Source organism: Bradyrhizobium sp. 179, from assembly GCF_023073535.1.
Lineage (GTDB): Bacteria > Pseudomonadota > Alphaproteobacteria > Rhizobiales > Xanthobacteraceae > Bradyrhizobium.
The window spans coordinates 1-46,784 of the sequence record NZ_JADPJR010000138.1 but is presented as its reverse complement, the minus strand read 5'-3'; the positions used below and the strand labels follow the sequence as shown (position 1 = coordinate 46,784).

General features: G+C 58.1%; 34 protein-coding genes and 13 pseudogenes. 31 read left to right on the top strand and 16 right to left on the bottom strand.

Annotated features, from left to right (window positions below; genetic code table 11):
* Window positions 1-197: 197 nt before the first annotated feature.
* Window positions 198-1,613 carry an IS4 family transposase gene (locus tag IVB12_RS32585; protein WP_247305731.1) on the bottom strand — a complete coding sequence of 472 codons (1,416 nt, stop codon included), beginning with the start codon at window positions 1,611-1,613 and terminating at the stop codon, window positions 198-200.
* Window positions 1,614-2,970: 1,357 nt separating this feature from the next.
* On the opposite strand from IVB12_RS32585, the gene IVB12_RS32580 reads away from it, so the two are divergent.
* From IVB12_RS32580 to IVB12_RS32570, 3 genes are all read left to right on the top strand, one after another.
* Complete coding sequence (locus tag IVB12_RS32580; RefSeq protein WP_247305729.1) at window positions 2,971-3,366, top strand: hypothetical protein; 396 nt, start codon at window positions 2,971-2,973, stop codon at window positions 3,364-3,366.
* A gap of 118 nt (window positions 3,367-3,484) precedes the next feature.
* Complete coding sequence (locus tag IVB12_RS32575) at window positions 3,485-4,633, top strand: hypothetical protein (protein WP_247305727.1); 1,149 nt, start codon at window positions 3,485-3,487, stop codon at window positions 4,631-4,633.
* A 152-nt stretch (window positions 4,634-4,785) separates the two neighbouring features.
* Window positions 4,786-5,415 carry a hypothetical protein gene (locus IVB12_RS32570; RefSeq protein WP_247305725.1) on the top strand — a complete coding sequence of 210 codons (630 nt, stop codon included), beginning with the start codon at window positions 4,786-4,788 and terminating at the stop codon, window positions 5,413-5,415.
* 1,082 nt (window positions 5,416-6,497) lie between these two features.
* Here IVB12_RS32570 and IVB12_RS32565 read toward each other — a convergent pair.
* Window positions 6,498-7,261 (bottom strand): IS5 family transposase gene (locus IVB12_RS32565; protein WP_253075481.1). Its coding sequence is split into 2 segments (ribosomal slippage): window positions 6,498-6,923 and window positions 6,926-7,261, totalling 762 coding nucleotides; the frame shifts between segments, so codons are not numbered across the junction.
* Between the two features lie 977 nt (window positions 7,262-8,238).
* Between IVB12_RS32565 and IVB12_RS32560 the strand changes: the two genes are divergently transcribed.
* Window positions 8,239-9,999 (top strand): hypothetical protein, encoded by a 1,761-nt coding sequence (locus tag IVB12_RS32560; protein WP_247305723.1) that lies wholly within the window; start codon window positions 8,239-8,241, stop codon window positions 9,997-9,999.
* On the opposite strand, the pseudogene IVB12_RS32555 reads toward IVB12_RS32560, so the two are convergent.
* Window positions 9,991-10,247: pseudogene (locus IVB12_RS32555) on the bottom strand (transposase); the annotation flags it as partial. The gene IVB12_RS32560 and the pseudogene IVB12_RS32555 sit on opposite strands and share 9 nt — an antisense overlap.
* A 132-nt stretch (window positions 10,248-10,379) precedes the next feature.
* Between IVB12_RS32555 and IVB12_RS32550 the strand changes: the two are divergent.
* The 5 genes and pseudogenes from IVB12_RS32550 to xopAG all read left to right on the top strand — a co-directional run.
* A pseudogene (locus IVB12_RS32550) lies at window positions 10,380-10,487 on the top strand (transposase); the annotation flags it as partial.
* 323 nt (window positions 10,488-10,810) lie between these two features.
* Window positions 10,811-10,948, top strand: a complete 138-nt coding sequence (locus IVB12_RS32545; RefSeq protein WP_247305721.1) for a phage integrase N-terminal SAM-like domain-containing protein — start codon at window positions 10,811-10,813, stop codon at window positions 10,946-10,948.
* Between the two features lie 257 nt (window positions 10,949-11,205).
* A pseudogene (locus IVB12_RS32540) lies at window positions 11,206-11,916 on the top strand (transposase); the annotation flags it as partial.
* Window positions 11,917-12,537: 621 nt separating this feature from the next.
* Window positions 12,538-14,214, top strand: a complete 1,677-nt coding sequence (locus tag IVB12_RS32535; protein WP_247305719.1) for a trehalose-6-phosphate synthase — start codon at window positions 12,538-12,540, stop codon at window positions 14,212-14,214.
* 625 nt (window positions 14,215-14,839) lie between these two features.
* Window positions 14,840-16,183: a XopAG/AvrGf1 family type III secretion system effector gene (gene xopAG / locus IVB12_RS32530; protein WP_247305717.1), complete on the top strand. Its 1,344-nt coding sequence runs from the start codon at window positions 14,840-14,842 to the stop codon at window positions 16,181-16,183.
* A gap of 204 nt (window positions 16,184-16,387) precedes the next feature.
* Here the strand turns inward: xopAG and istB are convergent.
* Window positions 16,388-17,011 (bottom strand): annotated as a pseudogene (gene istB, locus IVB12_RS32525) (IS21-like element helper ATPase IstB); the annotation flags it as partial.
* Between the two features lie 99 nt (window positions 17,012-17,110).
* On the opposite strand from istB, the gene IVB12_RS32520 reads away from it, so the two are divergent.
* A complete protein-coding gene (locus tag IVB12_RS32520; protein ID WP_247305715.1) occupies window positions 17,111-17,350 on the top strand; it encodes a hypothetical protein in 240 nt (79 codons plus the stop codon).
* Between the two features lie 200 nt (window positions 17,351-17,550).
* On the opposite strand, the gene IVB12_RS32515 is transcribed toward IVB12_RS32520, so the two are convergent.
* The 3 genes and pseudogenes from IVB12_RS32515 to IVB12_RS32505 form a co-directional block, all read right to left on the bottom strand.
* Window positions 17,551-18,450 (bottom strand): bacteriophage abortive infection AbiH family protein, encoded by a 900-nt coding sequence (locus IVB12_RS32515; RefSeq protein WP_247305713.1) that lies wholly within the window; start codon window positions 18,448-18,450, stop codon window positions 17,551-17,553.
* A 628-nt stretch (window positions 18,451-19,078) separates the two neighbouring features.
* Window positions 19,079-19,264: pseudogene (locus tag IVB12_RS32510) on the bottom strand (aldehyde dehydrogenase family protein); the annotation flags it as partial.
* Window positions 19,265-20,395: 1,131 nt separating this feature from the next.
* The gene (locus tag IVB12_RS32505) at window positions 20,396-20,572 is read right to left on the bottom strand and encodes a hypothetical protein (RefSeq protein WP_247305711.1); all 177 of its coding nucleotides are present in this window, start codon (window positions 20,570-20,572) and stop codon (window positions 20,396-20,398) included.
* Window positions 20,573-20,778: 206 nt separating this feature from the next.
* Here IVB12_RS32505 and IVB12_RS32500 point away from each other — a divergent pair, with 206 nt between their 5' ends.
* From IVB12_RS32500 to IVB12_RS38530, 3 genes and pseudogenes are all read left to right on the top strand, one after another.
* Window positions 20,779-20,979: a hypothetical protein gene (locus IVB12_RS32500; protein ID WP_247278006.1), complete on the top strand. Its 201-nt coding sequence runs from the start codon at window positions 20,779-20,781 to the stop codon at window positions 20,977-20,979.
* A 26-nt stretch (window positions 20,980-21,005) separates the two neighbouring features.
* A pseudogene (locus IVB12_RS32495) lies at window positions 21,006-21,414 on the top strand (hypothetical protein).
* Between the two features lie 562 nt (window positions 21,415-21,976).
* Window positions 21,977-22,557, top strand: a pseudogene (locus IVB12_RS38530) (transposase); the annotation flags it as partial.
* A gap of 912 nt (window positions 22,558-23,469) precedes the next feature.
* On the opposite strand, the pseudogene groEL reads toward IVB12_RS38530, so the two are convergent.
* A pseudogene (gene groEL, locus IVB12_RS32485) lies at window positions 23,470-23,865 on the bottom strand (chaperonin GroEL); the annotation flags it as partial.
* Between the two features lie 55 nt (window positions 23,866-23,920).
* Here groEL and IVB12_RS32480 point away from each other — a divergent pair.
* The 14 genes and pseudogenes from IVB12_RS32480 (at window position 23,921) to IVB12_RS32415 (ending at window position 34,004) form a co-directional block, all read left to right on the top strand.
* Window positions 23,921-25,113: pseudogene (locus tag IVB12_RS32480) on the top strand (aminotransferase class V-fold PLP-dependent enzyme).
* Window positions 25,110-25,300: pseudogene (gene nifT, locus IVB12_RS32475) on the top strand (putative nitrogen fixation protein NifT); the annotation flags it as partial. The pseudogenes IVB12_RS32480 and nifT, both read left to right, overlap by 4 nt.
* A gap of 515 nt (window positions 25,301-25,815) precedes the next feature.
* A complete protein-coding gene (locus IVB12_RS32470) occupies window positions 25,816-26,091 on the top strand; it encodes an SIR2 family protein (protein ID WP_247305706.1) in 276 nt (91 codons plus the stop codon).
* A gap of 383 nt (window positions 26,092-26,474) precedes the next feature.
* A pseudogene (locus IVB12_RS32465) lies at window positions 26,475-27,640 on the top strand (NifB/NifX family molybdenum-iron cluster-binding protein).
* Window positions 27,641-27,666: 26 nt separating this feature from the next.
* Complete coding sequence (locus IVB12_RS32460; protein ID WP_247305704.1) at window positions 27,667-27,891, top strand: ferredoxin; 225 nt, start codon at window positions 27,667-27,669, stop codon at window positions 27,889-27,891.
* A gap of 653 nt (window positions 27,892-28,544) precedes the next feature.
* Window positions 28,545-28,838, top strand: coding sequence for a hypothetical protein (locus IVB12_RS32455; protein ID WP_247305701.1), 294 nt, complete (start codon window positions 28,545-28,547; stop codon window positions 28,836-28,838).
* On the top strand, window positions 28,835-29,149 hold the full coding sequence (locus IVB12_RS32450) for a nitrogen fixation protein NifZ (RefSeq protein WP_247305698.1): 315 nt from the start codon (window positions 28,835-28,837) through the stop codon (window positions 29,147-29,149). The genes IVB12_RS32455 and IVB12_RS32450 overlap by 4 nt, the downstream gene beginning before the upstream one ends.
* Window positions 29,146-29,385, top strand: coding sequence for a nitrogen fixation protein NifZ (locus IVB12_RS32445; RefSeq protein WP_247305696.1), 240 nt, complete (start codon window positions 29,146-29,148; stop codon window positions 29,383-29,385). Before IVB12_RS32450 ends, IVB12_RS32445 begins: the two co-directional genes overlap by 4 nt.
* Before the next feature lie 15 nt (window positions 29,386-29,400).
* Complete coding sequence (locus IVB12_RS32440) at window positions 29,401-29,754, top strand: DUF3024 domain-containing protein (protein WP_247305693.1); 354 nt, start codon at window positions 29,401-29,403, stop codon at window positions 29,752-29,754.
* Window positions 29,755-29,787: 33 nt separating this feature from the next.
* Window positions 29,788-30,057 (top strand): DUF6129 family protein, encoded by a 270-nt coding sequence (locus tag IVB12_RS32435; protein ID WP_247305690.1) that lies wholly within the window; start codon window positions 29,788-29,790, stop codon window positions 30,055-30,057.
* 563 nt (window positions 30,058-30,620) lie between these two features.
* Window positions 30,621-30,839, top strand: a complete 219-nt coding sequence (locus IVB12_RS32430) for a hypothetical protein (protein ID WP_247305687.1) — start codon at window positions 30,621-30,623, stop codon at window positions 30,837-30,839.
* A 1,239-nt stretch (window positions 30,840-32,078) separates the two neighbouring features.
* Window positions 32,079-32,234 carry a hypothetical protein gene (locus IVB12_RS32425; protein WP_247305684.1) on the top strand — a complete coding sequence of 52 codons (156 nt, stop codon included), beginning with the start codon at window positions 32,079-32,081 and terminating at the stop codon, window positions 32,232-32,234.
* A 173-nt stretch (window positions 32,235-32,407) separates the two neighbouring features.
* Window positions 32,408-32,845, top strand: a complete 438-nt coding sequence (locus IVB12_RS32420) for a hypothetical protein (protein ID WP_247305679.1) — start codon at window positions 32,408-32,410, stop codon at window positions 32,843-32,845.
* A gap of 607 nt (window positions 32,846-33,452) precedes the next feature.
* A complete protein-coding gene (locus tag IVB12_RS32415; RefSeq protein WP_247305672.1) occupies window positions 33,453-34,004 on the top strand; it encodes an Lrp/AsnC family transcriptional regulator in 552 nt (183 codons plus the stop codon).
* Between the two features lie 1,354 nt (window positions 34,005-35,358).
* Here the strand turns inward: IVB12_RS32415 and IVB12_RS32410 are convergent.
* The 7 genes and pseudogenes from IVB12_RS32410 to IVB12_RS32380 all read right to left on the bottom strand — a co-directional run bounded on the left by IVB12_RS32410 (window position 35,359) and on the right by IVB12_RS32380 (window position 44,000).
* Window positions 35,359-36,890 (bottom strand): annotated as a pseudogene (locus tag IVB12_RS32410) (AMP-binding protein).
* Window positions 36,891-37,201: 311 nt separating this feature from the next.
* Window positions 37,202-37,432, bottom strand: coding sequence for a hypothetical protein (locus IVB12_RS32405; RefSeq protein WP_247305670.1), 231 nt, complete (start codon window positions 37,430-37,432; stop codon window positions 37,202-37,204).
* A 719-nt stretch (window positions 37,433-38,151) separates the two neighbouring features.
* Window positions 38,152-38,376, bottom strand: a pseudogene (locus tag IVB12_RS32400) (M20 family peptidase); the annotation flags it as partial.
* A gap of 164 nt (window positions 38,377-38,540) precedes the next feature.
* Window positions 38,541-39,554: an anthranilate phosphoribosyltransferase gene (trpD, locus tag IVB12_RS32395; protein WP_247305668.1), complete on the bottom strand. Its 1,014-nt coding sequence runs from the start codon at window positions 39,552-39,554 to the stop codon at window positions 38,541-38,543.
* 868 nt (window positions 39,555-40,422) lie between these two features.
* Complete coding sequence (locus IVB12_RS32390; protein ID WP_247305666.1) at window positions 40,423-42,030, bottom strand: carboxyl transferase domain-containing protein; 1,608 nt, start codon at window positions 42,028-42,030, stop codon at window positions 40,423-40,425.
* A gap of 1 nt (window position 42,031) precedes the next feature.
* Window positions 42,032-42,538, bottom strand: a complete 507-nt coding sequence (locus IVB12_RS38525; RefSeq protein WP_247305664.1) for a biotin/lipoyl-containing protein — start codon at window positions 42,536-42,538, stop codon at window positions 42,032-42,034.
* A gap of 1 nt (window position 42,539) precedes the next feature.
* Window positions 42,540-44,000, bottom strand: coding sequence for a biotin carboxylase N-terminal domain-containing protein (locus IVB12_RS32380; protein WP_247305662.1), 1,461 nt, complete (start codon window positions 43,998-44,000; stop codon window positions 42,540-42,542).
* 479 nt (window positions 44,001-44,479) lie between these two features.
* On the opposite strand from IVB12_RS32380, the gene IVB12_RS32375 reads away from it, so the two are divergent.
* Window positions 44,480-44,629 carry a hypothetical protein gene (locus tag IVB12_RS32375; protein ID WP_247305660.1) on the top strand — a complete coding sequence of 50 codons (150 nt, stop codon included), beginning with the start codon at window positions 44,480-44,482 and terminating at the stop codon, window positions 44,627-44,629.
* A gap of 535 nt (window positions 44,630-45,164) precedes the next feature.
* Here IVB12_RS32375 and IVB12_RS32370 read toward each other — a convergent pair.
* Complete coding sequence (locus IVB12_RS32370) at window positions 45,165-45,374, bottom strand: ATP-binding protein (protein ID WP_247305738.1); 210 nt, start codon at window positions 45,372-45,374, stop codon at window positions 45,165-45,167.
* Here IVB12_RS32370 and IVB12_RS32365 point away from each other — a divergent pair.
* The 3 genes from IVB12_RS32365 to IVB12_RS32355 form a co-directional block, all read left to right on the top strand.
* Entirely contained in the window at window positions 45,342-45,812 is a 471-nt protein-coding gene (locus IVB12_RS32365; protein WP_247305658.1) for a hypothetical protein, read from the top strand. The two genes, IVB12_RS32370 and IVB12_RS32365, sit on opposite strands and share 33 nt — an antisense overlap.
* Before the next feature lie 3 nt (window positions 45,813-45,815).
* A complete protein-coding gene (locus IVB12_RS32360) occupies window positions 45,816-46,400 on the top strand; it encodes a recombinase family protein (protein WP_247305656.1) in 585 nt (194 codons plus the stop codon).
* Window positions 46,401-46,467: 67 nt separating this feature from the next.
* Window positions 46,468-46,784 (top strand): recombinase family protein (locus IVB12_RS32355; RefSeq protein WP_247305734.1); only part of this gene is annotated, 317 nt, incomplete at its 3' end.

Genomic DNA, 46,784 nt, shown 5'->3' with positions numbered 1-46,784 from the left:
TTTTTGCTGTCCAATCCCATCTCAAACCTCCGTCCAACCCGGAGGCTTCTTCGCACAGCTATCCCGATCCCGAACCAAGGGCTCCGGCTAAGCGCTTACGTTCTTTCGCAGGTTTGGTGCAGCAGGGTGTGGGTTCGCGCCGAATGCTAATAAAAGTGGGAATCGCCGTATCCCTCCGGCGGCGACCTCACCGGCTTTCAATTACCCACAAATTCTCCTCCGACCATGACGCCTAGCGCTATGTCGGTGAGACGTGACAGCCCGCGCCACATGACGGTATTGCCGGGTGGCGGATCGCTGGCGCGGGCGAGATAACCGCCGAGCCGGGCGACCTTAATCAGATAGTGCGACAGCGTTTTCCGTCTTGCTTTTGGTCTTTCGTTCACGAGGCGATCGAGCACGCCGATTTCAGTCGCGGTCAACGCGAGGGTTGGCGGCGCGTCTGGAGCCGAACGGTTGAGCATCGTCATCCAAAAGACCCGCCAACTCAGGATGCAAAAGAGCGAGATCAGATTGGTCAGACGCTGGGCGGTCCTGAGCTTTGACTGCTCAGCTTTGCAGCCTGATTTAAGGATCTTGTGGAACACCTCGATCTTCCATCTCAAAGCATACCATTCGAGCTTCTCAATGGCGTCGGTGCGGGAGCTAACAGGCAGATTTGTGATCAGCTTCCACTGGATTTTCTTTCTATTCTTCGGCGTCATGCGTTCTTCGGCATGGATCACCGTCAAGGTCAGCGCGGGATAGCGCTTCTGCTTTCCGATTGGCGGCAGGACGCGAAGCTTGCGATATCTGATCTCGAGGACGGCTTCATCGGGATCGCCGTTGTTGTTTCTGACGTTGATGCGATGCAGTCCCTTGACGAAAACCTCGTCCATTTCGTCGGCGATCGTGTGATTTCCATCCCCGGCCAAACGGTCAACGCAAGTCCTAATCACGAAATGCGTTCCAGCCTCCCGGGCCGCGCAGAACAGCTCATAGATGTCGCTCTCGCGATCACCGACATGGATGCATCGTCCCGAATCGCCCAGCAGCTCTGTGGATTGACGGACATTGTCCAGCCACCGAATGCTCTCCTTCTTCTCGATGGGAACGCGCGTCGGATTGATCTTCTTCTTAAGCGCGGCAGTCCCCTTGAATTTCTTCCGGGTCCAGAATTTGACCGCCGTCAGTCCAAGCGGCAGCCCTTCGGTTGTCACCGCCAGGCTCGAGTGCATCAGGATGCCGCAAACCGTGTGCGACCTCAGGCGGCCCGCCTTGTCGCGCCCACTGTTTATGCTCTTGGTGATCCCGATCGCGTCTGAGTTCTCTCTTTGATAACTGAACTCGGTCGTATCGTGGAGCACTAGAATAGGCCCGTCGGTGGCAATCGTGCGCTCCCGCGTCGATTGAAAGTGGCCGGCCAGAATGTCCGCCTCACTGACCCGGTCGTTGGAGAAAAAACGATACGCGGCCTTGGTATTAGCCCAGTCCTGGCACACCAGCGGAATGCTTTCTCCCATGGCGCTCCCGATCTGCGCTACCAGTTTGCGGAGCGGCTTATTCAGGCGCTCGTCGGCAAGGTTGCAGCCAGCGAGCTCGCGATCAAACCATGCGTCGGCTTCTTCGTCCATTGGCACCGCCCCATGCGAATCGGTGCCAGACAAGGAATCACGGTCGATTCCTGCGATGCAATAGTTGGTGCGCTCCCTAAGCCCTCTCGGCTAAATGTGGGTAATTGAAAGCCTCACCGGATGCTTACATTGAAAGTGACGCCGGAGAAATACGCTCGCAATATCCTTCAGAACGACAAACTATTTGTCTCGGATGTCGCGGCAGAGCACCCTCATTTGCTGTCTGTAATCGCTGAGTTATGGCTTGCGGCAAGCACCAGCTGACGGTCGATCGAACGTCTAGGAGCAGCGTCGGCATCGTTTGCCGCAAAGTGACATTGCCGCCGCTAAAAGTTGGTACGCCCACCTCGAGCTCGCGTTCACGCTCGTCCTCGCTCTCCCACCCGACACCCTCAAACGTCCGGGTCGCTTGATCGAGCAGCTGCTTCTTCAGACATAGATCTAGCTTGGGCGAACATCATAGCGCTGGGTCAGATCAGCCACCGTCGTCGGCTGCTCCCGCACAGCTTCCACCGCCATCTTTGCTTTAGTGCCGTGTCGATCTTGCGGCTCGCCTTCCTCATGCTTCCCGTCTATCAAACGGAGCGGCCTCTTCCAACCGAGCACGTGGTTCCGAGAGCCGGGTCCATTTCACTGTTCCATTTGGTGGACGAAACGAGGGGCTCAATAGGTGTAGAGTATCGCTTCATAACGAACATCTATTTGTCGTTGTCGTAGGAAAGGAGCACAGAAGATTCGAATGCGACGGATGGCTGTAGTTGCGCGGTCAAGGTCGCTATTGTGCATCAAGGATCACGACCAGAGCATTCGTGCTTGTATTGAAGGCGCGTTATGACTGGCATCAGCGGACTCGGGAATCGCATTTGGCAATCTACAAACGACAGCGCTGAAGTCGCGGTCAAGTCTTACGCAGATAGGGTTTCTAGCGAGGAGGGGCAAACGAGCGGTTCTGTCCTCGGGCCGAATGGAGCCTGAGCCTCAAGATTTAGAAACTTATTCTGCTCGTGTCCCTTTCGACGATACGGCTGCGCAGTGCGGGCATCGTGGAATCGCCGAGATCCCGTATAGATCTTATAGTCACGCACCACGTTGGGCCGAAAGTTCGTCGCGTTCTGACGGCGAGCCCTGGCGGAGCGATCGAGCAACCGGAAGCTCGCGCACAGAGGCGAGCCGCCTGCATGGGCAATCCGTGCCCGACCGGGCGGCTGAATCAGGAAGACGGCGTGTCGATGATGTCGCCACGCAGGGCGTCCATGGTACAGGCTTAGGGCGCCCGTATAGGTCTACGAATGCGCTTAACAGCGCGCTAAGGGATATTGATCGGGCTCACGACGTCCGTGGATTCTCAGGTGCAGTGGTGAACTATGCCAAGCGGCTGCAAATTCCAGAGAAGGCAACGTTCCTGCGCAAGGCCGCCGCTGATTTCCAATACAGATTTGTCGCGCGCTTCGAGCAAAATATCCGCTCTGGTGAATCACGGAGCTACGCCAAGACATGCAACGAGGTGAGCAGAGAGGCTGGCGGTCAGGAAGGCATGGAAGCTTGCAAGGGCTTGGCAGCTCGAGTATCGAGGCTCGATAACGCGCTTATGTATGAGATCGAGGACCGAGCCCTTCCGCTCTTCGCCGCATCATTCGGTCGACACTCCCAGGTGTCGGCATGCCGCAGGGGCGCGATCAAATCGCGGAATTTTGTTGCGATGAATGCCGCGGACTTCGAAGGCAGACTAACCAAGGGCTGTCCTTACTGGTGAATGGCTTCAGCAAGTGGCCGGACGCGACGGTCTGTCGCGAGGCCACGGTCGCGATTGCCGGTGAGGTTATTCGCTGGAGCGGCAGGCTCTCTGCTATCCCGCAGGGGCTATCAACCTGGTGAACGGCTTTAGCAAGTGGCCGGAGCAGGCGGCTAACCTTCGAGCGGCGATCGCGATCGCCAGTGAAGTCCGTCGCCGTGCCGACCGCACCGACCGGCTTTTTGATTTTTCTCCGCAGGCGCTCGCGAACCTGGTGAACGGTTTCAGCAAATGGCCGGACGCGGCTGACTGTCGCGAGGCTGCCGTCGCCATCGCCGGTGAGGTGCCTTCCCAGCTCTCCAATTTTAAGCCCCAGCAGCTGGCGAATCTGGTGAACGGTTTCAGCAAATGGCCTGATGCGGCTGACTGTCGCGAGGCTGCCGCTGCCATCGCCGCTGAGGTGCCTCTCCAGCTCCCCAATTTTAAGCCCCAAGAGCTGGCGAACTTGGTGAACGGTTTCAGCAAGTGGCCGGACGCGGCGGGCTGTCGCGAGGCAGCTGTCGCCATCGCCTGTGAGGTGCCTTCCCAGCTCTCCCGTTTTGACGCGCAGGCGCTGGCGAGCCTCGTGAATGGCTTTAGCAAGTGGCCGGAGGGGGCGGGCTGTCGCGAGGCTAGTGTCGGCATCGCCTGGGAGGTGCCTTCCCAGCTTTCCAATTTTACGCCTCAGGCGCTGGCGAGCCTGGTGAACGGTTTCAGCAAATGGCCGGACGCGGCGGGCTGTCGTGAGGCTGCCGTCGCGATCGCCGGGGAGGTTCCTTCCCAGCTCACCAACTTTGCGCCCCAGGAGCTGGCGAGCCTGGTGAACGGTTTCAGCAAATGGCCGGACGCGGCGGACTGTCGCGAGGCCGCCATCGCCATCGCCGGGGAGGTGCCTTCCCAGCTCTCCCGTTTTGACGCGCAGGCGCTGGCGAACCTAGTGAACGGCTTCAGCAAATGGCCGGACGCGGCGGCCTGTCGCAAGGCTGTTGTCGCCATCGCCTGTGAGGTGCCTTCCCAGCTCTCCCGTTTTGCCCCGCAGGCGCTGGCGAGCTTGCTGAACGGTTTCAACAAATGGCCGGACGTGGCGGCCTGTCGCGAGGCTGCCGTCGCGATCGCCGGGGAGGTTCCTTCCCAGCTCTCCAATTTTAAGCCCCAGGAGCTGGCGAACTTGGTGAACGGCTTCAGCAAATGGCCGGACGCGGCGGGCTGTCGCGAGGCAGCTGTCGCCATCGCTGCTCTCCCGTTTTGACCCGCTGCAGCTTGCGGGCCTGGTGAACGGTTTCAGCAAATGGCCGGAAGATGCGGCATGCCACCAGGCGGTAGTGGACATCGCGCGCGGCCTCGGCGGACCGGGCCGAGGCTTTGGTTCGTTCACGATGGTTGAGTTCGCCAGGATCGCCAATGCTCTTGGGGCGCAGTGTCATAAGCGGCGAGAACGGTGGAGACGTTGCGGAGACAGCCCTGCTGAAGAATAGCTTACATCGGCTGGCTCATTACCTGCACTATGCCGATGATCGGCTGGAGCAAGCCAACGTTCTGAGCATCGCCATCATTTTCAAGGCGCTGGCGAAGGTCGGGCTGTTTGAGGACCTCGGTTTGCTCGCACCAACAGGGCTGGATCGCCTTAGGGAATTGCATCGTGCCCTTGGTTTTGCCGCGGAGAATAACCTCGAAACCACGGGCAATCTTTGCGCTGCCCTGCTGCCGCTGGCGCGCAGCCCGCACCTGCGCTCGCACCGCAGACAGGCTCTGAACCTGCTGAACGACATCCAACCCGTCGTGGAGCGCAAGATCGAGGCGCATCTCAACGCAAGCGAGGCCGAGCGGACTCGTGGGCGGTTCGCGAGCCGCTGCCCGGCTTTGTCGATCTATCAAGTGCTGAACGCCCGTGCGGTCCTGGAAACGTTGTTCAGGCGGCAGTATGTCGAGGGAAGCAAAATCGATTTGCTCGTATGGCGGGACGAGCTGAGCGCAAGACCAGGAGATCTTGTACAGCACGCGCGATCTCATCAAAAGCGATCTTTCCAATAAGAGCTGGAACCTGATCGCGCATTCGAGGCGGACGATCCCGTCGACGCGCTGGACTCGTTTATGGGGCGCAGGACGCAGCGAGGATCCAGGCGCAACATCCGGCATCCGTCTTCGACACGCATGATGTGCTGCGGGCGATGGACCATGAGCCCAGACCGCCGCAGGGTAATGCGGGGCCAATGCAGCTTTTGGTTGTGTGCCTGCAGGGGCGGCGAGTGGCGACGCAGCCTGAGACACGCTATTCGATTTTCCATCGCCTGACCTCCGGGGCATTGCCGGTGGTCGCGGTGCAGCTGCCGGGAAAGCTCAGCACCTTCATGTTGGCGCGGTCGCTCACCGTCGATGGTAAGATGGAGCAACTAGTCGAGCGCGCGCGCGAAGTCTGTAAGGTCGTTGCGATACCCGAAGGTGTCAGAACCAATCCCCACTGGTCAATCGAAGGGGCGCGTACAGGTGGCTTACCTCGGACTCCGAGGCCGTCATGCCGAAATTCTGTTCAACGAAGTGGGTGATCTCTGCTCTTGAGCAACGATGAGCATCGACCGACCAGGGACACTCTCAATCTCAAAGCGATGGTGGTCGTGTCGCTCGAGAGGGTTGCGCTTGCTCGGAAGCAACTTTTGGATTTCAAGAAGCTCCTCTTCGAGGGAAATGACAAGGAGAATGTTGTTCTTTCCGCGTGCCTTTACGGCGGCTGAGTCGCCCTGGCGAATGACGAGCCGGATTCGCCGTACTGCGTTTGATAGCGCTAGTCGTTTATACGCAAACGATTGCTTGCAATTAGTTTCGCGATTCGCATAAATACTATGGAATATCCGAAGCGGAGTTTTTGTGAGAATCCATCTGCCGAAAGGACTGTCTAGCTAAATTACTCTCGTCGGTTTGCGAGCATCGCTACAGTAGTTGGCCGGCCACATCTCATCAGGCGCCACGATCAGAATGCCTTTGGCAAAGAAGGTTGGATCATCGTCCCCCAGCAGCAGGAGGAACAGGCGGCGCTAGCCGAAAGGTCGCCGCTCGTTGGCGAGATCGCGCAATCGGCCACGCAGAATGCGACGGGGAGCCCTAGGCGGTGTGGACACTTATCGCATCCATAAGACGATGGCTGCGAGGGTGACGACGGCGAGGTAGTTTCGTGCGGTTGTTTCGAAGCGGGTTGCGACGGGGCGGAATTGCTTGAGCTTTGAGAAGCAGCATTCGATGAGATGGCGCTGGGCATAGAGATGCTTGTCGAGCGGATGCTTGAGGGCTCGTGACGGGTTGTTGGGAATGACAGCGAGCGCCCCTTTGGCTGCGATGGCTTGGCGCAGGTGATCGGCGTCATAAGCTGTATCGGCCATGAAAACCTCGGCAGGCAATCCCTCGATCAATTCGGCGGCTTGCCGTGCATCGCCCTTCTGGCCTGCGGTGATCGTGAACCGTACAGGACATCCCAAGCCGCGAACGGTCATATGTATCTTGGTGCTCAGGCCGCCGCGCGAACGGCCAATCGGCTGATCTTCAGACCCCCTTTTTTGGCCCCGGCAGCATGCTGATGGGCTCGAACAATGGTGGAATCGACAATCAGGTATTCGAAGTCCGGATCGTCGGACGTCGCCTCGAAGATCCGCCACCAGACGCCTTTGGCACTCCATCGGCTGAAGCGCCGGAACACGCTGTTCCAGTCCCCAAACACCTCCGGAAGATCACGCCAGGGAGAGCCCGTACGAACGATCCACAGCACACCTTCCACGAACATCCGATTGTCGCGCCCAGTCGAGCCCTTCTGGTCAGGCCGACCTATGATCAGCGGCGCCATCCGCTCCCAAGCCGCGTCGCTCAACACCAGCCGATCCATCACACCCAAGACTGCCTCCCGAAACGCAGCTTTGAATCTGATTTGCTCCTACAAGGAATCCTTAGAGTCCACGCCGCCTAGGGATCAATCGGATCTACCGACTTTATCGCGAGGAAAGGCTCACCCTGCGGGCTCGCCGCAAGCCTGTCGGGACTCGGGCCCCGATCCTGATCGAGGTGAGGCCTAACGCGCGCTAACGTCTTCGTGGCGCATCACGCTTTGCTTGCCGATAGTCTCACAAGGCCTGACAGCGAACACGCATCTGGAATCGCCAGCCATAATCCTAAGATATGATCTCAGAGCGAAGATCTATTTGACGCAGTGCATCACTATGTACCAAGTATGGCAGAGCCACAATGCGGGGGTTCGATAAGTGCAGCGCCCCAGACCTGCCTCGCTCTTAGAGCTGAATCGAAGCCAAATATTCGCTGGTCTATAGAAGGTGAATTGTGAGAGCTATAAGGGAGCTTGGCAAGGAGCCGATCCTGGGGTTTGGCGCCCACGAAGCTGAGAGCGCGGACGACTCGCACACGGCGCCAATTGGCAGCCTTGAAGCAGTAGATAGATCACTTGCCGTTGTGGAGCACTGGCACGCTGAACCTTTGGGATCAAGCGCACCATTATCTCGCAACAACCTTCGCATCATCGGTGACCTTGGTGCACCGCCGGACTTTATTCCACCACCACCGGATTTGCTCCATTTGCCGCCGGATTTACTCAAAATTCTAGTTGAGCAGCTGAGGCTAACCGATCTGGTGAGTCTGTCGCAAACGAGTCGCGATCTGCGAACTGATGTCCCCAGGCTCTACGATTCTGATCGTCACAAGATGACCCGGATAGCTATTCGGGTTCAGGCTGTCTGGGACAGATTAGTGACTCCCGCCCCGGGCATCGCGGGCCGGTTTGCCGAGCTATTGATACATGGTGTAGTCCAATCACTCGCGATCAACATCAATTTTCTGACATTGACGCAGCAGGAGCACCTCGTGGCGCTCGCCGAAGGGCTAAACGCCCCCGAGCATCGCGGGTTGGCGGTGAGAACCCTCGGAAGGTGCCTCAAGGAGCTTGCGCCAGCACTCCAAGAACGTCTTGTCGCCCTGGCCGAGGGGATTGTCCACCCAGCGCATCGTGCCTGTCTCCTCCACGCCCTAGGTGCGTACATAGGAGAGCTTGCACCCGCGCTGCAGGAGCGCCTCGTTGTGCTCGCAAAGGACCTTGGTGATAGGAGGCGGCTACAGGTTATGGAGGGCCTGGTAGAACATGCGGAACGACTTACGCCCGCGCTTCAGGAGCTTCTGGTTGTGTTCGCAGATGAGTGCGTCCTGCCAGAGGACCTCGGCAAGGCTTTGGAGATCCTAGGGCCAGGCGCGGGACAGCTTGCCCCCGCGCTCCAGGAGCGTCTGGTCGACCTCGTGGAAGAATTAGACACGTCCGATCGTGTTAAGGCGCTGTGCGGCTTCGGGCGGCGCATTGATAAGCTCGCGCCCGCACTCCAGGAGCGTCTAGTCGACCTCGTGGGGGCGTTAGACACATCCGATCGTGCTGAGGCGCTGTGCGGCTTCGGGCCGCCCATGGATAAGCTCGCGCCTGCACTTCAGGCGCGCCTAATCATGCTCGTCGTGGGACTAAGCGGTTCATCGGAGCGCGCTAAGGCCTTGATGGCCCTTGCAGAGTGTATAGACCGGCTAGCGCCTCAGCTGCAGGAGCGCCTTGTCGCCATGGTGGACGGCTTCGAGCCCATCGACGTGGCTTGGGCCATCCGAATTCTGGGAAGCGCCCTAGCACGGCTTGCACCGGCGCTCCAGCAGCGGCACGTGGAGCTCACCGAGCAGTTGATCGAGCCAAGGCACCGCATCCTAGCTCTGGCCGGCTTTGGACACGGCATGGCAGGGTTGGCGACCGCGCTGCAACAGCGGCTCGTTGTCATCGCCGAAACATTCAATCATCCAATAAATCGCACCCGGGCCTTGAGCAGCCTAGGAATAGGCCTGGCGGCTCTGACGCCCCTACTCCAGGAGCGGCTCATTAAGCTATGCGAAAGAATTGACGACCCACATTATCGTGCTGAAGCCTTGGCGAGTCTCGGAGCACACCAAGAAACTCTTGCGCTCCCGCTGCAGGAGCGTCTCGTCCTCCTTGCGGAGCGGCTTGGCCCGTCTGAAGCTGGCCTTGCGGCTCTTCAGGGGTTTGGAGAGAGCATTCAGTGCCTTGCCGGGCCCCTTCAGCGACGCCTCGTCGTCCTTGCCGAGCGGCTTGACTCACCTCAAGATCGCATCTTGGTTCTTTACGCGTGGAGAGCGAACATTCAGGGGCTTCCGGCACCCCTTCAGGAGCGCCTCGGCATTCTGGTCGAAGGACTGAACGGCCGCGGCTGGAAGCGCGCCGCGGTATTGGCGCTGGGAGCTCGCGTCGCAGGGTTAGCGCCCGGATTCCAAGGCCGCCTGATCACACTTGCCGAGAGGCTTGACGCCAAAGATCGTATCGTCGCCCTAGAATGCCTTGGACCAGGGATTGGAGAGCTTTCGCCCGAGCTTGAGGCGCGCCTAGCTGCTCTGGCCGACGGGTTCGAGCAGCCCGTGCATCGGGCTCGGGCATTGGCGGCACTGTTGCCGATGGAGCCCGGAGCCATAGCGGATTATCCTCCGGTCCGCCCCCACAATCGAGCTGGCTCGCGGATCGGGGGGGCTTATGACGGCCTGCAGATACGACCACAGCGCGCTTGGCGGCGGGCCCTACCATTTTTTTGAAAGGAGCTCGCAAAGCGCGGCCGCATCGAGCATCTGCTCGGCCAGAAGCCTCTTCAGCTTCGTGTTCTCCTCTTCCAAGGCCTCAGCCGCTTCGCTTCGGAAGCGTCCACGCCACCGAATTTGGCGTTCCAATGTAGATGGTCGCGTCGGAAACACCCTGCTTGCAAGAGGTCGGCTGTCTTCGTCCCAGCCTCATGCCCCTTCAATACCGTGATAATCTGCTCTCCCGTGAACCTTGCTCGCTTCATCTGTCCGTCCATCTTTTGATCGGAGGCGGGCAAACTGGACCATTTTGGCTAGAGTTTTCGTATCGATTCCCCGGTTGGGAGGAGCGAAGGACGACGAAGGCCTCGAGTTTTTCGGACGCCCAGAAGGCGTTCATCCTGGAGCAGGGCTGTGACGGGATTGCGGTGGCGGAGATCTGCCGCAAGTCCGGGATCAGCCAATCGACCTACTTCAACTGGAAGAAGAAGTATGACGGACTGCTGACGACCGAGATACGACTATAACCGCCAATCCCCACAAGGTTGAGGTGTGCACAGGGCGGAATGAGGTGGCGTGAAGGATCGACTGAATGAGGTTCTTCAAGCGTACTATTACGTACCCGCACCGACCCGGCAAGGCTGCGAGCAGTATTACCTGAGCCGCTGGAATTCGATGAGCGCCAAGCGCTTGTGAATGCGGATTCCGATCGATGTCGTCCAGGATTGAACGAACCCGCTACGCGGGAGTGGGAGCAAGCCTGGTGAACTGAGGTGTCCTGTCTGAGAGGATGTTGGTCTTCGCACCCCTCTCAAGACAGGAGACCCAGATGGCTACGATGAGCCCTCTTCGGCAGCGCATGATCGAGGATATGACGGTCCGCAATCTGTCGCCGTCGACTCAGCAATCCTATATCTATGCGATCGCAAAGTTTAGCGCCATTTCGGCGACGCCCCGGACCGGTTGAGTTTCGAGCAGGTCCGTGCCTACCAACTGCACCTCATCGGCCAAAAGCGTTCGTGGTCCCACATCAATCAGGTGGCCTGCGCGCTGCGCTTCTTCTACGGCGTCACACTCGGGCAGACGGAGGCATTCGAGCGGATCATCGGTGGCCAGAAGCCCGACAAGCTTCCGCTCGTGCTTAGTGCCGAAGAGATCAAGCGTTTTCTGGACGCGGCTACAGGGGTGCGCAACCGCGTCGTGCTGGCGACGGCTTATGCGGCTGACCGCCACGAACATGTCTTCGCGTTGACTCAATCACTGGAACTCTACGACGTTTACCAGGCAAAGATGCTCGACTGTGATCGCAAGCTCGAAGTCCTGATCAGTGCATTGAACACCAAAGGAGCAAGACCGGTCAGAAAGCTAGCCAAGCCACGCGTAAAGACCAAACAGGTCAACACCCCCACCTTCGATGTCAGGACTGCACTGTACGGCGTGCTCGGCGTCGATTTGACTGAGATCCATGGGTTGGGTCCGTCGCTCGCATTGAAGCTAATCGGCGAGTGCGGCACGGATTTAAGCGCATGGCCGAGCGCCAAACACTTCACTTCCTGGCTCTGCCTCGCACCCGGCAACAAGATCTCCGGTGGCAAGGTGCTGTCCGCGCGCACACGGAGATCCTCAAGTCGCGCAGCTGCGCTGTTGCGGTTGGCAGCCACAACCGTGTGGCGGAGCGAGACAGCGCTGGGAGCATTCTATCGTCGGCTGTCCTCACGTGCGGGTAAATCGAAGGCCGTGACGGCGACCGCTCGCAAGATTGCGGTTTTATTCTACAACACACTCCGGCACGGCATGAGCTACAGGGATCCTGGTGCCGACCAATATGAGCAGCAATATCGTAGCCGCGTCCTCGCCAACCTACAGCGCCGGGCGAAATCGGTAGGCTTCGTGTTGCAGGCCATTCCGGGCGACGCCAATCCGGCTGTTTCTTAGGAAGTCGATCGCAATCTTTGCCGGACCCCGGACATGAGCTTCCGTTTCATCGAGGACCATCGCGACGCCTATCCGGTGCGGCTGATGTGTGCCGTGCTCGAGGTCTCGCCGGCGGGCTACTACGCTTGGCGAGAGCGCCCGGTGAGCGAGCGCGCGACCGCCAATGCCGCTCTCCTGACGCGATCAGGCAGGTTCATCAGGACAGCGGGTAGCGTTACGGCAGCCCGCGGGTCCATGCCGTGCTGCGAACCCAAGCCGCGGCGCCAGCCGTGGGCGGATCGAACGCTTGATGCACCGGCATGGCATCCGCGCCATCATGGCGCCGCCGCGCCGGGTTCGCACGACCGACAGCCGCCATGGCCTGCAACTTCACCGCTGCCGCGCCGGCTCGGGTCTGGCTCGCCGACATTACCTACATTCCGACCGCTGAGGGCTGGATCTATCTTGCCGCCATCATCCTGGATGCGAGCGCCGATGCGGCTATTTGGCTCGACACGTGGTCAGCTTCCCGAGAACTAAACCTGCTAGTCCTAAGAGGTAGAAATAAGTGGGGCTGAGAAATAACTGGAGGCAGATCCGCGAACCGCATCAAAACTGAAACATCATCAACGGAGTTACGAAATGGATCGAGTCCATGGTGCGCTCAAAGCGGCGACATTGAGCCCCGATGCTACATTACACGCCGCTCAGCAACCTGAAGCGATAGGCCAGGGGGCGTGTGATCAACGCCTGAGCGAAATCCCACTGCAGCTAGAGCAACAAGCCAGCGGAGGTCCTTCCCAACCTGTTATCTCGAACGACCTTAACGATCGTCTCGATTTGGTCGGCCGGCCACCAATAATGAAGCTGGTCGTCATTTCGAACCGCGGCGCTCGCTTCGATCCCAATATACCCCAGACCGGCGGACTTGCAGCCGGCCTCGAGCCAGTCTTGGAATGTTCCGGGGCCATCTGGATGTTCTCCTCGGATATCCGCGGCGAGGGGACTGAGAAGCCCCTGCCGCTCGAGAAGGTTGGCAAAGGTCATGTGGCCAAGCTCGATCTTCCGGTTGAGCACTATCCCGGCTACTATCGAGATTATTCGAACTCGACGTTGTGGCCGGCATTGCACTCCCTGTCCGACCGGATGTCGAGCACGCAAGAGGGGTACCGCAGCTATCGAGAGATGAACGACTTTATCGCGCGCGCGGCGTTTGGCTTGCAGGATAGGGACGCATTCTGGGTGCACGACTATCATTTATTTCCTCTCGCGGCCGATCTGCGTAAGCTCGGCATCGAAGGGCCGACCGGCTTTTTCCTGCATACGCCATGGCCCGCCCCTGACATGATCAAGCTCGTGTCCAATCATCGCGAACTGATGAAGTCGATGTTGGAGTACGATCTGTTGGGTTTTCAGACGAACCGAGACGTGAATAACTTCCTCGCTTGTCTGCGTTCCCATCTCGCGCTGGAGAGCAAGGATGGCGTTGTGATCTCGGAGCGGGGCCAGACGCGATGTCAAAAGTTCCCAATCGGTATCGATCCGAAGCGGTTCGCAGAATACCTGGCTGCAGACTTGTCTCCCGCAGAGCAGGAGAAAGTTTCGTCCCTTCTGAAAAGCGTCGAGGGCACCACGTTTGCGATCGGCGTCGATCGGCTCGACTACACGAAGGGCATCGACCAAAAGGTCGAAGGGTTCAATCAGCTTTTGGTGAAGGCCGAGCCGCGCAGCATCTCGCTGTTGCAGATCGCGCCTCCATCGCGTGCCGACGCTGAAGAGTATCAGAGGTATAGAAACGAGGTAGAGAGCCGGATCAACCAAGTCAATGCCGAGCACGGCACGGACGAGTGGAGCCCGATCCACTACATTAACGAATCGTTCAGCCAGTCGGCACTTGCGCGTCTTTACCGCGCTGCGCGTGTTGGCGTCGTGACGCCGTTGCGGGACGGCATGAATCTCGTCGCGAAAGAATATGTTGCTGTGCAAAATCCAAAGGACCCCGGCGTTCTGGTGCTCTCGAAGTTCGCGGGTGCGGCTGAAGACTTCAACGACAAGGAGGCGCTGCTGGTGGATCCGAACCGTCCTGAAGAAATCAGGGAGGCAATTTGGCAGGCGGTCAACATGCCGCGAGAGGAGCGTATCAGGCGCTGGCGGTCGATGATGGACAAACTTGAAGCGTATACGATCCACCACTGGTCGGCGGACTACCTTCGAGAGTTGGACAAAAGCCCACTTCGCGCCGCTGCAGTGATCGCCTACGACAAGGTCAATACCGCCCGCACGGAGCTGAGGGGGCGCCTATGCGAGGGGAGTCTTTGAGGCTTTACCGGACCCGGTGAAACACACACAGGATAGCCTTTGGGCGCCGCCGCCGACGACGGCTCCGACCATCGGCCCCAACGGGCAAGAGCCGGCCGCCAGCGACCGATTGGACGAAAAGTAGTGCAAGGGCGAGATTCCCGATATTGCCGGTCACGAAGATCTGAGGCTGCTCGTGATAGATCCACCGGTCCATATGACAGCGTCCTCATCTCCTCTGGCCACCTCGCCTCGGCCGCCGAAGCCGTGAGTGCCCTGCTGATTGCGCAGGTGGGGAAAGTGCTTGAAGTAAGACCTCATGTCGGATGCAAACTGATCGCGGTATCTGATCTCTCTTCAAGACCCGAGGTCTAATACTGCCAAGTGACAATTCAGTGCGAGCGGGTTCACCTACTGGAGGCGATAGGAAGTGCGTATCACAAATAGTCAATTCGGAACGGTGTTTCGGGCGGCGCCACGCACCGAGATCGCACGACAGGGCTTGATGGTTCGGCCGCGCACGACCAAGTCGAATACGACTCCACCGACCAAGTGCCTTGCCACTCGACAGATCCCTCCTGGTCTTCGTGGGTCCAATCAACGCTCGAAATCCAGTGGCGGAGAGGAAGCACGCGGAAACTGCAACTTGCCGGGCTTGGCCTCTCGCGTGATGAAGTATGCTTTTGGCGCGCTCGGAGCGGTCTTTTTTTATGACAAGATGGCCAACGACTTTTTCCTCTCCACTACGTCTTTGCACGACGGAAAAGGGGGCTTCAGCAGCGACACCAGACTTACCAAGGCCGAAAAACAAGCGGAAGAATACTTTCAAAGTTATTGCAGCCTTTCCGATGAAGAGAAGAATCGCATTGCCAGCCAGGTCAAAGCCCCTAGACTCATTGGCGCTAACAGGTTTGCATCCATGATAGACTACCGTGCTGCCACCAAGGTTCACATCAAGAACCTGGTAAATACGGAGCAAGCACACATCTCCATCATGAAAAATATCAAATGCCTCAAAGGGGGTCGGATGACAATTGAGGGTATCTCGAAACATGCTCCAACGATCGTGCCGGACAGCGTGGATTTGACGAGTTCACCAGAATACCTGAGGAAGAACAAGTACTCCCTGTCAGGTGTTAGAAATGAACAAACCGGCTCGACCGGTTATGCATCGAGGACGATAACGAAGCCGTTTATTGAGAGAGGGCTGGATCATTTCATTGCAGAAGTTGAAAGCGACAGATCTCTTTCACCCAAGCAAGCCGTCGAGGCACTGGAAGCCCACCTCAATAGCGACAGACGCCTTGGTGAAAACGCTCAGCTGATCGCGGGCCAAGCGTTTTTGATTGTTAGCCGGGCCTATGAGAGCAAGTGGGGAACCGCACACAAGGTTTTGATGCCTTATCTTCATGAAAAGGGATGGCTGTCTCTGGCGGAAAATGAGAAATTAGGCAAGACGAGGCCATTTGCTCGGGAAGATATGGAAAAGGGCTTGCTCAGGAGAAACACCAGCGTGATCGGCCCGTTTTTTCATGATGCGTACGTCCGTGTGCATAGCGCACTTTCTGAAATGGAGCTGGTATCATCAAAAGACTTTTCGCATAGGGAAGTCAGAGAAATGAGATACCTTCCGATTGCTCATTTTAGGCTGAATGATAGCGAAGATGGATTTGAAGACTGCTCGGGTCTAAGCGACTCGTTCACATCGTTCAACATTGCAGTTTGCATCAATCACGCGAGAATGATGAATGGCGACGAGCGTTTGTCAAAGGATGACGTGGTGGCACTTGTTGGATGTCTGAATGCGGTTTTTGATAGTGCGAGCGGAGTGAGGCATACTCTACAGGAAAACGCGAGAGGATGCTTTGCCGGGGCTGGATACGCGACGGAAGACGCAGACGACTTCTACAGAACTGTATGCAAGAATGCGTCTGATGAGTTTTATGGTGGCAAAGCCAGATACGCTAACCGGAGATTTCTTGGGTTCTGAGGTTGTGAAGATCGAATCCAGCAAAGAGTTCAATTGAGTGTCGGCTTCGCCTCTGCTTGCGCAGTCAGCGCTCTTGATCCTCGCAGAGGACGCTTCAACTATTTGCGGATCTTCATAGTAGCGAATCCACCTTGGGCTGCTCGCGGAGTGGATCCTGAAATCCAAGTTGGCCTTTGTTACTCCATGGGGACGCGAAGTTTCCGGCGCGTGCCACTGGTCGACCGGGAGTTGGCTGGTGACGAGGGTGGAGCGGCGGCCGTAGCGATCCTCCAGGATCTCCAAGAGGTCGTGGCGGGCGCCGGCATCGAGCGGCTCGAGCCCCCAATCATCGAGGATCAGCAGATCGACACGGTCGAGGCCGCGCAATAGGCGTGGATGGCGGCCGTCGCCGCGCCGCGAGAGCGAGGTCATCGAACAGCCGCGGAACACGTTGATAGAGCACGGAGCGATTGTCCCGGCAGGCCTTGTGGCCGAGCGCCGAGGCGAGCCAGCTCTTGCCGACGCCGGCCGGGCCGCAGATCAGCAGGTTAGCATGGTCGTCGATCCAGCGTCCCTCGACAAGCTTGGCAAACAGTGGGCGGTCGAGGCCGCGCGGGTGCGGTAGTCAATGTCCTCGACGCACGCCTGCTGGCGCAGCTTGGCGTAGCGCAGGCGAGTGGCGAGCCGTTTGTCGTGCCGCAGCGAGGCTTCACGCTCGAGCAGCAGAGCAAGCCATTCGGCGTGACCGAGGCTGCCAGCCTCACCGGCAGCCTCGATGGTGACGAAGGCCTTGGCCATGCCGTGGAGGCCGAGGGCGTTGAGGCGGTCGAGGGTCGAATGGGTGAGCAAGGGATGGGAGCCGGAAGAGGCCGCGTCACCCGGGCGACATCATCCTGGAATACTGGGCGAGATCGTCTCGGAACGGGTGGGCGACTTCAAATCGGAATAGTGGGCGAGATCATCTCGGAACGATGGGCGACATCGAGCGGAATCCGCAAGCTTACGGTTCTTACCGACACCGATTGCAGTGTCATGCGTGAATCATTTGGGCGCTGTTCGGCTCTGCTCCATAGTCAGCCAGGAGAGATCAACCCAAGGCTGGCTGCACCTTCCGTTATCGAAGCCGAGATCGATGCGCTGGAGAAATGGATCGCCGACATCCGGGCCCGCCAAGAGAAAGCTGCTTGATCACGCTCAGAACGGGCATGTCAAAAGCGGCACCAACGGCGCCGCCGCGACCCCAGCCACTACATGAAAAGGCTGGCTGGGTTTGCAAGGCTAGGGGCATCTGGCAACCTGTGGTAGAGAGGAGCTGTCAATCCCTCTCATTTGGCAAACCTGGAAGCCCTGTGACGATGCTCGTGGGCGCCGTCGCTGACGCGCCTCGCTCAAAAGTCAACAAGAAGCGCGTACTCAACAAGTCGGGCATCAATGCCGAGATCGCCGACACGCTTGCGGACCGCAGTAGGCTCACCGAAGTAGCTTACTTTCCAGCGCGACCGACTTGCATCGATGTTACGGATCACTTCTTGGAAATATGGATAGTCGACCTCCGAGACGGAGTGCCCCATGACTAGAATTTTCTCAACCGTCGCGAGCTTGCGGAAGAACGCTTGATACCTCTGAATGATCTCCTCAGTTGGCTTGAATGTCTCTTTGAAATAGGAATCAACCAAGGCTTGGCCTTCCACGACACGTGTATCAGCATTCTCGGGGTCGGTGCTAATCCGATAGGGATCAAGATTGTCGTCGGGCTCCCAGCCGTGTCCAAGCACGAGCAGCGCCTCCGGGTCGCTCGCCGCTCCGTGGATGTGCAGGATGTTTTGATCCGGCACGTTGTAGAGGTGCTGCAGTGATCTGGTATAATTGAAGTTCAAGAAGGAGGCTGATGGATCAATCGGAAGCCGCAGGTTCTCAATTGGCGGAGCGTCTGGGATGCGCAGCTGCCGGATCCAATCTCCAAAACGCGCTCGCAATGTCTTCGAAATCCCATCGACAACTTGCTCGATCTCGTACTGGTAATCGTGGTGATAGGCGTCGCTCCATTCTTCGGCGCCATAAGGCATTAAGAAATCGGATGCGTCCTCGATCAACGTATCACTATCGAAGTGCGCGAGCCGTGCCTCGAACTCGGCCCAAAACGCCGCGTTGACGTCGAAATAGCGTTCCACGACCTGATACGTCGCGTGGTCGACCGCCTTCAGGTATTCACCGAATGCCCTGTAAGACGATTGAATTCCGTGATGCAAATCGAACCCATTGCCAATGATGTAGAGTGTGTCGCTCAAACCGTCGTCATCTTTCTCAATAGCGAGCCGTGCCTAGCAGGACTTCGATCAATTCCGCGGCTCGAGCCGAACAGAGTGGATGCGTCAACCCTCTACCCTCTTCGTTGTTCGAGCATCATTCGACTTTTCACGCAACAAGAAGGCAATACATGCTAGCGCCGAAGAGGCACTTCCACACAACCTGCGTCCGTCGGGAGTGGTTCGAAATCGTGCCGCCCGACATCCTGCCCTTTCTTGCGCGAGCCGGTCGGGGCGAGTTCGTCGCCAAGAACGCTTGATGCCTTCCAAATCGTCGGCTATGAGCGCGCCCGGTCTCGGTGTGTGGAAATGGGCTGACCTAGAGATTGATGATTGCTGTCCCTTGTGGGGATGTCTGTGCGGCATGCATTTTCAGGAAGCCTCACAGATGGGATTACAGCATGCGCTGCGACATGCTGTGCGATTTTTAGAGCTCGGGCTGCACGACGAATTTCCGTGGCGATGTCGCTCCTTCCTAGGAAGGGGGCGTGACAACGTCGCGTTTGCATCTAACAGGTGCGGAACCAGCAGTCCCGGTTTAGTCTTGCCGTAGTAGAAAACTGCCTTGTGACGGCGGTTTTACAAAAGAGAAAACTATCGGCGCTTTTTGGACGCCAATCGGTGGCTTGATCGCAAGCAGCCTTGCATCCGGGCGCGGCGAGGGAATCGGTTCGCCATAGATGCGGCGCGTCTCTTCGGTGTAGAACTCGACATAGGCGCCACCGATATCGACTTCGCCTAGCGCCTTGGAGAGCGGCTTGCCCTGCTCGGAGGTGCCGATCGCCAGATTGTTTTTACCAAAGGCGAGGTGAGCCGACTCAGGCGCGATCAATGTAGCAGCCCTCCCGCAGAAGTGACGGGTCCTTTCAGACGCTAGCGCGGGATGGACGAGCCTTGCGCGGGTTGTGCGGCGGCGGTCGGGGTCGTCGCGTTGCTCCTGGAGGTTTTCAAATCCGCGCAATCAGATCTTCGTCGAGCGTGAAAAAAGGCCGCGCGAGATACCGCGCGGCCGAGTCAGGGAGGAAACGCCCCGAAGGGCACTGAATAGGAGCTCGGCAAGTAAATGAACTCACTGGGAACTCCAATCTTGCACGAAACCTCGTCAGATCGTGCAAGCGGATATCGGATACTCATTTACCTGGGAGGATTGGAGGCGTTCGCAGCCATATCTTGCAGTTTTCGTGCGCAGATTTCGTCAAGTTCGCAGCAACTGCTATCGTGAAGCGTTTCTCGCGAGAATATTCGCTTGCGTACTGTTCATTGAGGCCTTCGAACACTCGCTCGGTGTACGCGTCCGTACCCTCGATAGCTCGATTTCAGGATCAATCTAAATTAGTCAGCGCTCGTCAACGAGCGGCAGAGAAACGTTGAGCTCGGCGATTTAGCAGGATAGCTGCGCGACAGTGCGAACCAGCATCGGGCGCGTCCGGACAAGTCATTTGAGAGGCAAAATGCACAAAGTCGCGATCAGAGATCGTTGGACATCATCACCGCGTCGCGGATTCCACGTTGGGCTACTCGAACAGCTGGCACTCCCGGGGATTTCAGGGGTCATTATCACAGGCGCAATCTGCACTGTCGCACGCTCTACGGGAGCGTGGCGCAACGTGAGTCGAATGCCAGCAACGAATTCAAAGGTCATGTCGTATCGTTGTCATAAACCTTCTTGGAATCCGGGCAAATTGCAACCGAATTCGAGGGCAAGCCCAGTGAAGAATCGATCAAGAAACATGCCGACAATCATTAGCGCCAGCTCGCAGCATGCAGTCGTATTGAGGGATTCGTGACCGATTTGCGCGACGATGACCCCATGAAGGAGGCGACCTCCCTGCGGTCTGTCATCAATCTCTATGCAACACGCTTCCAGAACGTGGTCTCGGCCCAACGAAACCTTGGCTTCAACGAGAATTAAGGAGTTCAATGCAAGTTACGAATGGCCGTGCGCGCAGTTGAGCATCGGGTGAGCGAGCTCAATTAGCCTCAGCGCGCGATATTGATGCTGAAGATGCGCCGCCACGAGAAAGAGTTCATGTAACGCGGCGAGGACAAAGCCATCGCGATGAAAAGCGTCAAAAAGAGCCTCTTCGAGGCTGGATTCCATCACGGAGGTGGTTCCTCGGCACTGACGTGGCGGAGCAGGAGCATCACAACTATGCGCCATGAGGAGGACACGGCCGCGACGTTTCAGGTAATCAACAAACAACGGCAACTGTGGTGAAGTTCATAGTCTTGGAATCAGCTAGTAGTTCATTCGAAAGTTTCAGCGTACTTCCTCGTGCTACCATTCTTTGCGCCTTGCGGAGTCGCCAAGTGTTGGACGCAACGACCACTGCGCTTTTGCGTGCTGTTCTTGAGGAGGTTTGCGAGGGTCTGCCTCGCAACGAAACCGGCACTCGGGCCCATGTCGCTTCCAAGATCTTGGACGCCGCCAACAGAGGTGAGATCACGGCGGACCGCCTTAGGCAGGTCGGCATGGAAGCTCTTCGCTCTGCGCCAACAATGTGGCGGTAGGTGCGGACAACAGTGATAGTGTTAATGTGAACTTCCAAGTCACGGTGCTGAAGATCCTTGTGAGCTACCCGGACGGGTTCGCATCGATGCCGGACCTCAAGCGAGACATGGCCATTTTGGCCACGAGCGGTCCCGATTGGGCGGCGCGCACCAAGAGAATGGGCGCCCGCGTGCCCGAGCTCGACCTTTTTTCGCAGCGACTCGTCGAGCGTGTGAATGGAGGGTGGCGCATCACGGACAAGGGACGAGCGGTGCTCGAACTGATGGAGCCGGGCCCTAGCACGCCCCAAGTCCAGGCCAGAGGACAGGAGAGCTCCTGAGCTGCCATCGCCAGTGCCGGCACGATCCCATTCTGTCGAACTACGTCGGCGCCAGCCTGAACGACTGGGGCCGCGCCGGTCCTCGAAGAGCCGAACGTGCGCACCGCATTCTTAGACCGACTATCTAGGCGATTAAGGCCGCGCCCGACGATCAGGTTGCCGAAGGAGAATTTTCGATGCCGTTGTGGAGTTCGAGCTTTTTATTTGGAGAGCTGGAACGAGAAGTGCTGATATCTCAGCACATATCAGGGAAAGGTGCTGTTGCTTCGATCAGATCCAAGATCCCGGGATGGCAGTGCGACCTCGAGTTTCGGCGCGTGAGCCGTTGGCTGGAGCCACGGCGCAGGCGCGGCCAAGTGGGACGGAGTGCCTGGGAGCCTCGCCGCCTCTCCGGCAACAGTATCGCTGATGCCGCTCGGCATAAAGCGATCGATGGCCGACACGCTTGGTTCGCATTGACTCACGTCAATTCGCTCCCGCCTCGTTCTTGAAGCATCCCTCTTAGACCGTCGTCCGTGAACAACGCCTAAGGTGCTGATCAGGAATCGGTTTTCCGGACGTTGGCGCGTTTCGGATTGCAGGCTTTGATAGGTTTGAGCATCGGAAGCCTGCAACTTGCAGTTTGAGACTCCGTCGAATCGCGAAAGCCGGATTCGATGGCCGCATCGGAGGAGCCGATGCGACCGAAGAAGCCGAAAGCGACCGAAGAAGGCGATCTATTTCGTGCCAGGCTCGACCAGATCATCAACATGAAGCACGAGCTGGTGCAGCTCGCCGGCAAGGTCGACTGGGATTGGATCGATGCGCAGATTGCACCGCTGTACAGCGACAAGGGGCCGCCCTGGGATCGAGACCCGCTTCGTGGTTGGGCTGCTGCTGCTCAAGCACATTTATGACCTCTCCGACGAAGTCGCGTGCGATCGCTGGGTCCATGATCCGTATTTCAGCACTTCACCGGCGAGGCGTTTTTCCAGCATGAGTTTCCGCATGAGCGCTCGGATCTCAGCCATTGGCGCACGCGCTTTGGTGCAAGCTCGAGCTTCTGCTGGCCGAGAGCCAGAGGGTGGCGCACTACGCCGGAGCACTGCGCAGGCGCAATCTCAAGCGGGTCACGGTGGATACCACGGTGCAGCCCAAAGCCGTCACCTTCCTGACAGACGGCAAGGTGCTGTGCGAAACAGCATCACCCAGGGTCTTGCCAGTCCGGACAGGGCTCGGCCGAGGCGCGCCGAAGCAAAAGGTCTCTCTCCGATCAGCTCCATGAGCTTGGCTTGTGCTGCGCGAGTTAAGTGCCACTGCGCCAACTCGGCACGAAAGACTGGCTGAGCTGCCTCCGCGCAAGCGCAGAGTAACTGCTGGCTAACGAGGCCGCCGCAAGACCAACCTGGACTCTCACGATCTCCGCCGGCCGATGGCCCGTCGGATCTGATTGACCAGATAAGTCCCCCAAATGATCATCATGTCGCCGACACGTTCCGCGCGCTTGCTCTCAAGGAACGTTGACCGGCGGCATGGCCGCGGTCCAGCGCAACACGAAGCGTTCTTGCTGCTGCCCGCGCGCCGCCAAGATGATTGCAAAAACCACAAGGAAAATCAGAGACCCACGCATGACCAAAAACTACCTCCGAACATGAACCCCTCACATCCGGGCCAAACGACCACGCATCGCGGGCAGGATGTCGCGCCGCTCTTCAGGTGCCGTTTGCTGAGCCGAAAGCAATAGCGATCATTCGTGCCGTAACACGGCCGAGTAGCCTTGTGCGGTGCTCAAAAAAATGCATTTTCGAGGCGCAACAGCCGGAATTATGTGCGCAATCAGGATAAGAACTGACCGCGCGGGCGCAGGAAAGGGGCCCGGTTGCAATTCAGGCCGCAACTAGGGGCGCTCATGCGCGAGCATGATTTTGTTTCCGGCCGCCTCCTGGGGGTGACCGCCGCGGGACTTATACTCCTATATTCCAGCCTATTCGCCTTCGCCTTCGTCTTCTTATAGAGCTTAAGCAATTTAAGGCCTCGTATCGCCTCTGACGCCAAAGACCATAAGTTTTTTCGACTGCCGACTTGCCACCTTGGCCAGCTTGATGTGCCTCGCGAAGAGCTCTTCTGCTTTTTTTCTGCCGGAATGACTTGAAGGCGCCGCTGAGGGGTGTGATCCTGATGCTTTTGGAACAGTGCGCAGGCCCTTGGGCTGCTCGGAGGCACAGAGCAGGGCGACGCCGCTGCCCAGGACGATGCCCTGCTCGATAGCCGCGCGGGTCGCATGCATCGCGTCATCAACCCGATCCTTGCGCTCCTTCGACTTCGGTCGCGCCGCCAACGCGGATCACCGCGACGCCGCCGAGCTTGGCGAGACGCTCCTGAAGCTTCTCAAGGTCGTAGTCCGAGGTGGTCTCCTCGATCTGAGCCTTGATCTGGGCCACGCGCGCCTCGACGTCGGCCTTCTGCCGGCGCCGTTGACGATCGTGGTGTTCTCCTATGCCATCATCAACGTCTTGGTGCGACCGAGCATGTTGAGCGTGACGTTCTCCAGCTTGACGCCGAGATCTTCCGAGATCGCCTCGCCGCCTTCGCCTGATCTGGGTGGCGGCGCAACCAAGGCGCTCGAATTGAGGGAGGATTAAGTGCTGATCTATCTCGATAACAACGCGACGACACGGACAATCCGTCCATCCTACAAGCCATGTTGCCGTTCTTCTCCGAACAGTTCGGCAATGCCTCCTCCGCCCATGCCTTTGGCCGAGAGGATGCGGAGCCGTGAAGCAGGCGCGTCGCAGCGTGCAAGGATTGTTAGGGAGCGCGCATGATCACGAAATAGTCTTCACATCCGGCGAGAGCGAGGCCAATAACACCAAATTCCTTTCTGCGCTCGCGACGCAGGAGCGCCGCGACGAAGTCGTCACCTCCGTCGAGCATTCCGCCATCCTTGCGCTGGTCGAGCAATTTGGCGATAACGACCGTTAAGACGCACGTGATCCCTCTACATTCATACGGCCGGCTCGACATCCGGGCGTTTCGATGCGCGCTCGGACCGCGTACTGCGATCGCGTCTGTTATGTAGGCCAACAACGAGACCCGGCACGATTTTTCCGGTGGAGTTTCTAGCCGGGTGACGCGAGAGGCGGGCGCGCTGTTTCATACGGATGCGGTGTAAGCCGTAGGCAGCTGCCCATCAACCTGAAGGACAGTGCCATCGACATGCTGTCGCTGTCCGGGCTCAAATTGCACGGTCCTAAGGGGATCGGCGCGCTCGATTTGCGCAAGGCACAAAAAATTCAGGCCGCTGATCTCGGGCGGCACACAGGAACGGCGGCGCCGCTGCGGAGCCGAGGATATCCCCGGCATGGTCGTCGGGTCTTGAAAAGCCGCAGAGCTTGCGGCGGCTCGGCTCGAGCCGGAGCGCTTTCGCATTGGTGCATTGCGCTACCGCCTCCAGCAGGGGATTTTAGCCACCTCCGACTGCATGGCGCTTGGCGATATCAGCAACCGGCAACCAAGTAGGACAAACATCGCTTTTGACCATATCGAAAGCGACGCAATTCTCCACCATCTCAATCGTGCGGGCATTGCCGCTTCGCTCGGATCAGCCTGCGGATCCTGCTCAATCGAGCCGTCGCATGTCCTGCACGCCATGGGCTTGCCGGAGAAGAGCCTGCACGGCGCGGTGCGCTTGCCCCTGTCGCGTGAGACAACCCTCGAAGAGGTCGACCAGGTCGTCTCCGTACTGTCAAACATTGTGGCTCAGCTGCGCGCCAACTCGCGGGAGCATGCTAATCCACGCAAGTATACATCGCGGTCCAGAAAATTGACCTCGTGAAACTCTTGAGTCGCCGCTCTCTTGATGCGGGCCGTTCGCAAGAAAGCTCTCGAAGAGCCGATCGTGGAATCCGAGTATGAAACGCTCTCGCGCGGTTGGACAGAATGGCCAATGGCTGGATGACGATCTGCCCGAGATGGCGAGCGACACGCCGCTGCCGATCACAATAAATGCCAGGACGCGGGGGAGGACGGGCGGACTGATGAAGGCGCTCCCGCGAATTGAGTTTGTCAACGCAGCCGACGCGAAGGTGATTCTTACCGATCTTGCGGTGAGGATGAGAGCCTAGCATTGTTCCGTATCTCGGACTTGGCCTCGCCGAGTTGATCGGACCACATATGCCAATGACAGGAGGCCTTCTGCCTTCTCCAGCAAAGTTGCGCTACCGCGCCAGGCCCAAGGCAATGTCTGGGCGCCGGCGCAGAATGTCGAGAGCGACATACATCGCTCCACCGTGACGGCTTTGATGGTCCAGGCGTTCGCCCGCCGGTGGAGTCGACACGACTGCATCATCATCTAGCATCCTTACTGCCGGTGATAGCCGACTCTTGGTACGACGGCCCGATGCGGACGGCACTCGGTCGACGGATGGGGTGAGGTGCAAAGTATCGCGCGCTCCGGCATCCACGTCGATTGCTGGTATCCAATTTACGATCGGCGAGCCAAAAGGTTGATCATGCCTCGGCGACCCATTGGCCTACTGTGCTGCGCAAGCCGCACGGCAGCGTGCTGCCGGTCAAGAGCTTTCTGATTACTGACGCTGATTATGTTGAGGTTCTGACTGAAATCGGCATCCAGACACCAGTTCCCAACCTCATCAAGGAAAGGCGGAACGGACGGAGCTTCCTCTTCTTCGGCTGTCTCTTCAATGATCGGCTTTTTGCTATTTATGCGCGGCAGATCACCAAACGCTCGGCTGACGTCCATTACGCATGGTCGATCCGCAAGCACTCTCGCGCAACGAACTCTACTTTCTGATCGAGCAACACCTGACACTGATCGCGATATGACTCCCGCACGCGATAGAGATGTTGAGCGCCAAGTAGCGGCGCGAAGTGGGCTGCTCGCCGCGGTCCGGCTAGTAGGAAGAGGTCGCATCGCAAACGACGGGTGCGGGTTGGGAGAATTCACGCGAGCTCAATGAGAACCCAGCGGCCATCTCCGTCACAATTGCGACGCCTGTCGCATTTGCGACGTGTAAACTGTCGCTGACGCGTGCACAACTGTGCGGATCACGTCTAGCTAACTCATTCACAGGGCGGGGAATGCCATCGCCATCCGAGATGGCACGAGAGTTGCTAACTCTCGTTCTGTGGCCGCTCAGGCTGGTCGCCAGGCGCACACTGGGTAGAGAATTGAATATGAACGCTGTTGCCGGACGCGGAAAACATGTCAAACATGCTGAGGATAGCGGCGGGATGCGGGTCATCGCCGATTATAAGGGTTCCTGGAGCTCTTCGAAGAATTTCAAACGGAGCTATGGGTCACAGGCTGCCCCAGGCGATCTGCCGTCCGAAATCTGGGACAAAGTTAGGACTCATCCCTGCTATAGCGAAGAAGCTCATCATCATTACGCTCGCATCCATGTCGCAGTAGCGCCGGCTTGCAATATTCAATGCAACTACTGCAATCGTAAGTACGATTGCGCCAATGAATCGCGTCCGGGTGTTGTTAGTGAGAAGCTCACTCCTGAGCAGGCGGCGAGAAAGCTGCTCGCGATCGCCACCAGAATTCCACAGCTGACTGTGCTCGGTATCGCCGGCCCCGGCGATGCCTTGGCCAATCCGAAAACGACTTCTCGTGCCACTGATCTCCGCGGCCGAGCACGGGATAGCATTCGGGCTCAAAGGCCAGCGAGGCCCGACAGCGCAGGAATTGGCGGCGCTGCAGGATGCTTGTGAAGGTCAGATAAAGATGCGGCATTGCCGCTAGTGCCGCGCTGACGCCGTCGGCCTGCTCGGAGATGATCGCAGCAGTGAGTTCACCATAGACAAGGTCATGGCCATGGACGTTCAATATGACCTCGAGACGCGCAAGGCTTATCAGGCCAGGATTGAGGATGAGCCTGCGGCGAGGATCACGACCAAGCGGGAAGAGTTAGCGGAACTCGCTGGCGAAAATGAGCGCGGTCAAGCTTCTGGCCGCGGTCACAACCAAAGGCTGCCTCATTAATGAGCATTTCGGGCATGCTAAGGAGTTCCAAGTATACGAACTCTCGACATCCGGCGTCAAACTCGTCGGGCACCGTCGTGTCGGCGTTTACTGCCAGGGCGGGTATGGCGAGGAGGATCGGCTTGCGGGCATCATCCGCGCCATCAACGACTGCCACGCTGTATTCGTGGCCAAGATTGGTGGCTACCCAAGAGACATTCTGATCAATGCTGGGATCGAGCCGATCGATCAATCCGAACACGATACCGTCGAGAAATCGGCGATCGGATGGTTCAGGGGCTATCTCCATAAAATCAAGAGCGGTGAGATCCGGCACGTCAAGCGCGGCGACGCCGCGATGCGGCAAGAACCGTGACCTCGGTCGCGTAAGAGGTTGTATCGATGCCATTCAAGATCATCGCCTCGCAATGTACGAGTTCCTCCGCTTGTGAACCCTTATGCCCGAATGTTGCAATGTCGGTGAAGGCTGGAAACTTCGTAATTGAACCCAAGAAGTGCACCGAATGCATCGTCTATTTTGACGAGCCGCAGTGTGTCGCTCTCTGTCGAGTTGAAAACACCAACGTCATCGACACATCAGTGCCGCGTTACCAGGCGCCTGCCTAAAGGGGTGTGCTCGTGAACTTCATGCCGAGCTCCGTCACTGCAAAGTCGCGAGTATCGCCGTGTGCATCGACGCCTCCGCAGGCGTCGACTTGCAACTTCCTGTCATGGCCATGGATTGCTCAGGATCAATCGCCAACATCGATGCGTAGGCGGCGCCGCGGGGCCCGTAAGAAAGTCATGGAGCGCAACGGTCCAAAGTTGAGCCCCGATGCCGAGCACCCACTAAGCAGCGCTGTCATCGATTTGACCCACGCCGCTGTGCTGACGGGGCTGTTCTTCGCCGAGCCAGGTGCACCGCCTGGCAACGTCGAAGGGCCACCTGTCAGAGGAGGAAAGCTGCCCATGAACATGGACCAAGTCATTCCACTATCAGGCAGCAAGGGAGCGTTGGTCGCGCACACGCGGCTCGACGAAGGTCTGCTACCCGGAGCCGAGGATCAGCAACAGCAGACCGGACTCTTCTATCATCTGGACAGAGTGGCCGAAAGCACCTGCTCGAAGCAGAGACGTTGGCTTCTGTCCCGATCGAGCTCTACCGCTCCGACTTCGACAGACTCGCTGGGCCAAGACGTCGGAGGTGGCAAAGCTCTGCATTTTATTGCGGCTGTTGGATCGGGACGCAGCGCATCGAGTCGCGCCGGCTTGGCTGGCTGATGAATGATGAGGCCATTGAGTTTCGCCGCATGGTGGCACGACGTATGCGGCTGCTTGGCATGGTGAACGACCCCGACACCTCCGTGCACCTCGAGTTCGCGCAGCGACTTTCACCTCATTCGGTAGCCGCTCTGAACCGCGAACCTGAACGGCATACCCGCTACGAAGTGGCGATTCGCCTCGCGGATGACGAGTCGGTATGTCTCATCGCAGACGAGGACAATATGCTTCAGAAGAGCACCTCTGCTCGCGTCTCCGTGCGCCCTGCAGGTTCGCGAGAGGGCGGTGCATGAACATGATCGTTCGCGACAGTGATGTGGTCCAGCTAAGCGGGCCGCCCGCGTTCAGCTTCGGCGAAAAGGTGTGGGCCAGCAGTACCATCCGCAATGACGGTACCCTTCGCGGCAAGGAGATCGGCGACATTCTGGCCAAGAAGGGCGACGTGGGTTATGTCCTTTCCATCGGCACGTTCCTGCAGAAATTCTATATCTACGGTGTCGAATTTCTTGAATGTGGCTACCGCGTCGGCATGGGGCGCAAAGAGCTCGACCCGGTCGACGAGGGCGTAGATGATCTGCCATTGCCGGAAGTGGCTGTGTCATGACAGAGCCGCGCGTTCCAAAATATCGATCGGGCCAGCGCGTGAAAACCGCTGTCAAGCTCATCAATGACGAATCAGTTGCCACCGCGCCGCCTGATGGGATCCTGGTCGGCGCCGGTGCTATCGGCGAGATCGTCCGGGTCGCGATGCATACCGAAGCCAGCGTGCCGATCTATCTTGTAGATTTTGGTGAGCGGCTGGTCGTTGGTTGTCTTGAAGAAGAGATCACAATCCTTTGAGGGGATGTTCTCGCAATGAGAGTGTCGAGAGAGGTACCGGTCGGGCTGATCCCGCATCCGAACGAGCTAGATCGCAAGCGGATCGAACGTGCTTTGATCTCGCGCAAGCATTATCGCTATGTCTTTCCGAGTGTGACGCCGGTAAAGGCTGGCTATCTCATAGAGAGTCCCTGCTGCTCGCGCAATATCGACAACGATGGCGGTCAGATCGATGTCGCGCTATTTCATTACGATGCCGTGAGCGGGATCTGGAAACTGTTCTTCAAGAATCATGCGCGAGGAAGCTGGAAATTTTACAGCATTTTCCACCGGCTTGCGTCGGCGATCGATGAATTGAACACGGATCCCGAGCGGCTCTTCTGGCAGTGATGCTCACTTGGCAGCAATCATATAGGAGCCACAATGGCGCTAGCCACAGAACAATTGATCGAAATCGAACGCCTGCTTGCGACAGCTAACACAGACACTAGCGCCGTTGCTGACCTAAGGCGCCGCTTTCCGCAGCTCACCTTGGTTCGATGTGATGCATCGGATGTGACGCAGCAGCCATTCCGGCGTCTTCCGCAGTTTGACCTGCATCTAATCGATGGATCGGACCACTGCATGCAGATTACGGCCGACCAGGCGCGAGCGACTGGGTTGGTGCTGGCTAGAAGGCATGTTGGGCGGTGATCGGCACTGGACCCGCAGAGAATCGCCTCGATGACGCGGAGGCGGTGAATGCAATTCCGCTCTCGGATCTTGATATCATTGTTGCCGACTCTCTGCCGTCGAAGCGCTATTGTGTTCGCAGCGAATTTCCAGTCGGTCGACGACTGAGACGCTCGAACGAGCTTTCGGGGTCTATGTTGGCCGCAAGTATAGCGTTGCGATTCCAAGCGCACGATTGGGCTCCTGCTTGGCCTGTAGGCCCTCGTTATCGAGCGGGAGCAAGAGGTAATCAGCCTCCTCCTATTCGTTTCTCAGACCCTCCATGCCATCAATCTCGCGGACGCGCGGGCGGAGTTTGCCGACATCGACTGTTGGTCCGAAACGTGACTGAAGGCAATGCTGAAGAACGTATGAGGCCTAACACACGGGCGATTGTCGCCGCCAAGCCGAACGGGCCACCCGGCACCAATGCAGGTGCGAAGTTCAAGTCGCGGCGCGAGGTCCACCCAAAAGGGGGCGAAACTGAACACGTCACGATCGAGTAGCCCACCGGTCTCTAAACCTGTCAAAAAAACGGGAACGATATGAACCCGCAGATCATCATTCACGTCCGCTTCGCCCCGAATGGCAGAGTGATCCAGATCAGCGAGCGCCCGGCGAGGCTCACGCCCGACCAATGGTTTGATGTTCTCAAGGCCCGAGCAGGCTCTGCCTATCGCCCACTGTCCCGTGGTTGTGGCGTTTTTCGGCTGACCCGGGCCGCAGTTGATACCTTCAAGCAAGAAGCTGTGATGCTGGCATGAGCGAAGAGATCATCGATATCGTGGCTAGCCATAAGATTGAGGTGTTCGCAGGCTGTCCAGCCGATGCGGTCGAGCGGGTGGCGCTGGGGCGTACAGTCTGTCGCAGATCGAAGACATCGGCGAGGGCCTGCCGGTTACAATTCTTGTGATCCTGACTTTCGGCAATGACACGATTAGGCCAATCGTTGCTGGCACGACGGAGTCTGGCTTAAGATCAGTTACTGCGGGTTGTTCTCCGGATCGGTCATGATTCAGATACAACGGCACGGTGCGACCTTGGAGGTCGACAGTGGGTTTTGCATCGGGGCCCCGGAATGGACACGCGCTGAGATCGGTTGCACTCCACGCTGTAGTCGACAGTTGGGTCCGAGTGTCCGGGGGTCCGTATAGTCGCGATCCGTCGGCTTTGCAAAACACCCACGTGCCGGCGGTCTCGTTCCTCCGATAACCGATCGACAGGCCTCGTCCGATTGATACCAAGACGGGCGTTTTGCGCACCGGCTTGTCCCGCCGCGCACTGCGGCTTTCGAGCGTCTTGTCCCTGATGCGCGTGACCATCGCCGATGCCTCAGCTTCATTCCGAAGTGTCCAGCCGGACTTCAGTGGACAAGAATGTATACGGGACTGATACTGGCGGGCGCCAGCGCACTCGATTCCTTGAGACGGCCGGCAAGTCGAAGATCTCTATAATGGGGCGCCGTGTCCTTCTCTCAGCTGAACAAGAACAAGCGTCGCTCAGAAGCATGCCTTCGCGGAAGGAGCCCATGGGAGGGGGACAAAAGCTCGCTAGCGTTTCTTTCCTGCGGAGCCTTTAGCGCCGTCTTCTTTTCGAAAGCTGTACAAGCGGAAGACACCGATCAGCATATGTTAGGTGAATCATCCCGTTCACGTTGCGATACGCGAGAAACCGACAGGTCTGAGTTGGCAGCTGAATTAGACGGTTGCGTCCTACAAGGGATACTTTCCCAAAATTACCCAGATGCTGAGTTCGGGCGCCGCGACCAATGCGACCTCATCTGGAATAATCACGATCGGGGCAGGGCCGCGCCTCATAAGGTCGAAGCAGGACAGTTCCAGTCATCTCCAAAATGCTGAGCGAAAAACACCGCGTATCCGCGGACGGCGCTGGGATAAAGGTCTATCGCTCCGATCTCATCGGCAAATTGCCGCAGAGCCGGAATGACCTCGTGGGATTGCTCATGCCCTGCATCGGAAGAGAAAGGTAAAGCGGGTTATGGCATGAGCTACACCAACGCAGCCTTTAGTTTCTGGTGGACCCGCTGGAACAATAACTACGAAGTCTTCGCGGCAGATGGCTGGACGCCCGATCTCTTGCAGGCGGCGAACACTGCGAGGACCATTCTCGGATCCTATTATCTGTTCGAGCCGCATTGAATGTTCTTGATGACCTGAGCGAGCCCAAAGACATCTGACCGTCAAGAAAATCCGCTTGTTGGACGCCTGCTCATGGCAAATGCAAGGAAATACGCCTATGGCCGCCTCTTCCCAGTCGCACCGGCTTTCACAACCGGAGTTCTTGCCCTTGAGGGGCAGCGCCGCGTGCTCGAATGCATGATCGACGAGCGCGCCGATGGATCTGCATTCTGGCTCATTGTTCCGAGCAGTTTCTGTTTTCGGAGCAGGAGTGCGATATATCGGTTGATTTGTCCCTGGCTCATGTGGGTACTCGCAAGGCGGTCATGATCACATGCAAACATTTCAGCACGCAATTTGCAATCGAGCGCGTCCGCTATGCGGCCGCGCGTGGCGCAAGCCTTCTAATGCTGATGCCGCCCTATCACGGCGTGAGCCTCAACGCAGACGCGCCCTCGATGCTCGATCATTTCGGCCGTATCGCAGATACAGCCAAGATTTCGATCCTGGTCCTGAATGCGCTGCTCAGTGGCGTGACATTAACAATGTCCTTTCTGGTGCGCCTTGCCCGGGAGATGCCGCGCTTTAGTTATTTCAAGTCGAGGTGCCGTTTGCCGCGGCGAAGCCGCTGACGTTGACTGACGCCGCAGGAGAGGCAATCCTAAGCCCCTTCGACGTAGAGGAAGACATTTCAATGATGCCGGTTCTCGATGCTGATGCGAGCGGGACGATACCGGGCGCGCTGCTTCTTGATCTATTGCGTCCAGTGATCGATCATCACACGACGGGACGCAGGCGGGAAGCCGCCCTGCCTATGGAAGAGTGCTGTCGTTAGTCGGTTTTGAGAACCGCCAGTGTGGCCTGCGCGCCGCCACGGGCGACGACGTGACATAGCTGAAGGAAATTCACCCCGCACTAGCTGGAGGTCAATCCAATGTCCTCCATTGGTGACGCTAAGCCGCCCACATGTCCGCTCCCGAAAGGACTACGTTCAATCAGCTGCCAGGGATCAAGAGAGATGCCGTACAGACAAATTCACCTCCACCAACAGCGCCGTGAGGAAAAGAGCTGTAGCGGCTTATTGGAATTAGGGGAGGCGACGCAAGCCGACCGGGCGCGCACAAGGCCGGAACCGGTGGTTGGCTGTCCCCGATAAGGTTTGAGCCTTTCAACTCGTCAGTGCGCGCATTGTCAGCTGAAGACGTGCATTCGTAGAGGTGCTAGGGAGAAGGTTTAGAGATGACCGGGACGCTCAATGGCACTACCTCGCATGCCTGGAGGAGGCGGTCGCGCTCGAGAGTCCGCAATGCAGCCACGGAAATCGACAAAATCGATGCTCGTCTTCTTGATCTCGTTCAACGCAACAATCGCCTGAGCAGTGAAGAACTCGGCGCGAAAGTTGCCCTATCTGCATCCGGAGTTCAGCGCCGACTAAAGCGCCTACGAAAAGAGGGCGTGATAGAATCAGACGTCTCAATCATTTCGCCAAGGGCGATCGGCCGAAACGTGACTATGCTGGTCCTCATTTTCTTTGAGCGCGATCGCGCCGACATCATTGATCGCTTTAAGCGGGGGATCCGCACTATGACGGAGGTGATGAGCGGATTTTACGTCACGGGCCAAGCTGATTTCATCCTGTTGGTGACTGCAAATAATATGGAAGAGTACGAGCATTTCACCCGACGCTTGATAAATGAAAATCCAGATATAAAGCGCCTCGAGACTGTAGTTGTTCTGGACCGAGTCAAAGCCGGTTTCATTTTACCAATGGGGTCGTTGGCATGCTGGTGACCAATCTCGCCGTGACCCTTAACGGCCTCATCTTGGATCAAGCATAATCGCTTTCCGCGCTGTGAGAGCGGTAACGACCGTCTCGCACTCTCGGCCTGGATCGATGCGGTCCGATTAAAATGAGGCGGCGTTCCAGCACTTCCATCTGGCTCGGCGCATGCTCCTCAACAGCAATGTCCGAGGCTAACACTATGAGGCCGCGCTTGTTGTGCGGTTTCGGACTGCCGAACAAGTCAGGTCAGGTTCAAGACGCCTTGCCCGATCGACAGGTCGCTGATTTTCTGGCATAATCAGAAGCTTTATTCAGCAAGGCGCTGGTACGGGATTGCTGCAAGCACTAGTCAAGGACGAGCGTCAACGCAGGCTCGCAAGAGCGATCTCTCCTTTTGAACCCGGACTGGTTCGAATGGCGCGCTACTTATCGGTTGATAGGAAGATTGATACAATCGCGCTCCGAAAGACGGCATGGACAGTTCGATCACGTCCCAGAATACGCCGGCAGCAACACGGGCAAAGCTCTAACTGACGCGGGCGTCGGCGGCGTCGAGGGGCCAAAAATTGAGGTGGGATAGACGATCGGAATATCGGCTGAGTGAGGACGGGTACCCCAACTGGCGACGTCGCTCCGGCTCAGCACCTCTATTAACTTCCTGGAAGAGTGCGGCACCTGTGAAGACATGGACGACATCTCGTGCGAACCGTCGACATACGTCGACTACAACGGCATTTGCGATCTGATTCGCAAGTTCAAAGCGCAGGAGATGTAAATCGCGATATTTGGTGAGAGGATGGCAATGTATGCCGGCAGCAGCATTTCAAGAGACATTCCGAACCATGCCAGCTCTGGTGTCGTGCAGCTCGGCGGTCTGCTCTGCAGACCGAGAAGGAGGCGCATGGGCCGAGAAGCGCTTGTGAGTGCCGCTCTGTTGAGCTCTCTTTCCTTCTCGTCCACGGAGCGTTCTCTCCCGTTTCTGAGGTTCAAATGACGCGTTCTAATGCTTCTCCTTTCAAACTGCGCGAGCATCCAAACAGTCGGCGAATCCTTGACTTACCAATACCGGAATTGGGCCCTCTATCTCCCTCCTGTGCAAACCACACGGAGACCAAGCCGACTTGGAGGCAAGCGAAAGTTGGGTTGTCGCAGATCAGAGCCCGACATTTGCGCCGTACCGGCATTCATAATAAGGATCCGCGCCATCAGCGACCTCGGGGCAACTTTATTCGACCGAAAGGCGCCGAAAATGATCAACTCGCAGCTGCCGTGTTCGCATAGACGCGGTGACGCGTGGGGTTTTCGCGGCCCTCAGCGGCCACGCCTGCGGGGCAAAGGAAATGCCAAACCCGATCGAAATCTTCAGTCGCCGTCGTTGTGCTGGCTTGATCGTGTAAGCCCCTTCAGCGCGAAATGCTGGATCTTCCCCAACGCCGTTCGTGGCAATTCTTCCGTGAAAAAAATTTCGCGCGGCACCTTAAAGCGGGCGAGCTGCGAGCCTGCATGCGCCATTAGTGCTTCCGCGTCAAGCCGAACCCCCGGCCGCCTGATCACATAAGCGATCGGCACCTCATCCCAGCGCGGATCCGGTCGACCGACAACGGCGCAGTCTGCGATATCGGGATGCTCCATAAGCGCGCGCTCTACTTCCGCCGGGTAGATATTTTCTCCACCGGAAATTATGAGGTTCCTTTTGCGATCATGAACCCAAAAGTATCCATCGGCATCGCGGCAGCCGATGTCACCGGTGAGATACCAGCCATTGTGCAAAGGCTCGCGCGTTGTTTGTTGAGCGCCCCAATACCCGCTGAAGACATTGGGGCCTCGTACGGCGATCTCGCCCGGGCTGCCTGCCTGCAACTTGTTGCCGGTATCATCGAGAATAGCCGCTTCGCAGCATAGGCCGGGCAAGCCGCTCGAGCCCTTACGCGTAAGATCGCCGCCGAGCCTCGTATAAACAGCAATAGGGCAGGTCTCGGTCGAACCGTAAACCTGCAGCACTGGCACCCCACGTGCGACAAAGCGTTCGATAAGGTGCTGCGGGACCATCGTTGAACCGGTGCAAATTGCCTTCAGTGAGGAGAGGTCCGTCGTCCGCCACTGAGGATGGTCGGTTAGGAATTGCATCGTGGTAGGCACCAACGCAGCCAGCGTAGGTCTGTCGCGTTCGATCGCAGCAAGCGTCGCCTCGGGCGTAAATCGCGTGTGAATGGTGACGGTCGCGCCGTGATGCAGCGCCGGCGTGGTCTGGATATTCAGGCCGCCAACGTGAAACAGCGGCAAGACTGTCAGGACATGATCGGTCGAGCCGAGGTTATGCATGTGCTGACTCATATTCCATTCCACAGCAACGCTTCTTGACGCAGCACAGCGCCTTTCGGCCGCCCTGTGGTACCCGAAGTATAGACAATCAGAAGGGGGCAAGACAGGTCCGTGTGCTGATTGCGATCGTCGCCTCGGCCCTGGTCTACCAGGCAGTCCCACTTACTTCCGCCGAGAGGCGAAAAGTCCAAACCGGCAACAAAGGTGTCGGGCAATTGCTCCGCCAGAGCTGGTAGCAGCGCATCAAAGGCCTGTTCTAGAACTAGCACTTTGGGACCGGCGTCGGAGAGGATGAACAACTGTTCCGCGACCGTAAGCCGCCAATTTAATGGAACGAGCATTGCGCCGAGTCGCGCGCAGGCATAGAGCAGGGCCAGGTAGTCGGGCCGGTTGAGGCCAAGGATCGCGACGCGGTCGCCTCTCTCGATGCCGAGCTGATGTTTTAGAGCACGAGCGATTTGCTCGATCCTTTGAGTGAAGGCGGAGTAGCTTAGCGTGCCCCCGTCGAAGTGGATCGCGGGTTTGTCGGGAGTAAACGACGCGTTACGCTCAATCAGTGTGCAAAGATCCACCTTTGTCCCCTTTTCGCTCAGGTTCGCTACGTACTTGCAAAACTGCTTAAACCCCTGACTTCCTGAGTCGTTCGGAAGCTCTCGATCGCGATCAGATCGCATCGGATGGCCTTCAGGCCCGCGAGCAGTCAAGCGATCTCAGTCGGAAGCATACGGTCTTGACGACGTCATCAGCCCGGGATCGATCCAAATCTCTTTAAGCGTAAAGACGGAGGCGCTTCGTCACGGGCTCCGTTTTGTCCGACAGCGCTGCCGTGCATCTGCGCGTAGTGATAAGCGCACCATGACGTTACCTTCTTGAGGTTTCCGACTTACAGGCTCACCGCACATATAGGAGATCTGGAATCTTCATCTTTCAAGCCGACTATGGCTCGGCGTTGACCTTCCGTGTGGTCGACCAACAGAACGTTCTTGGCACCGTCGGGTTTTTTCATCGTGCTGCCCCGAAATGCGAAGCAATCTTTCGCGATTGTCGCGCCGGTCATGCCGACCGACATTAGCCGCCTAAGCCGATTGGAACCATCGGAGGTCGGATCGACCATCCTGCATTTCCGAGATGACGGCGCCGTGCGAGCTCCAATCGAGCTGAGCGAACACAACCGAAAACTTCTTGGTTCAACTGATCTCCACGGGTGTCCCGACCCGGGGAGGAACTCGGTTTCCAATCTGCAATAGGGGGAGCCGCACAGCGCGGTAGGGGTGACGTTGACGTCCTCTGAATTGACCAACTCTCCAGCGATGTGGATCAGTGAAGGCATATGGTGCCGGCCGTATATTGTTAAGCCCATCAGGACCATGCGCGAGCCGCACTGTCGCGATGATCGAGTTAAGACGGTGCGGTGCGATTCTGACATGCTCGAACATTCGCAATCCTTATCTCGACCAGCCCGAGACTGATGTACCTTGAGATCGTACAATTTAACCTTACGTGCGATTCAAGCCCCTTGGTGTTGTCGCTGGATCAAACTTTTCCGAGGCTCACCGGCCAACGCCGATAGGAAAAGTGGAAGAGCTCGCGGTGCCAAGCTTAAATTACTCGCCGCAACCGAGAAGTACACAGTACCACCTCTTCTGCACTCGACTCTCATGCCATAGCGTGCCTTTGTCCCGCCAACGCAATTCACGAGATGCACCCCAGCTGCGGCGCCTGCCCTGAAAAAACGAGCCGCGTGAATGCGCGAGCGCGCCGCCGTACGGCGGCAAATGGCCTGGCAGCTATCGCGTCACGCAGCAATCATCGCAGCGTCTGATAGAGCCGATGCTATAGCCGCCCACGCGGTTCAACTAACGAAAGTAGAGCTGCTCATAGTGGGTATGCGCGCCCTTGCCGTCACGGCGAGGCCGTCGAGTCTTGCGGTACGCGACGCGGTAAAATCGCCGTCGGAAACGCCGCCGGTGAAGACGTCGACCAAATCGAAGCCGAGCCCGGCGGCAAGGGTTTGGCATGATCGAAGAGCGCAGCTCCGGCGCTTCACTTCTCATAGGGGGCGCTCCTGCTCCCGTCGCTTCGAAAGCGGGGCTGCTGCGTCTGTGACGCAACCGCGGTAAGCACCTCGACGTGTGGCAGAGGCAACTCGCGATTTGCGCTTGCAATCTCTTCGCGCTCGTTGGCTTCGATGTTGGTGTTAAAAACGTCGTACATCGGCCGTGTCAAGCATTGGAGATCGCGATCAGGTGTTTCAATCGCGCGGCTGCCGCACCGCTATTAAGGGATTCGTGCCCAAGGGCGACGCCGTCCTTCAAGCTGCTTGCGCGGCCGGCCACGATCATTGCCGCGGCGGCGTTGAGAAGAGCAACATCGCGGTACGGACTTGGCATGCCGTCGAGCACGCTTTGCAGCGCGATTGCATTGGAATCGGCGTTGCCGCCCCTCAGCGCCTCGTTATGGCAGCGGGCGAGGCCCGCTTCTTCGGGGGTGACTTCGAAGGTGCGGATCGCACCTCTCTCTAGCGCGGCAACAAACGTCGGCCCGGTGAGGGTGATCTCATCGAGTCCATCTGAGCCATGCACCACCCACACGGACTCAGCACCAAGGTTCTTTAACACCTGCGCCAAAGGCTGCACCCATTGCCGCGAAAACACTCCGACGATCTGCCGCTTGACTCCGGCCGGATTTGCGAGCGGGCCGACTAGATTGAAGATCGTGCGGCTCCCAATTGCCGCTCGGATTCGGGCAACGTGGTGCATAGCCGGATGACGGATGGGCGCAAGCATGAAGCCGATGCCAGCTTCGTGCACACAACGAGCGACGCCTACAGGCGGGAGGTCGACCTTCACGCCGAGGCGGGCCAAGACGTCAGCAGCACCTGATAGTGAGGACACGGCGCGGTTGCCATGCTTGGCCACAGGAACGCCGGCCCCGGCGACGATGAATGAGGCGCATGTCGACACGTTGACTGAGCCCGAAGCGTCACCGCCCGTACCAACGATGTCGACGGGATCGGGGGGCGCACTGACCCGGAGCATTTTGCTCCTCATGGCCGAGGCTGCGCCGGTGACTTCTTCTACGGTTTCGCCACGTACCCGCATCCCCATTAATAATCCTCCGATCTGGGAGGATGTCGCCTGGCCCGACATGATGATTTCAAAGGCTGTTGCGGTCTCCTCGCGGGTCAGCGTGGCACCTGTAGCAACTTTGCTAATGATCGATTTGAGGGCGTTCATTGCTCTACACGTGCTTAGTCGTTCCAATTGGCCTCATTCGAAACGGGCGTTAGTGGGGTCATGCAGCTCGGCAACCGGTCCGGCTCGGACCGCGTATGCGTTGTCGAGGCATGCGTGGTGTCAGCTTGAACGTCAGTCGGCTCTGCAATCCTACAACCTGACGCTACGTAAGAATCAAGCTATCCATGGCGTTCACTTGCAAAGGAGCAAGTGTTCTTTGCTCGAGATCAGATCAGACGATTGGACGGCAAGACGGTGGATGGTTCCATAGTCGAGCATGGCGGGACAACTTCTTCTGCACCCAGCCCGTCGTGGAATAGTTGACTGAGATCGGTATGATGGCTTGCATGTCTCCTCCCAAGGACTGTTATCGTCGATGATGAATGGACCCAACAATTCATCAGTAGGGCGCACCTTGGATCTAATGTGACTGACGCGTCCGTTGGTGGATCAGAGTCAGCAGGGCAGCCCGCGCTTGCATCAATCGCGAACTGCAGATCTCGATGGCTTCGACCCGCAGGAGCCTCGCAATGCACTACGCAATGCTAGAAGTGTAACGAGCAGATCATCTCGAGTGTTACGCAATTTGCGTAGTCCCCACGCGAGGTTCGATGCGCGGCCAATCAGGGCTATGCGACCCCAGCTCGGTCTACTTCGGCGCAACCCGTTATCCTGATCGACAACGTGGTCACCGAATTCAACGCACCACTTAGAAACGGGCTGGTCTAATTTGACCAAGGTCGCGAATTCGAGTTCTGCCCGGAATGTGGACGACACCAATCTGGCTCATGCCGGGGACAGGACGATGCGTCGATTTGGACCCCAGCTAGGGAGTAGAATCTAGAGACGGACGTTCGACTCCTGCCGGCTACATTCGGAATACGCCATAATGGGGCGCTTCGATGGGAGCATTCAGCGAAGCGCTCAGGGCGATCGCGAGTGCACTTCGGGTATCGACTGGATCAAGAATTCCGTCGTCCCAGATTTCGGAGGTTGCATAGTAGGCGCTGGATCGTTCCCGATACTCGTCGAGAAGGGGACCTCGAATGGCTGCCAGCTCCTGCTCTGCGAGCCGCCCACCGTCACGGGCCAGTTGTCGGGTCTTAACGTGGGTCAGCACACCTGCCGCTTGCTCGGCGCCCATCGCAGAGATCTGAGACTGCGGCCAGGTGAAGACGAACCGAGGATCGAAAGCACGTCCCGCCATAGCGTAGGTACCTGCTCCGTGCGAGCTGTTGCAAACGACCGTAAATTTCGGGACCGACGCTCCCGAGACGGCCATGATCAGCTTGGCACCATCCTTGGTTATGCCACGGCGCTCGTATTCGCGGCCGACCATGAAACCCGTCGTATTCTGCAGGAAGAGCAGGGGCGTCCGGTTCTTGTCGCATAGTTGGATGAAGTGAGCGCCCTTCAGCGCACTTTCGCTGAGCAGCACGCCATTATTTGCAAGAATCCCTATTTGATATCCATGAAGCCGCGCGAAACCGCACAGCAGGGACGTGCCGAAACGCGGCTGGTATTCGTGAAATCGGCTACCATCGATCATGCGGGCGATGATCTCCCGCATGTCGAACTGCACTCGAGGGTCCTTTGGAATAATGCCGTATAGTTCCGATGCGTCGTAAGCAGGGGGCTCCGGGGCGGCTTGATCAATCGGAGTCTTCGCGGGACGATGGAATCGGGCAACGATATCACGTGCGATCGCAATGGCGTGCATCTCGGAGCTTGCGGAATAATCGCTCGTGCCCGACACGCTCGTATGCATGTGGGCGCCCCCAAGCTCCTGTGCCGATACGTCTTCACCGGTAGCAGCTTTCACGACTGGAGGGCCACCGAGAAATATAGCTCCCGTATCCTCGACCATAATGTTGAATTCGCTAAGCGCCGGGACGTAGGCCGCTCCCGCTGTGCAATGACCCATTGCGATCGCGACCTGCGGTACTCCCATCTTGGAGAGAATGGATTGGTTACGGAGGATCCGACCCGCGAAGTAGCGATCAGCGAAGAACTCTGCCTGAAAAGGTAGGAATCCTCCGGCGCCGTCGCACAAATGAAGCACTGACAGACGATTCTCGATTGCGACGTCCAAGGCTCGCACTATCTTCTTGACAGACAACGGATACCATGCGCCGCCCTTTACGCTTGCGTCGTCTGCATGAACCATCACCTCGCGACCCGCGACGATCCCGATGCCGACGACCTGTGCCGCGCCGGGCACTTCGCCGTTATAGGCCTTGTTAGCGGCCAGCGTTGAAAGCTCGAGGAACGGAGTTTTTGGATCGAGCAAGGCGTCGATCCGATCTCGTACAAACAGCTTATTTTGACGTCGAAGGCGCTCGAGCTCCCGGTCGGGCCGCTGGAAGCGGACAGCACGTTGCCGCTCCTTCAACTCGTCAGCAAGCCGCCTGTTGTGGAGCTCGTTTTGACGAAAGTCTTGCGAATTGACATTCGCTCCAGAAGCGATTCGTAGCATTTCAGCGCCCTTCTTTCGATAGCGTAATCAGCACAGCATCCCGCTCGAAGCTCTCCCCTTCTTTGAAATGGATTCGATCGACTACGCCATCCTGTGAAGAGCGAATAATAGTTTCCAGCTTCATGCTCTCAATCATCATCAGCGCCGCGCCTGCGGATACCGGTTGACCAGGCGAAACCGCGATCGTAACGACTACTCCCGGCATCGGGGCGCGGGTCATGAGCGAAGTTGCCTCTTGGTTCACGCAAGCGAGCGTTCGCAACGGGTCGCTGTAGCGCAAATCGCGCATCATGCCACGGATGTGGACGTGAATCAGGTCGCCTTCGATGACGAAGCGGACTCGTTCGGTCTCGCCGGCAATGGTCAGGACACCTGAATTCTCGCCGTATTGGGCAAACGCGACCGGGGAAATGACTTGGTCGCGCAAGTGAAGATGATAGGAGCCGGATTGGCAGGGTGAAAGCCATAACCGATAATCGACGCCATCAACCTCGACGGAGTGATACACGTCAATTTCTCCAATGGCCGAGCGAAGCGTGAAGCGCGGGCACGGCATCGGCCGATTCGCGGACTTGTCGGGTCAGGAGAGCAGCTGATGCCAAGAATGCCGGTAGGCCGGTAGCAGAGTTACCAGCGGCAATGTGCGGGTTTTCCTCCAGATATCCCGTATGAAACTGTCCGCGGACAAACGACTCGTCGGAAAGGATGCGGGCGAGGAAGCTAGCGTTTGTCTCGCAGCCGAGAAGAATGACCCCCTGAATCGCGTGATTGGCCGTGGCGGTGGCCAATGTGCGCGTCGGCGAATGCGCGATGATCTTTGCGAGCATGGGATCAAACGCAGTGGTGATTGGCTGACCCTGCGTGATGCCGCTGTCAATCCGTACCCCGCTCGGATACTCGAGAAGAAGTACTTTGCCGGATGTCGGAACATAGCCTCGTTCGGGGGCTTCAGCGTACAGCCTTACTTCGATAGCGTGGCCGTTCGAAACGATATCTGACTGAGCAAAACCAAGTTCTCGGCCCGCGGTGGCATAGACCTGTTCGGCGACAAGATCGATGCCGGTGATCATCTCAGTCACGGGATGTTCGACCTGTAGGCGCGTATTCATCTCGAGAAAGTAGAATTCTCCTGCATCGAAAATGAATTCAACGGTTCCTGCGTTCTGATAATTCGCGGCGCGTGCGATACCGACCGCGGTCTCGCAGACGCGTTTCCGTAGTTCTGGCGACAGCGCTGGCGAGGGCGCTTCCTCGATGATCTTCTGGAAGCGGCGTTGCACCGAGCACTCCCGCTCAAACAGGTGTACAATGTTCCCAAAAGAGTCGCCGAGTACCTGCACTTCGATATGCCGCGGGTTCTCAATGTATCTTTCGACATAAAGCCGGTGATCCCCAAAATACCGTTGCCCCTCAGAGCGAGCCTGCTCAATCGCGCCTTCCAGAGCATCGACGTCGCGTACAATCCGCATGCCCTTGCCGCCCGCGCCCCCTGACGGTTTTACCAGCAAAGGGGTTCCAATTGCACGCGCCCTGGAGACGAACGTCGCTGGATCGTCCTCCTCAATTGCAGATGGGGCCACTGGAAAGCCGTTCGACTGGACGAAGTTGCGGGCCCGAATCTTATCGCCCATCAGTTCAATAGTTTCGGGTGCGGGGCCGATGAACGCAATGCCGGCCTTTATCACGGCCGTGGCGAATTGAGCCTGTTCGGAAAGAAATCCATAACCTGGATGAACAGCGCCGGCGCCCGCCTTGTGAGCGGCGGCGATAATTTGTGCGATGTCCAGATAGGCCGCGATCGGCGTGTGACCGCTGATAAGAATCGCTGTGTCGGCCATGGAGACTGCCGGGCTTCGCGCATCGACCTCGTGGTAGACAACTGCAGAACGAAGGCCCAGCTTTCGCAACGTCTTGATGATGCGGGCGGCGATCTCGCCTCTGTTGGCGATAAGGACTGTATCGAAAGGCATTGTGTGCATTCATATCCAACCAAACAACTCAAACGAGACTTCCGTCACTTGCGAGCGGTTGGTCCGCTTTCGATGGCTCCGCTCGCTTATCTGTTGACAGTGAGTCGGCCTTCCACCGCTTAATTATTACCTTGCGGCTCGGTTTGGGGAGCGCCGCGCGGGGACGATCGAAGGTGCAGGATGGTTCGTAGTACCTCAATTCGAGTCTCCTTTTTCTTTGGCGGTATCGCCAATAGAAATCACGTCGCGACATTGATGAATCAAGCTCGCCTGCCTGGCTCAGAGACTGTGCCTTGCGCAGGAACACCAATACCGCAACGTACCGACCTAAAGAGGATATCGTGACGCGCACACAACGAACGCATTGGTTTTGCGTCCCAAAGCCAAGTGCTGTGCAGTAGTTGTGCAACGGCATCTCTGTGCTCGAGTCGGCGGGTGCGCGAGATCAGCCGCCGAACGACGCGAAGAAAGACGCTTGCATGGAGGACGTGTTTCGCCTGGGTAGCACCCACATCCCGGATCGCACCGCCATCACCTGTCTACAGGAAAAACAGGCCGGAACCGTTCAAGTCGTTGATGGCTCGGAAGTGTTGCTTTGTATGCCAGAACCGAAGGCTGCGATGTGTTGACGATTTACAATCAGCATCCCGATGTCGGCGTAACGCGTGTTGTCTTGCCGGACTCGACCTCGCAAGTTTGCCTGGTTCCGGACGAGCTGATCGAGCAGTTTCACGTCGACAAGGCACTAACGTCTTCCCGACGGCAAAAAAGGCCCGGCCTCATTTTGAGAAGCCAGGCGAAGTCAGTCTGGGAGGAGCGACGCTGCTACGCATCGTCCCGACCGTCGGCAAGGGAGAGTTGCCGCCGGCTCATTTACGGCGAGCGTTCGCCGCAAATTCGAAATACGACAAGATCGTTATGCCATCGTCCCACACCCTAGGAGTAGCTTACGTTCGTTTGTCAGAGGTCGCGATCTCATTTCATGATCGTACAATGTGACGTTACGTGCGATTCAAGGCCTTTCAACGAAATGATCGCACAAATTTGTCCAAGCTCCTGGCTTCCCGGAAGTAGCCAGGTCCGTACGTAACGCACTATCCATTCTGTCTAGGGGTGGGGGCTTGCCCCGTGTGTCAAACGCCATCCGGAACTGCCCACTTTGCGTCATGAAGAACTGCCCCCACCATCCGGATTGTGATCTCGGTTGAAGGTTGTTTCCGCCGGTGACGGGCCGGAGGGAGGCGGAGCCGACCGGAGGGCCGTCACCGGCGGTCGGCGTCTTGACGAGGCCGCTTTTGCGCTTGCGCGGAGCCGGTAGCTGTCGCCGCGAATCGTCAGCACATGGCTGTGGTGCAGGAGCCGGTCTACCCGCATCATTTCCTGTTTGGGCAACGGCTTGAGGTGCTGAAGGAGCGGTCGGGGCGCGGTCCCGCCCACGTCGTTGTCGCGCTGCCGGACGGACGGCCGCGGGCGGTTCGGATCGCGTCGACGGATCTTGGCGAGACGCTGATCACGTCCCGCCTGAACGCCGCCGATCTGCCGCGCATCAGTGCACGTACGCTGATCCTATTGATGCAACATTTGAGCGCGAGTCTCAGCCTTCTCGACGAGAAGGTGATTCGCGATGACCCACCGACCGCTTCCAGGTCGCGTTGCGTATCGACCACTGCCGACGTCGGCAAATCCACCCGGCCGACATTCCGCGCCTGTGGCCGAATCTATCGACCGCGACGCAAACCCAGATCGCTCAAATCCTCGCCACGCTGCTGCGGCGAATGCAAGCGGTTCCCGGCACGCCCGGAAGGGGATTGAGCCGTGCTGATCAGCTCGACCGTCGCTGACGAGCGGCTCACGACCGCACACCGAGCCAAGTTGGCCTATGTCTACGTGCGGCAGTCATCCGTGAACCAGGTGCGCCAGCATCAGGAGAGCACGCAGCTGCAGTACCGCCTTGTCGATCGCGCCATCGGTCTGGGCTGGCCGCCCGAGCGCGTCCAGGTGATTGACGAGGATCTGGGCAAATCCGGTGCTGGCGGCGTGGACCGTCATGGTTTCCAGAAGCTCATTGCCGAGATCGGCCTTGGCAACGCCGGTCTCGTGGTGAGTCTCGACGCTTCTCGCTTGGCCCGCAATAACCGGGACTGGCATCAGCTGCTCGAACTGTGCTCGGTATTTGGCGTGCTGATTGCGGATGGCGAGCGGCTTTACGATCCGCGCGCCTATCACGACCGCCTGCTGTTGGGCTTGTCCGGCATCATGAGCGAGGCGGAGCTGCATCAGCTTCGGATGCGCCTTCACCAAGGGGAGCGCCAGAAGGCAACGCGGGGGCGAACTGCGGCTGCCGCTGCCGGCCGGGCTCGCCTACGATCGAGCGGGCACAATTGTTCTCAATCCGGATGAGGAGGTGCGGGCCCGTCTTCATCTCGTGTTTGCCAAATTCCGGGAACTGCAAAGTGCGCGCCGTGTGATGCGTTACTTGGGGAGGAATGGATTGTCCTTGCCGGTTCGGCCGCTGCTTGGACCATCTCCACACGAGATCGTCTGGCGTGCGCCAGATAGCACACGCGTCCTTAATATCCTTCAGAATCCGGCCTATGCTGGGGCGTATGTTTATGGCCGCCGGCAAAAGGATCCGAGCCGATGCCGGCCGGGATCGCTGACGGGAACGATCGAGGTAGCGATCGCGGATTGGGCGGTTTGCCTCCACGCCGCTCACCCAGGCTATATCAGCTGGGAGGAGTTCATGGCCAACCAGGGGCGACTGGCAGATAACATCTTCCGCTA

What these genes read in the sequence shown, in the direction of transcription:
- IVB12_RS32535 (WP_247305719.1), top strand. Translation starts at nt 12,538, where the DNA reads ATGGATCGAGTCCATGGTGCGCTCAAAGCGGCGACATTGAGCCCCGAT.
- IVB12_RS32435 (WP_247305690.1), top strand. Translation starts at nt 29,788, where the DNA reads ATGGCGCTAGCCACAGAACAATTGATCGAAATCGAACGCCTGCTTGCG.
- IVB12_RS32420 (WP_247305679.1), top strand. Translation starts at nt 32,408, where the DNA reads ATGCATGATCGACGAGCGCGCCGATGGATCTGCATTCTGGCTCATTGT.
- IVB12_RS32365 (WP_247305658.1), top strand. Translation starts at nt 45,342, where the DNA reads ATGGCTGTGGTGCAGGAGCCGGTCTACCCGCATCATTTCCTGTTTGGG.
- IVB12_RS32440 (WP_247305693.1), top strand. Translation starts at nt 29,401, where the DNA reads ATGAGAGTGTCGAGAGAGGTACCGGTCGGGCTGATCCCGCATCCGAAC.
- IVB12_RS32390 (WP_247305666.1), bottom strand. Translation starts at nt 42,030, where the DNA reads ATGCTACGAATCGCTTCTGGAGCGAATGTCAATTCGCAAGACTTTCGT.
- IVB12_RS32570 (WP_247305725.1), top strand. Translation starts at nt 4,786, where the DNA reads ATGCTCTTGGGGCGCAGTGTCATAAGCGGCGAGAACGGTGGAGACGTT.
- trpD (WP_247305668.1), bottom strand. Translation starts at nt 39,554, where the DNA reads ATGAACGCCCTCAAATCGATCATTAGCAAAGTTGCTACAGGTGCCACG.
- IVB12_RS32405 (WP_247305670.1), bottom strand. Translation starts at nt 37,432, where the DNA reads ATGGTCGATCCGACCTCCGATGGTTCCAATCGGCTTAGGCGGCTAATG.
- IVB12_RS32460 (WP_247305704.1), top strand. Translation starts at nt 27,667, where the DNA reads ATGCCATTCAAGATCATCGCCTCGCAATGTACGAGTTCCTCCGCTTGT.
- IVB12_RS32445 (WP_247305696.1), top strand. Translation starts at nt 29,146, where the DNA reads ATGACAGAGCCGCGCGTTCCAAAATATCGATCGGGCCAGCGCGTGAAA.
- IVB12_RS32585 (WP_247305731.1), bottom strand. Translation starts at nt 1,613, where the DNA reads ATGGACGAAGAAGCCGACGCATGGTTTGATCGCGAGCTCGCTGGCTGC.
- IVB12_RS32450 (WP_247305698.1), top strand. Translation starts at nt 28,835, where the DNA reads ATGAACATGATCGTTCGCGACAGTGATGTGGTCCAGCTAAGCGGGCCG.
- IVB12_RS32370 (WP_247305738.1), bottom strand. Translation starts at nt 45,374, where the DNA reads ATGCGGGTAGACCGGCTCCTGCACCACAGCCATGTGCTGACGATTCGC.
- IVB12_RS32375 (WP_247305660.1), top strand. Translation starts at nt 44,480, where the DNA reads ATGGAGGACGTGTTTCGCCTGGGTAGCACCCACATCCCGGATCGCACC.
- IVB12_RS32455 (WP_247305701.1), top strand. Translation starts at nt 28,545, where the DNA reads ATGAATGATGAGGCCATTGAGTTTCGCCGCATGGTGGCACGACGTATG.
- IVB12_RS32545 (WP_247305721.1), top strand. Translation starts at nt 10,811, where the DNA reads ATGGCTACGATGAGCCCTCTTCGGCAGCGCATGATCGAGGATATGACG.
- IVB12_RS32415 (WP_247305672.1), top strand. Translation starts at nt 33,453, where the DNA reads ATGACCGGGACGCTCAATGGCACTACCTCGCATGCCTGGAGGAGGCGG.
- IVB12_RS32425 (WP_247305684.1), top strand. Translation starts at nt 32,079, where the DNA reads ATGAGCTACACCAACGCAGCCTTTAGTTTCTGGTGGACCCGCTGGAAC.
- IVB12_RS32430 (WP_247305687.1), top strand. Translation starts at nt 30,621, where the DNA reads ATGAACCCGCAGATCATCATTCACGTCCGCTTCGCCCCGAATGGCAGA.
- IVB12_RS32380 (WP_247305662.1), bottom strand. Translation starts at nt 44,000, where the DNA reads ATGCCTTTCGATACAGTCCTTATCGCCAACAGAGGCGAGATCGCCGCC.